The 57,671-nt window shown below is 61.8% G+C and carries 44 protein-coding genes and 7 pseudogenes (1 of these 51 only partly in view); 25 read left to right on the top strand and 26 right to left on the bottom strand.

Features of this window, described 5'->3' with window-relative positions:
- A protein-coding gene (groL, locus tag NCR38_RS10610) for a chaperonin GroEL (protein ID WP_061119344.1) crosses the window boundary here: on the top strand, positions 1–874 show its 3' portion. The gene continues 767 nt to the left of window position 1, outside the view; only the last 874 of its 1,641 coding nucleotides appear in the window; its start codon lies off the left edge, out of view; the stop codon is at positions 872–874.
- Between the two features lie 103 nt (positions 875–977).
- Here the strand turns inward: groL and NCR38_RS10605 are convergent, their stop codons facing one another.
- From NCR38_RS10605 to NCR38_RS10595, 3 genes are all read right to left on the bottom strand, one after another.
- Positions 978–1,364 carry a hypothetical protein gene (locus NCR38_RS10605; protein WP_086961263.1) on the bottom strand — a complete coding sequence of 129 codons (387 nt, stop codon included), beginning with the start codon at positions 1,362–1,364 and terminating at the stop codon, positions 978–980.
- Between the two features lie 73 nt (positions 1,365–1,437).
- Positions 1,438–2,217, bottom strand: a complete 780-nt coding sequence (locus NCR38_RS10600) for a DUF72 domain-containing protein (protein WP_061119342.1) — start codon at positions 2,215–2,217, stop codon at positions 1,438–1,440.
- A 31-nt stretch (positions 2,218–2,248) separates the two neighbouring features.
- Entirely contained in the window at positions 2,249–3,124 is an 876-nt protein-coding gene (locus NCR38_RS10595) for a hydroxymethylpyrimidine/phosphomethylpyrimidine kinase (protein WP_061119341.1), read from the bottom strand.
- A 312-nt stretch (positions 3,125–3,436) separates the two neighbouring features.
- On the opposite strand from NCR38_RS10595, the gene NCR38_RS10590 reads away from it, so the two are divergent.
- Together NCR38_RS10590 and NCR38_RS10585 are read left to right on the top strand one after the other, a co-directional pair.
- Complete coding sequence (locus NCR38_RS10590; protein WP_025527884.1) at positions 3,437–3,607, top strand: rubredoxin; 171 nt, start codon at positions 3,437–3,439, stop codon at positions 3,605–3,607.
- 364 nt (positions 3,608–3,971) lie between these two features.
- Positions 3,972–5,366 (top strand): hypothetical protein, encoded by a 1,395-nt coding sequence (locus NCR38_RS10585; RefSeq protein WP_250477014.1) that lies wholly within the window; start codon positions 3,972–3,974, stop codon positions 5,364–5,366.
- On the opposite strand, the gene NCR38_RS10580 is transcribed toward NCR38_RS10585, so the two are convergent.
- Positions 5,363–6,853, bottom strand: a complete 1,491-nt coding sequence (locus NCR38_RS10580; RefSeq protein WP_250477013.1) for a deoxyribodipyrimidine photo-lyase — start codon at positions 6,851–6,853, stop codon at positions 5,363–5,365. The genes NCR38_RS10585 and NCR38_RS10580 overlap by 4 nt on opposite strands.
- 30 nt (positions 6,854–6,883) lie before the next feature.
- Here NCR38_RS10580 and NCR38_RS10575 point away from each other — a divergent pair, with 30 nt between their 5' ends.
- From NCR38_RS10575 to NCR38_RS10550, 6 genes are all read left to right on the top strand, one after another.
- On the top strand, positions 6,884–7,462 hold the full coding sequence (locus tag NCR38_RS10575) for a YqgE/AlgH family protein (RefSeq protein ID WP_061119338.1): 579 nt from the start codon (positions 6,884–6,886) through the stop codon (positions 7,460–7,462).
- Positions 7,459–7,905 carry a Holliday junction resolvase RuvX gene (gene ruvX / locus NCR38_RS10570; RefSeq protein ID WP_250477012.1) on the top strand — a complete coding sequence of 149 codons (447 nt, stop codon included), beginning with the start codon at positions 7,459–7,461 and terminating at the stop codon, positions 7,903–7,905. The genes NCR38_RS10575 and ruvX overlap by 4 nt, the downstream gene beginning before the upstream one ends.
- Positions 7,892–8,407, top strand: coding sequence for a bifunctional pyr operon transcriptional regulator/uracil phosphoribosyltransferase PyrR (gene pyrR, locus NCR38_RS10565; protein ID WP_061119336.1), 516 nt, complete (start codon positions 7,892–7,894; stop codon positions 8,405–8,407). Before ruvX ends, pyrR begins: the two co-directional genes overlap by 14 nt.
- Before the next feature lie 62 nt (positions 8,408–8,469).
- Positions 8,470–9,495, top strand: a complete 1,026-nt coding sequence (locus tag NCR38_RS10560; RefSeq protein WP_250477011.1) for an aspartate carbamoyltransferase catalytic subunit — start codon at positions 8,470–8,472, stop codon at positions 9,493–9,495.
- Between the two features lie 10 nt (positions 9,496–9,505).
- Positions 9,506–10,783 (top strand): dihydroorotase, encoded by a 1,278-nt coding sequence (locus NCR38_RS10555; protein WP_250477010.1) that lies wholly within the window; start codon positions 9,506–9,508, stop codon positions 10,781–10,783.
- Between the two features lie 2 nt (positions 10,784–10,785).
- Positions 10,786–11,616, top strand: coding sequence for a 1-acyl-sn-glycerol-3-phosphate acyltransferase (locus NCR38_RS10550; protein ID WP_250477018.1), 831 nt, complete (start codon positions 10,786–10,788; stop codon positions 11,614–11,616).
- Here the strand turns inward: NCR38_RS10550 and iscB are convergent.
- Both iscB and NCR38_RS10540 read right to left on the bottom strand, forming a co-directional pair.
- Positions 11,604–12,976: pseudogene (iscB, locus tag NCR38_RS10545) on the bottom strand (RNA-guided endonuclease IscB). The gene NCR38_RS10550 and the pseudogene iscB overlap by 13 nt on opposite strands.
- Positions 12,977–13,231: 255 nt before the next feature.
- Positions 13,232–14,113 (bottom strand): symmetrical bis(5'-nucleosyl)-tetraphosphatase, encoded by an 882-nt coding sequence (locus NCR38_RS10540; protein ID WP_250477009.1) that lies wholly within the window; start codon positions 14,111–14,113, stop codon positions 13,232–13,234.
- 338 nt (positions 14,114–14,451) lie between these two features.
- Here NCR38_RS10540 and rfbB point away from each other — a divergent pair, with 338 nt between their 5' ends.
- From rfbB to NCR38_RS10515, 5 genes are read left to right on the top strand one after another with little or no spacing between them, the layout of a single operon-like run.
- Entirely contained in the window at positions 14,452–15,513 is a 1,062-nt protein-coding gene (rfbB, locus tag NCR38_RS10535; RefSeq protein WP_250477008.1) for a dTDP-glucose 4,6-dehydratase, read from the top strand.
- Between the two features lie 10 nt (positions 15,514–15,523).
- On the top strand, positions 15,524–16,417 hold the full coding sequence (gene rfbA, locus NCR38_RS10530; protein WP_250477007.1) for a glucose-1-phosphate thymidylyltransferase RfbA: 894 nt from the start codon (positions 15,524–15,526) through the stop codon (positions 16,415–16,417).
- On the top strand, positions 16,402–16,953 hold the full coding sequence (rfbC, locus tag NCR38_RS10525; protein WP_250477006.1) for a dTDP-4-dehydrorhamnose 3,5-epimerase: 552 nt from the start codon (positions 16,402–16,404) through the stop codon (positions 16,951–16,953). The genes rfbA and rfbC overlap by 16 nt, the downstream gene beginning before the upstream one ends.
- Before the next feature lie 14 nt (positions 16,954–16,967).
- Positions 16,968–17,867 (top strand): dTDP-4-dehydrorhamnose reductase, encoded by a 900-nt coding sequence (rfbD, locus tag NCR38_RS10520; RefSeq protein WP_250477017.1) that lies wholly within the window; start codon positions 16,968–16,970, stop codon positions 17,865–17,867.
- Positions 17,868–17,869: 2 nt separating this feature from the next.
- The gene (locus NCR38_RS10515; protein ID WP_250477005.1) at positions 17,870–18,784 is read left to right on the top strand and encodes a glycosyltransferase family 2 protein; all 915 of its coding nucleotides are present in this window, start codon (positions 17,870–17,872) and stop codon (positions 18,782–18,784) included.
- A gap of 16 nt (positions 18,785–18,800) precedes the next feature.
- Here the strand turns inward: NCR38_RS10515 and NCR38_RS10510 are convergent, their stop codons facing one another.
- Positions 18,801–20,648 (bottom strand): glycosyltransferase, encoded by a 1,848-nt coding sequence (locus NCR38_RS10510; RefSeq protein ID WP_250477016.1) that lies wholly within the window; start codon positions 20,646–20,648, stop codon positions 18,801–18,803.
- A 736-nt stretch (positions 20,649–21,384) separates the two neighbouring features.
- Between NCR38_RS10510 and NCR38_RS10505 the strand changes: the two genes are divergently transcribed.
- The 5 genes from NCR38_RS10505 to NCR38_RS10485 all read left to right on the top strand — a co-directional run bounded on the left by NCR38_RS10505 (position 21,385) and on the right by NCR38_RS10485 (position 29,489).
- Positions 21,385–22,203 (top strand): ABC transporter permease, encoded by an 819-nt coding sequence (locus tag NCR38_RS10505; protein WP_162066855.1) that lies wholly within the window; start codon positions 21,385–21,387, stop codon positions 22,201–22,203.
- Between the two features lie 3 nt (positions 22,204–22,206).
- Positions 22,207–22,920: an ABC transporter ATP-binding protein gene (locus NCR38_RS10500; RefSeq protein WP_250477004.1), complete on the top strand. Its 714-nt coding sequence runs from the start codon at positions 22,207–22,209 to the stop codon at positions 22,918–22,920.
- 46 nt (positions 22,921–22,966) lie between these two features.
- Positions 22,967–25,150, top strand: a complete 2,184-nt coding sequence (locus tag NCR38_RS10495; protein WP_250477003.1) for a glycosyltransferase — start codon at positions 22,967–22,969, stop codon at positions 25,148–25,150.
- A gap of 89 nt (positions 25,151–25,239) precedes the next feature.
- Positions 25,240–27,294 (top strand): methyltransferase domain-containing protein, encoded by a 2,055-nt coding sequence (locus NCR38_RS10490; protein WP_250477002.1) that lies wholly within the window; start codon positions 25,240–25,242, stop codon positions 27,292–27,294.
- A gap of 11 nt (positions 27,295–27,305) precedes the next feature.
- Entirely contained in the window at positions 27,306–29,489 is a 2,184-nt protein-coding gene (locus NCR38_RS10485) for a glycosyltransferase (RefSeq protein WP_250477001.1), read from the top strand.
- 55 nt (positions 29,490–29,544) lie between these two features.
- On the opposite strand, the gene NCR38_RS10480 is transcribed toward NCR38_RS10485, so the two are convergent.
- The 16 genes and pseudogenes from NCR38_RS10480 to NCR38_RS10405 form a co-directional block, all read right to left on the bottom strand.
- Positions 29,545–31,545, bottom strand: a complete 2,001-nt coding sequence (locus tag NCR38_RS10480; RefSeq protein ID WP_250477000.1) for a glycosyltransferase — start codon at positions 31,543–31,545, stop codon at positions 29,545–29,547.
- A gap of 4 nt (positions 31,546–31,549) precedes the next feature.
- A complete protein-coding gene (locus NCR38_RS10475; protein ID WP_250476999.1) occupies positions 31,550–32,710 on the bottom strand; it encodes a methyltransferase domain-containing protein in 1,161 nt (386 codons plus the stop codon).
- Positions 32,711–33,062: 352 nt separating this feature from the next.
- Entirely contained in the window at positions 33,063–33,437 is a 375-nt protein-coding gene (locus NCR38_RS10470) for a GtrA family protein (RefSeq protein WP_250476998.1), read from the bottom strand.
- 1 nt (position 33,438) lies between these two features.
- On the bottom strand, positions 33,439–36,372 hold the full coding sequence (locus NCR38_RS10465; RefSeq protein ID WP_250476997.1) for a hypothetical protein: 2,934 nt from the start codon (positions 36,370–36,372) through the stop codon (positions 33,439–33,441).
- A gap of 42 nt (positions 36,373–36,414) precedes the next feature.
- On the bottom strand, positions 36,415–37,152 hold the full coding sequence (locus tag NCR38_RS10460) for a glycosyltransferase family 2 protein (protein ID WP_250476996.1): 738 nt from the start codon (positions 37,150–37,152) through the stop codon (positions 36,415–36,417).
- Positions 37,153–37,154: 2 nt separating this feature from the next.
- The gene (locus tag NCR38_RS10455) at positions 37,155–37,553 is read right to left on the bottom strand and encodes a capsular biosynthesis protein (protein WP_250476995.1); all 399 of its coding nucleotides are present in this window, start codon (positions 37,551–37,553) and stop codon (positions 37,155–37,157) included.
- Positions 37,554–37,563: 10 nt separating this feature from the next.
- A complete protein-coding gene (locus tag NCR38_RS10450; RefSeq protein WP_250476994.1) occupies positions 37,564–39,039 on the bottom strand; it encodes an aminoglycoside phosphotransferase family protein in 1,476 nt (491 codons plus the stop codon).
- Positions 39,036–39,950 carry a lysylphosphatidylglycerol synthase domain-containing protein gene (locus NCR38_RS10445; RefSeq protein WP_250476993.1) on the bottom strand — a complete coding sequence of 305 codons (915 nt, stop codon included), beginning with the start codon at positions 39,948–39,950 and terminating at the stop codon, positions 39,036–39,038. The genes NCR38_RS10450 and NCR38_RS10445 overlap by 4 nt, the downstream gene beginning before the upstream one ends.
- A complete protein-coding gene (locus NCR38_RS10440) occupies positions 39,937–40,779 on the bottom strand; it encodes a glycosyltransferase family 2 protein (protein WP_250476992.1) in 843 nt (280 codons plus the stop codon). Before NCR38_RS10440 ends, NCR38_RS10445 begins: the two co-directional genes overlap by 14 nt.
- A gap of 200 nt (positions 40,780–40,979) precedes the next feature.
- A pseudogene (locus NCR38_RS10435) lies at positions 40,980–41,418 on the bottom strand (glycosyltransferase family 2 protein); the annotation flags it as partial.
- A gap of 66 nt (positions 41,419–41,484) precedes the next feature.
- Positions 41,485–41,739: a YfhO family protein gene (locus NCR38_RS10430; protein WP_250476991.1), complete on the bottom strand. Its 255-nt coding sequence runs from the start codon at positions 41,737–41,739 to the stop codon at positions 41,485–41,487.
- Entirely contained in the window at positions 41,736–42,341 is a 606-nt protein-coding gene (locus NCR38_RS10425) for a hypothetical protein (protein ID WP_250476990.1), read from the bottom strand. The genes NCR38_RS10430 and NCR38_RS10425 overlap by 4 nt, the downstream gene beginning before the upstream one ends.
- Positions 42,316–43,704 (bottom strand): hypothetical protein, encoded by a 1,389-nt coding sequence (locus tag NCR38_RS10420; RefSeq protein ID WP_250476989.1) that lies wholly within the window; start codon positions 43,702–43,704, stop codon positions 42,316–42,318. Before NCR38_RS10420 ends, NCR38_RS10425 begins: the two co-directional genes overlap by 26 nt.
- Before the next feature lie 479 nt (positions 43,705–44,183).
- A complete protein-coding gene (locus NCR38_RS10415; RefSeq protein WP_250476988.1) occupies positions 44,184–44,822 on the bottom strand; it encodes an acyltransferase family protein in 639 nt (212 codons plus the stop codon).
- Positions 44,823–44,999: 177 nt separating this feature from the next.
- Positions 45,000–46,046, bottom strand: a complete 1,047-nt coding sequence (locus NCR38_RS10410; protein WP_250476987.1) for a hypothetical protein — start codon at positions 46,044–46,046, stop codon at positions 45,000–45,002.
- Between the two features lie 386 nt (positions 46,047–46,432).
- Complete coding sequence (locus tag NCR38_RS10405) at positions 46,433–46,573, bottom strand: hypothetical protein (RefSeq protein WP_250476986.1); 141 nt, start codon at positions 46,571–46,573, stop codon at positions 46,433–46,435.
- Positions 46,574–46,744: 171 nt separating this feature from the next.
- Here NCR38_RS10405 and NCR38_RS10400 point away from each other — a divergent pair, with 171 nt between their 5' ends.
- From NCR38_RS10400 to NCR38_RS10390, 3 genes and pseudogenes are all read left to right on the top strand, one after another.
- Positions 46,745–47,008: a hypothetical protein gene (locus NCR38_RS10400; protein WP_250476985.1), complete on the top strand. Its 264-nt coding sequence runs from the start codon at positions 46,745–46,747 to the stop codon at positions 47,006–47,008.
- A gap of 221 nt (positions 47,009–47,229) precedes the next feature.
- Positions 47,230–47,529: pseudogene (locus NCR38_RS34135) on the top strand (tail fiber assembly protein); the annotation flags it as partial.
- Positions 47,456–48,562 carry a bifunctional 2-polyprenyl-6-hydroxyphenol methylase/3-demethylubiquinol 3-O-methyltransferase UbiG gene (locus NCR38_RS10390; protein ID WP_250476984.1) on the top strand — a complete coding sequence of 369 codons (1,107 nt, stop codon included), beginning with the start codon at positions 47,456–47,458 and terminating at the stop codon, positions 48,560–48,562. The pseudogene NCR38_RS34135 and the gene NCR38_RS10390, both read left to right, overlap by 74 nt.
- Before the next feature lie 355 nt (positions 48,563–48,917).
- Here the strand turns inward: NCR38_RS10390 and NCR38_RS10385 are convergent.
- From NCR38_RS10385 to NCR38_RS10375, 3 pseudogenes are all read right to left on the bottom strand, one after another.
- Positions 48,918–49,654: pseudogene (locus NCR38_RS10385) on the bottom strand (SDR family oxidoreductase).
- Positions 49,655–49,719: 65 nt separating this feature from the next.
- Positions 49,720–50,961, bottom strand: a pseudogene (locus tag NCR38_RS10380) (FAD-dependent oxidoreductase); the annotation flags it as partial.
- 25 nt (positions 50,962–50,986) lie between these two features.
- A pseudogene (locus tag NCR38_RS10375) lies at positions 50,987–51,514 on the bottom strand (hypothetical protein); the annotation flags it as partial.
- A 157-nt stretch (positions 51,515–51,671) separates the two neighbouring features.
- Between NCR38_RS10375 and NCR38_RS10370 the strand changes: the two are divergent.
- From NCR38_RS10370 to NCR38_RS10360, 3 genes and pseudogenes are all read left to right on the top strand, one after another.
- A pseudogene (locus NCR38_RS10370) lies at positions 51,672–52,913 on the top strand (polysaccharide biosynthesis protein); the annotation flags it as partial.
- Positions 52,914–53,672: 759 nt separating this feature from the next.
- Complete coding sequence (locus NCR38_RS10365) at positions 53,673–54,965, top strand: integrase domain-containing protein (protein ID WP_250476983.1); 1,293 nt, start codon at positions 53,673–53,675, stop codon at positions 54,963–54,965.
- Positions 54,966–56,430: 1,465 nt separating this feature from the next.
- The gene (locus NCR38_RS10360; RefSeq protein WP_250476982.1) at positions 56,431–57,111 is read left to right on the top strand and encodes a hypothetical protein; all 681 of its coding nucleotides are present in this window, start codon (positions 56,431–56,433) and stop codon (positions 57,109–57,111) included.
- Positions 57,112–57,671 lie beyond the last annotated feature (560 nt).

Below are 57,671 nucleotides of genomic sequence, written 5' to 3'. Positions count from 1 at the left end.
CGAAGCGCTCGCAACGCTGGTCGTCAACAACATCCGCGGCATCCTGAAGACCGTCGCCGTCAAGGCTCCGGGCTTCGGCGACCGTCGCAAGGCCATGCTGGAAGACATCGCGATCCTGACCGGCGGTCAAGTGATTGCGGAAGAAACCGGCCTGACGCTCGAAAAGGCGACGCTGGCTGAACTGGGCCAGGCGAAGCGCATCGAAGTGGCCAAGGAAAACACGACGATCATCGACGGCGCTGGCGAAGCCACGAACATCGAAGCGCGCGTGAAGCAAGTGCGCAAGCAGATCGAAGAAGCAACGTCGGACTACGACCGTGAAAAGCTGCAAGAACGCGTGGCCAAACTGGCCGGCGGTGTTGCCGTGATCAAGGTCGGCGCTGCGACCGAAGTCGAAATGAAGGAAAAGAAGGCACGTGTCGAAGACGCACTGCACGCAACGCGCGCGGCTGTGGAAGAAGGCATCGTGGCTGGCGGCGGCGTCGCGCTGATCCGCGCTCGTCGTGCGATCGACGGCCTGAAGGGCGCCAACGCCGATCAGGACGCAGGTATCAAGATCGTTCTGCGTGCAATGGAAGAGCCGCTGCGCCAGATCGTCACGAACGGCGGCGAAGAAGCTTCCGTCGTGGTGGCGGCCGTTGCTCAAGGTTCGGGCAACTACGGCTACAACGCGGCGACCGGCGAGTACGGTGACCTGGTGGAAGCCGGCGTCGTCGACCCGACGAAAGTTACGCGCACCGCGCTGCAAAACGCGGCATCGGTGGCAGGCTTGCTGCTGACGACCGACGCAGCCGTTGCCGAACTGCCGAAGGAAGACGCTCCGATGCCTGGCGGCATGCCCGGCGGCATGGGCGGCATGGGCATGGACATGTAATCTGTGGCTTTGGCCGATTGCATCGGCGCGGGCTTCGGAAGAGGTTTCGCGCCGTGCCAAAGGAAAACCCGCAGCGATGCGGGTTTTTTTGTCCATACAAACGTTATTTGTTCATCTCGTCGCGAAGTTTCTGCGCGGCCGCCTTGTAGTCGTAGGTCGGGTAAAACTCCGTGCGATAGCCGCCCCACGCGGTGCTCTCGATCGCGCGGTTCACTTCGCGCAGCCGCTCGGCGGGTACACGCAGCGTCACCACCTGTCCGATGCCCATCATCACGTACCACGACACCACTTCGACGCCCGGAGGCGGGAACTGCTTGAAGTAGCCTTGTTCTTTCAGTTGCTGGTTTATCTGCGGCAGCGTCTTCGATTCGTCATGCTTGAGGAAGATCGTCAGTAAAAACGTGCCGTCGCCCGCGGGCGTCGCCCCCGGCGGCGGCGCGGCATTCTGAGCGTGAGCGGGCGGAGCAAGGCTGAACAGCGAGGCGAGCATCGTGGCTCCAAGCAAACGGGCAATTCGTCCTGCCGGCTTATGCATCGGGGAATCTCCGTGGCGTCGAATGTGGTCAGACCTTGTGATGAATCCGCAACCGCTCCATCAGATGCAGTGCGTTGGGCTGCGCATGGCTCTCGGTGGTGTTGTCGAAGATGCACCAGACTTCAGCCGTCTTTTTCGCGCGGTTATGCAGTGTGCGCGCGAGCTCGTCGAGATAGGTGTAGTCGTAGGAAGACCTGTAGAGCTCGGGCGAGCCGTGCAGTCGCACATAGACGAGCGACGCGTCCGCGCGATGCTTGATCTCGCATTCATCGGGGATCGGATCGGCGTCCACGTATGCGATGTGATGCGCCTTCAGAAGCGCCGCTGCGTGCGTCGTGAACCAAGTGTGCTCTCGCGCCTCGAACGCCACCGGCAACTTCGTGCGTTCGCGCAACGCCGCGAAAAATGACTCGGCGACGTCGTGATCGAACGGCAGGCTCGGCGGCAGTTGCACGAGCCAGCAGCCGAGTTTGTCGCCGAGTTGTCCGGCCGCCTGGAGGAATTCGTCGAGCAGGGATTCGGTATCGACGAGGCGCGCGTCGTGCGTGATCGCCTTCGGTACCTTGACCGAGAAGCGGAACGACTCGGGCACGCTCTCCGCCCAATGTGCGTAAGTCTGCTCGCGATGCGGCTTGTAGAAACTGGAGTTGATCTCGACGCACGTCAGCACGTGCGAATAGCGTTCGAGATGCGTGCCTTCATGCGGAAAGCTCGCGGAGACGGCGCTCGACAGGCCCCAGCCCGCGCAGCCGATGCGGATCGCGCCTTGCGGGCCGGGCTTGTGCAGATGGGGCAGTCGATATGGCATGCGCTCGCGTCGCTCCCTTATTGTTCGGGTGTCAGTGTCGGGCTTCTCCGGGCAGTCCCGTTGGATCATCAGGAAGCGAGGACGTGTCGCCGTCTTCGTCGGCGTCGTTCGAGCGCGCCCAGAAGAAGCGGTCCGGCAAATACGCGCCCATGCCGGGGCGAAACGCGGCGCGCGCGGCCTGGAACACGTACTCCTGCGCCTCGCGGGCGGCCTCGGCGGGCTCCTGGCCATTCGCGAGCAGGGCGGCGACGGCGGATCCGAGCGTATCGGTCAGGCCCATGATGCGCTGCACGCCGCGCTCCCACGTGTCCTGTCGCACTTGTCCCTCTTCGCTGTACAGCGTGTTCACGTGCCGATGCGTGCCCGTTTCCATGGCGAGCACGTACTCGCAGCCTTGCGCCAGGATGTGGGAAATCGCGGAATCGAGCGTCGGCGATTCGGCGTCGCTGTCCGGCTGGGCGAGTTGCAGCAGCGTGGCATGGTCGGCAATCAGCATGGTGGTCTGCGGCACGAGCAGATCGGCAAGCGATTCGCGGAGCTCGTCGGCGGACAGCACGTGTTCGTCGTCGAGCGTGAAATCGGGCGCGAGGATCAGCGGCACATCGTCGTAGTCGGAGACGACCTCGGCGATGGCGGACACGAGCTCCGCGCGGGTCGCCGCGCCGATCTTGAACGCGGCGATCGGCATGTCCTCCAGCAACATGCGCGCCTGAGTTGCTACGGTGTCTGGATCGAGCCCGGTCACTTCATCGCAGGTCGCGGAGTCGCGCACCGCGTAGCCGGTGAGCACGGTCGCGCCGTGGCAGCCCATGCTCGCGAGCGTCAGCAGGTCGGCTTGCAGGCCCGAGCCGCCCGTGGGATCGGAAAGGCCGAAAGTGAGAACGATCGGGGGGGAGTCGCCGGTCATGGCAAAAGCGGACATTATGGTATTGGATTGCTTGAATGGACGATCGGCTTTAAGCGAACTCGTCCGCGCTTCGGGCGCGTGAGCGAATGCCCGCTCGGTCATGTCTGATTATGCGGCCTAATGCCGCCCGGCTGTTCTCTTTGCGCACTTTTTTCCGGCGCGCGGGGCTCGGGGTGGCGCAAGCCTGCGCGGCGCCCGTTTCGACCGATGTCACGATGCGCGCATAGCGGGCGGGCCGCTTGCTAGGCATCGACACGGCAACACGGTACCATCATGTCCTAATTTCAACCGACCAATCGACGCGGCATAAGTATGGAATACAGAAGCTGGATGTGCCTGATCTGCGGCTGGATCTACGACGAGGAGGCGGGATTGCCCGAAGAGGGCATCGCGCCGGGCACGCGCTGGGAGGACGTTCCGATCAACTGGACCTGTCCCGAATGCGGAGCCCGCAAGGAAGATTTCGAGATGGTTCAGATCTGATCTTGTCGTTCTGCCGCGCCGCATGACGCGAGTCATGCGGCGCGCGTTTTTTAGCGGACCGCGTTCGACGATGACGACGCGTGCCGCGCGCGGGCTGCCGCCGTGCGGTTTGCCTGATTTTTTTCGGATTTCGAGGCGTAGGGCGATTTCGTTGCGGCGATTCCGGCATCGCGCGAGTTTGGCGAACGAAGTGAAAGGTGCGACAAATCTCGTCGGACACATTCGATCCCCGCACCCGCTCGTCAAGGCATACGCTTGAAGCAGGCGTGGCGATACCGTGCGCGCCTACCGATGACGCATTTCAACCGCGTGCGACGGCGGCGTTCGATCACCGCGCCCGCGAACCGGCTTGTGAGCGCTTGTTATGACATCTCGTCCCGATCTGCCCGTTCCTTTCGAAGCCCTGCCCAATCCGCGCGGCGGATCGGTGCGCCTCGCCGAAATGGCGCTGACCGACGCGCTGCACGCGTTTCAGCGTCAGGGCGAAACCGGGGCCGCGTTGAAGCGCGCCATTGCCGCGCTGCATTCGGCGGGCTGGCTGCCCGGGCAGCGATTCGCCGAGGCGCTCGCGCTCGTCGCGCCGCTTGGCGACGACTCGGAGGGAAGCCACGCGCGCATTGCCGACGCGATCGGCGTGTTTCGCGGCGCGGTCGAGCGCCATAATCTGCGCGAGCTTTCGTGCTCGACCGTGCTTTTCGATCACTATCGCGGCCTGCACGCGCTGCTGGCCGCGCACACGCGCGTCGCGCCGGTTTCCTACGACGACCTCGCGCTCGCGGGCCGCGCGATCGCGCCGGCGACGCTGCGCGGCATTGCACCCGAGCGCCTCGCGCGGGTGCGGGCGCACTACGAGGAGACGCTGCTCAAGCTCCTGCGCGCACCGGCTGAAGAATCCGCCGATGCCTTCGCGCGCCTCGATGCCTGTCTCGACGAATTGCGCGGTTCCGATCCCTACGATTTCTGGCGGCTCGCGTCCTCGACGGTCCGTGCGTTGCGCGAGCGCGCCGAACGCACGGGCGGCGAGCTCGACCATATCGCCGACGCGAAGCGTCTCTACGCGCGCTTCAACCTCGTGCTGGCGGACCAGGCGCATGCGCTGTCGTACGCGCCCCGTTCGCTGGTGCGAGCGACGCTCGCGCTTCTGTGGCGCGATTTCGCGCTGTACGGCGCGGCGCCCGAGGACGCCGGGCACGTCGACGTGCTGCGCGACTACGGCCTGACCGTGGCGTGGCACGTCGCGGCGACGCCGGCATCGGAGGCGGCGTGGGAAGCGAGCGCCGCGCAGGCGAGCGAGGAAGCCACGCGGGACGCCGCAACCCGCGATCTCGGCGTGCTGCGCGTCAACGCGGCCGCCTACGAAGACTTCCTGCAGAGTGCGGAGACATCGATCGATGCGCTCGTCGAGCGCGGCGCGCAGGCGAGCGAGACCGGCACCGTGGACGAAGCCGCGGCGCTCTCCGCGGCTGATGCGTCGCATCGGCTGGGTGCGGCGGCCTGTGCGCTCGGCCTCGGTCATGTCGCGCTGCTGGCGGACACACTCGGTCTGGCGTGGCGGCGCGTCGCACATCATGGAGAAACCCACGCCGATGGCGCCGAGGGCGCGACGCGCGGCATCGATGCGACCGTGCCCGAGCGCGCCGCGCAAATGCTGCGCTCGATGCTGCATCAGGCGGCCGCCGGCATTGCACCCTCCGAAGGCCGCGGCTCGATCGTCGCGCTCACCGCGATGATCGAGAAGCCGGCGCTGATCGCGCGTTAATCGTCCTCGGGCGGCGCGTCGCGCTTTGCGCCCGGTCCGCGCACGACGTCGTAGCGCGCGAGCGTGCGTTTTCGCGCGGCATCGTGATCGACGATCGGCTGCGGATAATCCGCCCCGAGCGAGAGTTTCGCAGCCTTCAGCGCGTCCGGTTTCGCAAGCCACGGCGCGTGAATATCGCGATCCGGCAGGCCCGCGAGTTCCGGCACGTAATGCCGGATGAACTTGCCCGTCGAGTCGAATTTCCGCGATTGCGTGACCGGATTGAAGATCCGGAAGTACGGCTGCGCGTCGCATCCACTGGATGCGGCCCATTGCCAGCCACCGTTATTGTTCGAGAGCTCGAAGTCGTTCAGGTGCGCTTCGAAATACGCCTCGCCGCGCCGCCAGTCGATGCCGAGATCCTTCGTCAGAAAACTCGCGACCACCATGCGCAGCCGGTTGTGCATGTAGCCGGACGTGTTGATCTGCCGCATCGCCGCATCCACGAGCGGATAGCCGGTCTCACCCGCGCACCATGCGGCGAAACTGGCGTCGGCGGCATCGCCGGTTTCCCAGACTATGCGGTCGTATTCCGGCTTGAACGCGCGATGATCGCCCGGCACACCGACGTGCGGAAAATGGTGCAGCACGGAGAAATAGAACTCCCGCCAGATCAGCTCGCCGAGCCAGGTTTCCGCGCCCTTGTCGCCGTGGCGCTGCGCGTCGTGCGCGCTGCGGGCGAGCGCGCGGATCGACACGGTGCCGTGCCGCAGATGCACGCCGAGATAGCTCGGGCCCTTCAGCGCGGGGAAATCACGCGTGCGGCCGTAGTCGGTCATGCGGTCGCGGAAATCGTCGAAAAGTTCGTAAGCGCCGCTCGTGCCCGCGGGAAACGCGGGGCCGTGCGCATCCGGAAAGCCGAGCGGGGCGAGCGATGGAACCGCGCATGTCACGCCAGCCGGCGGTTGCACGAGTGCGCTCAGATGATCCTCCGACGCATACGGCTTCAGCGCGTCCGGCGTGAGCGTGGCGAGCCATTTGCGCTTATACGGCGTAAAGACGGTGTAGGGCTTGCCCGCGCCTGTCATCACGTCGTCGTGATCGAAGACGGCCTGATCCCTGAACGTGAAAAAAGCGATGTCCTGACTTGCGAGTTTCTGCGCGACCGCCTCGTCGCGCGCCTTCGCGGACGGCTCGTAGTCTCGGTTGGCGAAGACCGCATCGACGCCGCATTCGCGCGCGAGCGCCGGAATATCGTTAACCGGATGACCGTGCCGCACGATCAACGCGCCACCGGCCTCGCGCAGCGTGCGATCCAGCTCGACGACGCTTGCATGGATGAACGGTACGCGCCGGTCATTTCTATCGAGCGGCGAGAGAATATCGCGATCGAAAATGAAGGCGCACAGCACGCGGCGGCACCTTGTAAGCGCATGATAGAGTGCAGCATTGTCTGCCGCGCGAAGGTCCCGCCGAAACCAGACCAGACCCACATCAAAGCCGGCCATCTCGCAGCGCCTTTGTTAAAATTCTGAATTATGTCCAAGACTTCCGATCGCATCAATTTGACGAATCAGTTCCTGATCGCCATGCCGAACATGGCGGATCCGACATTCTCAGGAACGGTGGTCTACCTTTGCGATCACACGGAGAAGGGCGCGCTCGGCCTCGTCATCAATCGGCCGACCGATATCGATCTCCAGTCGCTCTTCAATCGCATCGATCTGAAGCTCGAGATCGAGCCGCTCGTCCATTTGCCCGTGTATTTCGGCGGTCCCGTGCAGACCGAGCGCGGCTTCGTGCTGCACGAAGCGGGCGAGGGCGAGCCGTACAGTTCGTCGATGAGCGTGCCCGGCGGCCTCTCCATGACCACGTCGAAAGACGTGCTCGAAGCAGTCGCGAGCGGCAAAGGTCCCGAGCGCTTCCTGCTCACCCTCGGTCACGCCGGCTGGGGCGCGGGGCAGCTCGAAGAGGAAATCTCGAAGAACGGCTGGCTCACGGTGGAAGCCGATCCGCGCATCATCTTCGACGTGCCCGCCGAAGATCGCCTCGAAGCAGCGCTCTCGCTGCTCGGCGTGTCGCGCTCGATGTTGTCCGGCGAAGCAGGGCACGCATGAGCCGCGAAGCCACGCTGCTGGCATTCGATTACGGCGAGAAGCGTATCGGTGTGGCCGTCGGCAACACGCTCACGAAAAGCGCGCGTGCGCTCCTTACGCTGGAAAATCGCGATCGCGAATATCGCTTCGTCGAAGTGGGCAAACTGCTCGACGAGTGGAAGCCCGACGCTGTCGTGGTCGGCATGCCGATGCATCCCGACGGCACGCCTCATGCAATGAGCGCGCTCGCAAAGCGCTTCGGCAATCAGGTGAACGGCCGTTTCAACGTGCCCGTGCAATGGGTGGACGAGCGCTACTCGTCCGTCGACGCCAAAGCCGATCTGCGCGAACGCGGCGTGCGGACCAACACACGCGGCCGCTTCGACGAGATCGACGCCGAAGCCGCCCGCGTCATCCTTCAACAATACCTCGACGGACTTGCCGACGATCATGAGTTCCATTGACGCCGAGACGCTCTACCGTGCGCTCGTCGACCAGATTCGCGCCGCGTTCGGACAATCGCTTGCCGCACCCGATGGCCCCGTGCTCGCCGGCATCTACAGCGGCGGCGTGTGGCTCGCCGAGCGGCTCGCGAAGGACCTGGACGCGCCGCACTTCGGCGTGGTGAATGTCGCGCTGCATCGCGACGACTACGCGAAAAAGGGCCTGCACAGCCAGGCGCGTCCGACCGAGCTGCCTTTCGACGTGAACGGCCGTCGCATCATCCTGATCGACGATGTGCTGTCGACCGGCCGCACCGTGCGCGCCGCGATCAACGAGCTGTACGACTACGGCCGCCCGGCGTCGATCGACCTTGCGGTGCTCGCCGACCGCGGCGGGCGCGAAATGCCGATCGCGGCGCGCTTTACCGGCGGCACGGTCGAAGTGTCCGCGAACGAGGATCTCGTGCTCGCGCGCCGTGACGACAACACACTTGCGTTCACGACCGAACCGCGCGCGCACTGACGCGCACATGGCGGCTGCTTTACGTCTTTACGCTTCTTTCCAAAGAAACATCCGGGAATATCATGAACACCGCCAATCAGGGCGCTGCCGTTCCGGGCGCGCCCGCATCGGATAAATTCCGGTACGGCTTTCTCAAAGGCAACCCGCAGCTCACGAAGAACGGCGAGCTGAAGCACTTGCTGACCATCGAAGGGCTGCCGCGCTCGATCGTCACGCACATTCTCGACACCGCCGAGCAGTTCGTGAGCGTGACCGACCGCGAGGTGAAGAAGGTGCCGCTTTTGCGCGGCAAGTCGGTGTTCAATCTCTTCTTCGAGAACTCGACGCGCACGCGCACCACGTTCGAAATCGCGGCCAAGCGCTTGTCGGCGGATGTGCTGAATCTGAACATCAACGCGTCGTCGACGAGCAAGGGCGAATCGCTGCTCGACACGATCAACAATCTCTCCGCGATGCACGCGGACATGTTCGTCGTGCGTCATGCGTCGAGCGGCGCGCCGTATCTGATCGCCGAGCATTGCGCGCCGCATGTGCACGTGATCAATGCAGGCGATGGCCGCCACGCGCATCCGACGCAAGGCCTGCTCGACATGTACACGATCCGCCATTACAAGCGCGATTTCACGAAGCTGCGCGTGGCGATCGTCGGCGACATTCTGCATTCGCGCGTCGCGCGCTCGGACATTCACGCGCTGACCACGCTCGGCGTGCCGGAAGTGCGCGCAATCGGACCGCGCACGCTCTTGCCGAGCAACCTCGACCAGATGGGCGTGCACGTCTATCACAATCTCGACGAAGGTCTGAAGGGCGTCGACGTGATCATCATGCTGCGCTTGCAGAACGAGCGCATGAGCGGCGCGCTCCTGCCTTCCGCACAGGAGTATTTCAAGAGTTGGGGACTCACGCCCGAGCGTCTCGCGCTCGCCGCGCCCGATGCGATCGTCATGCATCCGGGCCCGATGAACCGCGGCGTGGAAATCGACTCGCAGGTGGCCGACGGCCCGCAGTCGGTGATCCTGAATCAGGTGACCTTCGGCATCGCCGTGCGCATGGCGGTGATGGGCATCGTGGCCGGCAACAGCGACTGAAGAAGACGACATGAAGATCCAGATTCAAAACGGCACGATCATCGACCCGGCTGCGGGCACGGAAGCGCGCAAGGACGTATTCATCGCGGCGGGGCGGATCGTCGGCATCGGCCAAGCGCCCGCCGATTTCAACGCGGCGAAGGTGATCGACGCGTCGGGGCTTTACATCGCGCCGGGTTTCGTCGACTTGTCCGCGCGTTTGCGCGAGCCGGGCTTCGAGCACAAGGCGACGCTCGAATCCGAAATGGCCGCCGCGATGGCAGGTGGCGTGACGAGCCTCGTGTGCCCGCCCGACACCGATCCGACGCTCGACGAGCCGGGCCTCGTCGAGATGCTCAAGTTCCGCGCGCAGAAGCTGCACCTCGCGCATGTGTATCCGCTCGGCGCGCTGACCGTCGGGTTGAAGGGCGAAACCATCACCGAAATGGTCGAGCTGACCGAAGCGGGCTGCATCGGTTTCTCGCAGGCCGATAACCCGATCGCGGATACGCGCACTTTGCAGCGCGCGCTGCAGTACGCGACCACTTACGGCTACACCGTGTGGCTGCGTCCGCAGGACGCGTACATGTCGAAGGGCGGGGTGGCTGCGAGCGGCGCGGTCGCATCGCGGCTCGGCTTGTCGGGCGTGCCGGTGGCGGCGGAAACCATCGCGCTGCATACCATCTTCGAATTGATGCGCGTGACGGGCGCGCGCGTGCATCTGTCGCATCTGTCGTCGGCGGCGGGCGTCGAGCTCGTGCGCGCGGCGAAGGCCGAAGGGCTCGCGGTGACCTGCGACGTGACGATCAATCATGTCCATCTGACCGATATCGACATCGGCTACTTCGATGCGCAGTTCCGTCTCGATCCGCCGCTGCGCTCGCAGCGCGACCGCGATGCGATCCGCGCCGGTCTCGCCGATGGCACCATCGACGCGATCTGCTCCGATCACACGCCGCTCGACGACGATGAAAAGCTCTTGCCCTTCGCCGAAGCGACGCCCGGCGCGACTGGTCTCGAACTGCTGCTGTCGCTGACGGTGAAGTGGGCGCGCGAAGCCAACGTGCCGCTCGCGAAGGCGCTCGCGCCCATTTCGTCCGCGCCCGCCGACGTGCTCAAGCTGCCCGCGGGCCGCATCACGACCGGCGCGCTCGCCGATCTCTGCGTGTTCGACGCGGCGGGCGAATGGCGCGTCGATCCGAAGAAACTGAAGAGCCAGGGCCGCAACACGCCGTTCCTCGGCTACGAACTGCCGGCGCGCGTGCGTGCGACGATCGTCGGCGGTCACGTCGCGTACGAGTGCCGCTGATCATGCGCTGCGCGTTGCGCAAGCTGCGGCTCGCCGTCCACTTGCTGTACGGCATGTGGATCGTCGCGAGGCGCTTTCCGCGCGCGTCCGCGAGCGAGCGCGCCGAGATGAATCGCGTGTGGTCGCTGGAAATGTTGCGTCTTTCCGGGATGAAGCTCGTCGTGCATAACGACGAGGCGCGGCTCGATGCGGGCGTGCTCGTCGTCGGCAATCACGTTTCGTGGATCGACATCTATGTGATCAACGCGTGGCGTCCGACGCCGTTCGTCTCGAAGGCGGAGATCCGCAAGTGGCCGGTGGTCGGCTGGCTCGCGCATCAACTGGGCACGGTGTTCGTGCAGCGCGAGAAGCGCAGTGACGCGAAGCGCATCATGCACGAGCTCGCCAACCGGCTGCTCGCGGGCGAAATGATGTGCGTGTTCCCGGAAGGCACGACGACCGATGGCCAGTCGCTGCTGCCGTTTCACGCGAACATGTTTCAGGCGGCGGTGTCGGCATCGTGTCCGGTTCAGCCGATCTGCCTGATGTACGAGGACGCGCGAGGACGGCAATCGACTGCGCCCGCGTATATCGGCGATATGTCGCTCAACGATTCGCTGAACGCGCTATTGCGCGCGGGGGCGATCACCGCGCATCTGTACGTATGCGATCCGCTCGCACCGGGCGCGGACCGGCGGCTGCTGGCGAGCGAGGCGCAGGCGGCGGTGCAGGCTGCGCTGGATCGCATGTGTGGCGCGTCGGCTATTGTGACCGATGTCGCCCTTAGTGATCGCGCCGCTGAGCTTCGAACCACTTGCGCCGGAGACCAAGAGCTTCACGTTCACAAGGGATAGGGCGACGGGCCATCACCGCGTCTGCGGGCGCCTGCCTGGGCCGGGCTTATCTGGGAGTATGCGTAGCCGTGGCCACGTTGAACCAACCGGCAATGCGATGCGCGACGCCCTGTACAACTTTCCCAGCTCTTTGAATGTTGAAGTAACCGGTAGCACGCATCGCCACTCTGCCGACGTATGTGCCAGCCTTCTTTCCAAAGGGTACATCGGCGCGCACGAGGTCGCCGGTCTGGAATCCGTGCACACGCTTTGCCCTTGTCAGATATCCGCGCGGGAAGCCACAGCGGTCGAGCCTCGTCCTCTGGTAACTGCCGCGACCGGTGCAGCTGATAGACAGGATCGGTCTAATCCAGTTTGTTACGACAGATACTGCCCCGACACAAGCGGCGTCGAGCGCATGTGTTTTCGGTACACCGAACGCCAACCGATTGAATTTGGTACGTCCGCCTGAGGCAAGTTCCAAGAGTAGGCCGATCGTGTCCAGTGCGTTGGTCAGCGCCCAGCGCGTGGCGTTCATTGCTGCAGCATCTTTTAGCGGTCGCTTCGCTTGAGCTAAGATTTTCGCCAACCGCGTTGGCCGCCTCGATAGGAACACTTCAACAGCCAGCGCCCCCTTTGCTCGGTTGCAAGGTTCGCAGGCCAGCGTCAGGTTCGACACTCGATTAGTGCCACCGCGGGCCCGAGCCACGATGTGATCTACTTGCAGCGGCGTGTCGCTTGCGTCGCAGTACGAGCAACGTCGGCCCCATTTCTCCAAAAGGTATTCGCGTATTTCGTAGCCGGCAAGCGTGCCCTGTTGATAGCCGGCACCAGTGACTTCAGGATTTCCGATCAAGTGCGTGTCGAAGCGCACGAGCTCGCTGGAGAATGCGCTGATCGGTGCCCAACGCATGACACGTTCAACCCAGGCCTTTGTAGTATCAACCCTGTGCTGCAGAGGGGGGGCAAGCCAACCCGTGGACCGGGTGCGGTTCGAGAAACGTGGCGCACGGTAGCGAAGCTTACTGCGTCGCCGGCAACGCATGGCACGACGCGCCGTAAGCGCCTCACTTATTTGCCGGCCGCGGTGGACCAGTTCGAATAGGTTAACCACGGCTGCGCCGCGGATGAGTTCGCCGGACTCCTTGCTCGGCGTTACGATGTCGCGCACGAGCGCGAGACCGGTGGTCTTGCTACCGGGGTCGAGCTTGAGGCGCAACGGTTGGAATTCGCTGCAATTGGCGTTGCGGTCCCTGAGCCGAATGACGAACGGCACAACTCGATGCACGCGCGCGCCGTCCCGCGCGAGCAGCAATCTCGCGCGCTTTTCACTGCACGGCATCAATGCTCTGCCATTCCGATCGAGTACAAAAACAGCCAAGGCAGCACCTATTCGATCACCGCCGAAGTCCGTTCGGCGCGGTTGCCCTTACGGGCCTGGTGACGCATACCTTCGGGTATGGCTCCCCTCGACCATGTTGTGCAGCAGGTGAAGCCTTCGCTTCCGTCGCAGCCCGTTTCGTACCTACCCGGGGCTTGTCTGCTGCTGCGACTTCCAGAGCGTCAAACTGAGAAAGCATTCGACGGTGGGTTTGCTGTCTCTGCACAACGTAGCTCTTTACAGTGCTAGGTCTGGTCAATCTCGAGCTTTCGAGTGCTTCAAAAAGCTCCGGGCTTTGCCGGGGTGATTGACCGAGCAGCTCACCTGCGTGATTACGCGTTGGGCCGGATCAGCGGTCAGCAATATCGCCGATAGCTTGTTGCCCCACACGCAGCCCGAGTCAAGACACAGCACGTTTTCGCGGACCATCAGGCCGAGCGCGGCCCAATGGCCGAACACAATTGTTACGTCCTGTGTGCGTCGGTTCTGTACGTCAAACCACGGCACATAGCTGGGCGGCGCGGCGTCGGGGCCGCCGTTGTTCGCGAACTCCATCGCGCCTTCGGGCGTGCAGAAGCGGATGCGCGACAGCGCGTTATAGATCACGCGCAAGCGGTCGGCGCCCTTCAGTGAATCGTCCCAGCGATGCGGCTCGTTGCCGTAGAGCGCCGCGAGCGTCTCCTTCCAATTCGGGGCGCGCAACGCTTGTTCAAGCTCGTGCGCGAGCTCCATCGTCATCGTCGCGTCCCATTGCGGCAACACGCCCGCGTGGACCATCAGCACATTGTTTTCGAAGTGCGCGACCGGCTTGTGACGCACCCACTCGATGAGATCGGCGGCGTCGGGCGCTTCGAGGATTTCATCGAGCGTGTCGCCTTTTTTCGGCTTGCGCAGACCGGCGGCGACGGAGAGCAGATTCAGATCGTGATTGCCAAGCACGACAGTTGCGCGCGAGCCGAGGGCGATGATCTCGCGCAATGTCTGCAACGACTTCGGACCACGGTTGATGAGATCGCCCGCGAACCAGAGCGGTGTGTCGGGTGATGGCGCGGCTTTTTTGAGGAGGCGCTGGAAGGGATCGCAGCAGCCTTGGAGATCGCCGAAGATGAGGGGGGCGGGGGAAGTGGCGATGGTCATTGGGGAGACTTGTTCTCAGGCTTCTAAGATATCCGGGTGAGCGAAGATTATGAAACAGCGGGCAAACACTGTCTCTTCATCCGACGAATGCACAGGCGCGGCATGACCCACTGCCACCTGTGCAACGATAAATCGCGAGCTGTATCCAGCTTTTATCCGTCCATTTTTCGAATGGCGAAGCCTTATAATTCGGGGTTGACCAACTGGGGCGGAAATGCACGAAAATCGGTCATAAATTCCGATTCGGCTTTCATCGGCCGCAACTGTCGCAAGTTTTTCGATATTTGAGCTTTCGCGTTACCTAAAAAGCTGACGTAAAGCTATAAAGAGGGCCACGTATGATTCTCGTGACGGGCGGCGCCGGTTTCATCGGCGCCAATTTTGTGCTGGATTGGCTCAACGGTTCGGACGAACCCGCGCTCAACGTCGACAAGCTGACGTATGCGGGCAATCTTGGAACGCTCAAGTCCCTGAAGGACGACCCCCGCCACATCTTCGAGCGCGCCGATATCTGCAACCGCGCCGCTATCGATGCGCTGCTGGCCAAGCACAAGCCGCGCGCCATTCTGCACTTCGCCGCCGAGAGCCACGTCGATCGCTCGATCCACGGCCCGGCCGAGTTCGTGCAGACGAACGTCGTTGGCACCTTCACCCTGCTCGAAGCCGCGCGGATGTACTGGAGCAAGCTGCCCGAAGACGAGAAGCAGGCGTTCCGCTTCCTACACGTATCGACCGACGAAGTGTACGGCTCGCTTTCGGCCACCGATCCGCAGTTCTCGGAAACCACGCCCTACGCGCCGAACAGCCCGTATTCCGCGACCAAGGCCGGCTCCGACCATCTCGTGCGCGCTTATCACCACACGTACGGACTGCCGGTTCTGACCACGAATTGCTCGAACAACTACGGCCCGTACCAATTCCCTGAAAAGCTGATTCCGCTGATGATCGCCAACGCGCTCGGCGGCAAGCCGCTGCCGGTTTACGGCGATGGCCAGAACGTGCGCGACTGGCTGTACGTGGGCGATCACTGCTCCGCGATCCGTGAGGTGCTTGCACGCGGCGTGCCCGGCGAGACGTATAACGTCGGCGGCTGGAACGAGAAAAAGAATCTCGAAGTCGTGCACACGCTGTGTGACCTGCTCGACAAGCAAAAGCCGAAATCGAGCGGTTCTTATCGCGATCAGATCACCTATGTGAAGGATCGCCCGGGCCACGACCGCCGCTATGCGATCGACGCGCGCAAGCTCCAGCGCGAACTCGGCTGGAAGCCCGCAGAAACCTTCGAAACCGGTCTTGCGAAGACGGTTCAGTGGTATCTGGACAATCAGGCGTGGGCCGACGAAGTAGCTTCCGGCGACTACCGGAAATGGGTCGAGACGAACTACGCGCAGCGCGCGTGAGGGGTTGAACATGACGCGCAAAGGCATCATTTTGGCCGGCGGTTCCGGCACGCGGCTTTACCCGATCACGCATGCGGTGTCGAAGCAGCTGCTGCCGGTCTACGACAAGCCGATGATCTACTATCCACTGTCGACGCTAATGATCGCCGGCATTCGCGACGTGCTCGTCATCTCGACGCCGCAAGACACGCCGCGCTTCGAGTCGATGCTCAGCGACGGCAGCCAGTGGGGCATGAACATTCAGTATGCGGTGCAGCCGTCGCCCGACGGGCTTGCGCAGGCGTTCATCATCGGGCGGGAGTTCGTCGGCAATGATCCGTCGGCGTTGATTCTCGGCGACAACATCTTCTACGGACACGATCTCGCCAAGCAGCTGGACGCCGCCAATTCCCGCACCGACGGCGCAACGGTGTTCGCCTATCATGTGCAGGATCCCGAGCGTTATGGCGTGGTCGAGTTCGATCAGCAATTCAGAGCGCTGTCGATCGAAGAAAAGCCCGCGAAGCCTCGCTCGAACTACGCGGTGACGGGTCTCTATTTCTACGACAACACGGTTTGCGACATCGCGGCGGACATCGAGCCGTCGGCGCGCGGGGAGCTCGAAATTACCGACGTCAACTCGCGGTATCTCGCGGGCGGCAAGCTCAATGTCGAGATCATGGGACGTGGCTACGCGTGGCTCGACACCGGTACGCACGATTCGCTGATCGAAGCGGCCACCTTCATCGCGACGCTGCAGAAGCGTCAGGGACTCGTGGTCGCGTGTCCGGAGGAAATCGCGTTTCGCAAAAAGTGGATCGGCGAAGAGCAGCTGCTCGAACTCGCTAAGCCGCTCTCGAAGAACGCCTACGGTCAATATCTGCTCAATCTTCCGATGGACCAAGTCGCATGGCTATCCAAGTAACGGCTACCGCGCTGCCCGAAGTCAAGATCATCGAACCCAGGGTGTTCGGTGATGCACGCGGCTTCTTCTACGAAAGCTTCAACGCACGCGAATTCGCGGAGCACGTCCAAGGCGGCGTCGAGTTCGTGCAGGACAATCATTCTCGCTCGGCCAAGGGCGTGTTGCGGGGGCTGCACTATCAGATCCAGCATGCGCAGGGCAAGCTCGTGCGCGTGGTGGAAGGCGAAGTGTTCGATGTCGCCGTCGACATCCGCAAGAGCTCCCCGAAGTTCGGCGAATGGGTCGGGGTAAATCTTTCGGCGGAGAATCATCGGCAATTGTGGGTGCCGCCGGGTTTCGCGCATGGTTTCGTCGTGTTGTCGGAGTCCGCGCAGTTTCTCTACAAGACCACCGATTACTGGTACCAGGAACACGAGCGCAGCATCGTGTGGAACGATCCGGAAATCGGCATCGAATGGCCGATCGATTTCGAGCCGATGCTCGCGGCAAAGGATGCGGCGGGCAAGCGCTTGTCGGAAGCCGAGGTGTTCGCTTGAATGCAGAGAAAGTCATGACCGAGCGCGCGCAACGCACGATTCTCGTCACGGGTGTGAATGGGCAGGTGGGCTTCGAATTGCGGCGTTCGCTGCAAGGACTCGGCCGCATCGTCGCGCTGGATCGTGCCGCGCTCGATCTCGCCGATCCGGCCAGTATCCGCGCGTGCCTTCAGTCGCTCAAGCCGGACGTGATCGTGAATCCCGCTGCGTACACGGCGGTCGATCAGGCCGAAAGCGATGGCGCTGCCGCGCGCGCGATCAACGTGCATGCGCCCGCGGTCCTCGCCGAAGAAGCGAAGCGCCTCGATGCCTTGCTCGTGCATTATTCAACCGATTACGTGTTCGACGGCGCGGGAACGCATGCCTTTCGCGAAGACGACGCGACCGACCCGCAAAACGCCTACGGGGCGACCAAGCTCGAGGGCGAGCAGGCGATCGCCGCTTCGGGCGCATCGCATCTGGTGTTCCGGACGAGCTGGGTCTATGGTCTGCGCGGCCGCAACTTTCTTCTGACGATGCTCAAGCTCGCGCGCGAGCGCGACGAACTGAGCGTCGTCGCCGATCAAATCGGCGCACCGACCTGGTCGGCCACGATCGCCATGCTGACCGCATCGGTCATCGCGCAGGGTGTCGCGAACGAAGCGGGTCTGGCCGATTGGGCACGCGAAAAGAGCGGCATCTACCATCTCACGGCGGGCGGCTCGACATCGTGGGCCGGTTTCGCGGAGGCGATCTTTGCCGATGCGCAGCTCGAGCGTGCGCCGCGTGTGATTCCGATTCCGTCGTCGGAGTATCCGACGCCCGCACGCCGCCCGTTGAACTCGCGGCTTGACGGCGCGAAGCTGGCCCGCGTGTTCGGCCTGGTCGCGCCGGACTGGCGCGAAGCGCTCGCGCTGTGCCTGGCGTCGCGCTGAACGTGCCGCATCGGGCAGACGAAGCGAGCCTCGATCGGCTCGGCGCCGTCGTCGTTTTCTACAACCCCGATTCGAGTTGCATCGACAGGGCGAACCGGCTTGCGCGCTGGTGCCGATGCGTCGTCGTCGACAACACGCCCGCGCGTGAGGAAAGCGAACGCATCAGGGCGTCGCTCGACCCTTCCATAGTGTATCTGCCGAACTACGCGAATGTCGGCATCGCCACGGCGCTCAATCAGGGCATCGAGCGACTGATCGCGGACGGCTTCGAATTCGCCATGCTGTTCGACCAGGACAGCAAATCGACGCTCGATCTCATCGGCGGGCTGGCGAACGTGATGCGCGCGTGCATTGCGCGTCGCGAGCGGGTGGCGCTCGTCGGACCGGCGTATGAAGATGCGCGTCTGCGCGGGCTTGCGCCGTTCGTGCGTTTCGGATACTTCAAGCTCCAGCGCGTGATGCCGGCGGGCGACGTGCCGCTCGATGTGGACTTTCTGATCAGTTCCGGTTCATGCGTGAATCTCGCGTGCTGGCGCGAGATCGGCCCGATGGACGATGCGCTTTTCATCGATTTCGTCGATACCGAGTGGTGCATTCGCGCGAAATCGCGAGGTTTTCGCGTGCTGGGCGTGCCCTGGATCAGCATGACGCACGAACTCGGCGAAGAGCCCGTCCGCGCATTCGGGCGAAATTATCCGATGCACAGTCCCGTGCGGCACTACTACCTGTTCCGGAATGCCGTCACGTTGCTCAAGCGCGGCTACGTGCCATGCACGTGGAAATCCACGGAGCTGATCAAGCTGCCTGTGCGCCTCGTGATCTACGCGTGCTTCGTCCCCGATGGCCGCACGCACGTGAAGATGTCGCTACGCGGCTTGTGGCATGGGCTGATCGGGCGCCTCGGCCCGCTGGCCTGAACGCGCCCGGGCTCGCTCAGTCGAATTGTCCGATGCGCGGCGCGTCGGCGAGCGCAAACGGGTGCTTCGAGGTGTCGAGCGACAGATTCGGGTTGTAGGCGGGATCGCGCATCAGGGCGTCGCCCCAACGGCTTTCCATCTGACGCACTTCGCGCTGGAAGCGCTGGAATTTTTCCGGCGCCATGTCCGAGCCACGCGTCGCCGATTCGTGATGATAGAGTTCCGCGTGCGGCGTCCACACGTTGCGATAACCCGCTTCGCGCACGCGCATGCAGAAATCGACATCGTTGAAGGCGACGGCGAATTGCTCGTCGAGGCCGCCGACTTCCTCGTAAATCGACTTGCGGATCACGAGGCAGGCTGCCGTTACGACGGAGAGATTCTGCATGGCGACCGCGCGCCCGAAATACCCGAAGGTGCCGCGCCGCATCTTGTAGTGCATATGCCCCGCGATGCCGCCCAGGCCCAGCACGACGCCGCCGTGCTGCAAGGTATCGTTGGGATACCAGAGACACGCGCCGACCGCGCCGTTGCCCGGCTGCGCGGCAATCGACACGAGTTCTTCGAGCCAGTCGGGCGTGATCACTTCGATGTCGTTGTTCAGCAGGCAGACGAATTCGCCCTGGGCGAGCGCGACGGCCGCGTTGTTGAGCGCTGAAAAGTTGAACGGGCGGTCGTCGCGAACCACGCGCACGTTCGGCCGCGCGCGCAGCGTATCGAAATAGGCGAGCGTCTCGGGCTTCACGCTGCCGTTGTCGACCACGATGATCTCGAAGTTCGGATACGTGCTCTTGGCGAAAACGCTCTCGATGCACTGGCGCAGCAAGTCGACGCCGTCGCGCGTCGGAATGACGATGGAAACGAGCGCCGCGGGCGAAGGCGGCGCATAGCGCACGCGCAGAATGCCGATATCGCTCGCGAGCTGGCCGACCGTCGCGCGCACGCCGGCGCGTGCCAGATGCTCCTCGACCGCACGGATGCCGGCCGTGAGCGCATAGGGCTTTTCCGTGCCGGCGCCTGCCGTGCTGCCCGGAACGATGCGCCAGTGATAGAGCACGTGCGGAATGTGATGGACGGCATCGTGCCCGGCGATCTCGATGCAGCGCAGCGCCAGATCGTGATCCTGACTGCCTTCGAAGCCCTTGCGAAAGCCGCCGGCCTGCCGCACGAGCGCGGTTTCGTAGACGCCGAGATGAGAGAACAGATTCTGTACGAGGAACAGTTCCGGGTTCCAGTCGCTCTTGAAGTACGGAGCGCTGCGCTGGCCATCGGGCGTGAGTTTGTCCTCGTCGCTATAAAAGAGGCGTGCGTGGGGATTCGCGTTGATGGCCACGGCGATCTGATGGAGCGCGTGTTCGGGCAGGATGTCGTCGTGATCGAGCAGGGCGACGAACTCGCCCGTCGCGAGCGCGAGCGCGCTGTTGCTCGCCTCCGAAATGTGGCCGTTCTGCTCGCGCAACGCGATCTTGATGCGCGCATCGCCCGCGGCGCATTCCCGCAGCGTCGCGATGACCTCGGGATGCGGCGATGCGTCGTCGGCGATGCACAGCTCCCAGTGCGGATACACCTGCGCCTGCACCGATTCGATCATCGCGCGCAGAAGCGCAATGTCGCTGTTGTAGGTCGGAACGAGGACGGAAATCAGCGGCTGCCTTGGCAGAGCGCGCGCCTGTGCGCGGAGGATTTCGCGTTTCGCGTCGTCGATCGTGTCGTGCTGCGCGATCCAGCGCGCGTAGGCTTCGGGGCTGTCCTCGAACTGCTCGCTCGCCAGGATGCGGCGTCCGCGCCGCACGATGCCGTCGATGCCTTCCTTGCGCCAGATCGCGTAGTAATGCGCGAGCGCCGAGCGCAGACCGCCACGCATCCGGATGGCGCGCGCAGCCGATTCGAACGACCTGTTCGCCTGTTGCGCCCGCACCGACGCGGCGCGCAGCGGCGCTGTGACGCGCCAGGACATCGAGGTGCGCAGCGCGGTCAGTTCGGCTTCGAGCAACGCGATGGTTTGCTGCTGATTATCGCTGGCCCAATCTGCGCGCCCAGACGAGGCCAGCTGGCGCTGGAGGTCGGCGACCGTCGCTTCGAGCGCCGCGATGCGCCCGGCATCCGAGGCGAAGCGGGAATCACGCTCCTGCGCGGTTTCGTCGGTATTTTGCGGGGACGGCGGTACGTCGCGCGGGGTCTCTAGAGTCATTCAGGATGCCGGAGGCCGTGGTTGAGAGGCCGGTGCGGTGGAAAGCCGGTTCCGGATTATATCGGACGGGCGCGCCCGGTCCGCAGGGGGCGGTGCCTGCAACAGATGCACCCAAAAGTAACGGGATGAACCTGCCGATGGACGGGCGGTCTGATTGTTCCGTCAGCGCGAGCGGCCTTTCGGGCGGCTTGCGTCTCCGGGCGCACGTTGGAACTTCGGGGCGCGACCATTACAATACTGCCTCGATATTCGGAATAGCCCCGCCCTGGCGCGGCCCGGTCAAGCGGCGCAGGCCGCGTTCCAAACGGTTCGGTACGGTTCCGCTCGCGGGCAGAACCGCCGCCCGGCGCAGCGGCCGCCTAGGCCCACCGCTGATCACTACCTGGAATCAAAAGGTTCAAATTACACGATGCAACCAAGAATTTCGGTACGAGGCGGCGAGACGAGAGCTGTCCTCGCTGCCCGCGATGTGCTCGATGGCATTCGCTCTTATCCGGTCTGGTCGACGCTAGCCTGGCAGGATATCCGCCAGCGCTACCGGCGCTCCGTGCTCGGTCCGTTCTGGATCACGCTGACGATGATCGTGACGATCGCCGGTATGGGTCCGCTCTACGGCGCGCTCCTCAATATCAGCACGGAAGAATTCGTCCCTTACCTCGCGCTCGGCATCATCACCTGGGGCCTCATTTCGACGCTCATTCTCGACGGCTGTATCGTCTTCATCGGTTCGGACAGCATCGTGAGATCGGTGCGCCTGCCGATGACCTTGCACGTTTTCCGCACGGTGTACCGGAACATACTGTTTTTCGGCCACAACATTCTGGCGTACTTGCCGGTGATGCTTTTCCTCAAGCTCGCTCCACGCGTCGAATGGCTGATGGCGATTCCCGGCTTGCTCATCATCGTGATCGCCGCCGTGCCGCTCAACATCATTTTTGGCATCTTCTGCGCGCGTTTTCGCGATATGCAGCCGATCATCGGCAGCGTCGTGCAGCTGACCTTCTTCCTGACGCCGATCTTCTGGAAGCCGAGCGCGCTCGGTCACCGGGCTTATGTGGCCGACTGGAACCCGCTCTACATGTTCGTCCAGCTCGTGCGCGCGCCACTGTACGGCGAGGGGCTCAATCCGCACGTTTATATCGGCGCCGGCGTCACGACGCTGATTCTTTATGTGATCGCGATTCCGCTGTTCATCCGCTTCCGTTCTCGCATCGCGTTCTGGATCTAGCTCATGGCGTTTCTCAAACTCGAAAACTGCAGTCTGAACTTGCCAGTCTACGGCGCGAGCAATCGGTCGCTCAAACAGATGATGCTCTCGAAGGCCACCGGTGGCCGCATCGCGGCCGATAGCCGAAAGCTAACGGTCGTCGAGGCATTGCGCGACGTGAGCCTGGACGTCAGGGCAGGGGATCGCTTGGGTCTCGTCGGTCATAACGGCGCGGGCAAGACGACGCTTCTGCGCCTGCTCGCAGGCATCTATGAACCAAGTGCCGGCTCGTTTTTCTGCGAAGGACGCGTGACGAGCCTGCTCGACCTGACGCTCGGCCTCGACTACGAAGCAACCGGATACGAGAACATCGTCCTGCGCGGGCTCATTCTCGGCGCGTCGAAGGCGGAGATGACGCGGCTCACGCCTGCCATCGCCGACTTTTCCGAGCTCGGCGACTATCTGAACATGCCGGTTCGCACCTATTCGAGCGGCATGGTGCTGCGGCTCGCGTTTGCGATCGTCACGAGCGTGCATGCCGATATCCTGCTCATGGACGAGTGGCTGAGCGTGGGCGATGCCTCGTTCATTCAGAAGGCCGAAAAGCATATGCAGGAGTTCGTCGGGAAGGCCGACATCCTCGTGCTGGCGTCTCACAATGCGCAGATCATCCAGGATCTGTGCAACGTGATCGTCGAGCTGGAGCATGGCACGGTGAAGGATGTGCGGCGGGTCTGAGCGGCTGACCGGCCCTCAATCACGACAGAAATAGATCGGAGCGCGCATGGCCGGCCTGAAGGTGTTCGTCACCCGCGAGCTTTATCCGTTTACCGCTGGCGGGATCGGCCGCGCCATCGCGAATCTGCTCGACACGCATGCCGGCGTGCGGGGCGGTCACGAATTCGCGGTCGTCTACCTTGCGCAGCCGCTCGACGAGACCGGTTTTCGCGAGCGGTATCCGGGGACCGTGCTGATCGATGCGTCGCCGTCGTCATATGTCGAGTCGGATACAGACGGTTTCCACTATCCGCCCGCGGATCAGTTTTCCACGCATCCGCTGCATGCCGAATCGGTTCGCGCGATGCAGGCGCTCAAGCGGCTGGCGAACGAGCACGGCCCGCTGGACTATGTCGAGTTTTCCGACTGGGGCGCCGTGGCGTTCGCATCGTTGCAGGAGAAGCGGCTCGGCCTCGCGTTCCAGGATACGACCCTGGCTGTCAGGCTGCATACCTCCGACAGCGTACTGAGCGCGACGGAGTCCAAGCCTGTCGATCAGGCCTCGCTGATCCTCTATGACCTCGAACGCAAGGCGCTTGCGGACTGCGATTTGCTGATCGGCCAAGTCCCCGCCACCGCGCGCTGGATGCAGCGCTTCTTCGATTTCCCCGATTCCGAGTGGCTGCCGCGCCTGCGCATCGATCCGCCGCCGGTGAGGCTCGAGCACGGTGCGCCGGCCCTGGCGTCGGTCGTTGCGCAGTCGGCGACCCCGATCGTTTTCTCGTCGAAGATTCAGCGCATCAAGCGCCCCGACGTTTTCGTTCGCGGATGCTGCGAGTTTCTGAAGGCCAACCCCGCCTATGCGGGGAGGATCGTGCTGGCCGCGATCGCTCAGGACGTCGACTATCTCGACGTGGTCAAGCGCCTCGTGCCGCCCGATCTCGCCGATCGGTTCAGTTTTATCCAGGATGCAACGCCCGAGCAGCGCGCGAGGCTCATCGCCGGTTCGGTGTGCGTATTTCCAGGCTCGTTCGAATCGTTTTGCCTCGCTGCGTTCGAAGCCTCCATGTCGGGTGCGCTCTGCATCGTAAATGAATCCAATCCGGCGTTTTCGCGGGAGTCCGCATGGATCGATGCGGTGAATTGTGTGAAGTTCGATGGCGGCGCGAGCGGGTTGAGCCGCGCGTTGACACGCGCTTTCTCGATGGAGCAGGCCCTTCAGCCCGTTTCTTCCGGCCCGTCCTCGCCGCCCTCCTGGGAGTCGACGTGTACGGCCGCTCGCGCGAACACGCAGCGCGGCCCGGTCGCCGCGCCTTTGGTCAGCGTGCTCATCCCGCATTACAACCTCGGCGCGTATCTGAATGACACCGTCAGGAGTGCGTTGGACTCGGACCATGATCGGCTGGAAGTCGTGATTGTGGACGATGCTTCGACCGACCCGATGAGCATCGACGTCATTGCGCGATGGCAGACGAGCGGTGATTCTCGCGTACGCGTCGTGAAACTCCAGCACAACGTCGGACTGGCGGGTGCGCGCAACGTCGCGGTGTCGCATGCGCGAGGAGAATACGCTTTGACGCTGGATGCGGACGATCTCATCGAGCGTCGTTTCATAGGCATCGCGGCGAGGGCGTTGCAGCGTAATCCGGACTTCTCCTTCGTGGTGCCCCAGACGGCCTATTTCGACGATCGCCCGGGAAGCGACGCGCAGCCGCGCTATATGACCTTCGTCGGCGAAGCGCGCGCGTCGGGACTTTTCATCAACCGTTTTTCGACCGCGACGCTGATGGCGCGCACGGCGCTTCTGCGCTCGCTGCAATACAACGAGTCATTGCACGCGTACGAGGATTGGGAACTGTACGTGCGCGCCGTGATGGCGCGCCATCGGTTCATCGTGACCAACGCTGTGCATTTTCACTATCGCCGGCGACAAGACTCCATGATCCACAGCGAGTCGGCATTGCAGCGCATGCGTTTGTTTTATCACGATGTTTTACACGGGAAGGAACTGAAGATCGGCGACAATCGACTCCCGTTGTTCGTGCTGGAAGGCGCCGTGAGCGGCATCGGACATGGCGAGTCCGTCGATCATTTGCGGGCACGGCTCGCGAGGTATGACAACAGTGCGTTCGTGCAGGCAGCGCTTGCGGCGCGCGCGCAACTGGATCGCCTTCCGGACTGGCTTTACGCGCCTTTGAAACGGCTGGTCAATGCCGCTCGCACGATGCGGGCGACGCGCCGAGGAGCGTAACGCAGGTAACTCAAGGGCCGCTTTGCCCGGGAACACAGGGAGCGCGCAACCTTCGGCAAGCAGGTGCGCTCCGCATCAGGATTATCGGTATGTCACGCAAGAACGAGGACTACTGGCGGAGCCAGGACGGTGAAGCCTATCGGCGTCAGCAAGAGTGGCGTAGCGAACAAGGCAACACGAACTATCGCGCGCAGGAAGCCTGGCTCGTTGCGCATCTGAAGCAATGCAGCGAGCGTCTCGGCAGGCCGGTCGAAGTGCTGGACGTCGGCTGCGGATTCGGACGCATGGCGCGCGTGCTCGCCGACTGCCCGTTCGTCGTCTACTACGGCTACGATTTCTCCGCCACGATGGCGAAGGAACTGCTCGATGCTCCGCCCGCGAGTCTCGAGCCGGTCGCCGGCCGTGTGCGCGTGGCGCCGAATCCGCGAGAGGCGTTTGCGGACCGGCGCTTCGATATCGTGTTCACGGTGTCCGTGCTGATCCACAATGCGCGCGAAGCGGCCGCGCGGGTCTTGTCCGAGATGGCTTCGCTGCTTCGCCCGGACGGATACCTTCTGCTGATCGAGAACCAGCTCGTGCCGTTCGAACTCAAGGAGAACAACTGGCACGGCGGATGTTGGCTGCACGATTACGCCGGCGATCTCGCGAGGGAGTACGACGTCGAGGTCATCCGCGAACGCATTCCGGATCATGACATCTATCTCGTGCGGACCGTGCGCGGCGCGCAGCGCGCGGTGACGCTCATCGAAGGCGACGGCGCGGCGCGTCTGCTCGGCGACGAAGAGCGCCTGCTTGCAAGCATTCCGCGCTTGCATGTGGCGTTGAAGGGACTCCAGAGCGAACTGGAACATCGCGATGCCGCCGAAGCCGAGGCACGTCTGCACGATGTCGCGGAAGCGCATGTTATGCAGGCGCGCCTCATCGAGCAGCAGGGGCGCGCGCTCGATGAGCGGCAACGCGTCATCGATGAGATAAGCGCCGAGCGCGATACGCTCAGGAGCGTTCAGCAATTGCGCGCGCACATCCAGCAGACGCTCGCGCAGGTGCATGCCCAGTCGCAGGCCATTCACGTGGTCCCGCAAGCGGGCGATGATCTCGCTCAGAAGAGCTTCACGCGCGCGTTTCCTCTCGAGCAGTCCTTCGAGTGGCAAGCCGCGCGCGACACAATCTATGCCAATCCGGATTCGCGCTTCGCTCAGGTCTGCCACGTGTTCCATCAGGATTGGGTGGGCATGCGCTCGGCCGTCGGCGCTTTGCCCGGCTGGAAGCTCTCGATTCCGTCGGCTCAAGGCATTCCGGTTGCCGATATCGAACGCATCGTGGCGCTGCTTCGGCAGCATGACATTCGCAAGCTCGTGCTGCACGGCATCTCGGACCCGATGTACGCGCTGACGCTCGCGCTTGCGCGAGTCGGCTTCGATGCGCAGTACCTCGTGTGGCACGGCACGACGACCCAATGGGTCTGGGAGGACGAGCGCCGCTTCGCGCACCGCGCCATCCAGATGGCGCGGGAAGGCAAGGTCCGGCGTTTCAGCGCGATACGGCGGGGTCTCGGGCCCATCGTCGGAGAGCGAAACTTCGCGCCGCAACTCGTCAACATGCCGCCGCTGTTCTCGAACCGCACGGTTGCGCGCCGCTCGCCGCGACGCGAGGATTGTCACGCGCTCGCGCCTTCGTGGAACGACTTGCGCAAGAACCTCGCGACCAATGTGCTGGCGGCGCAGTGCGTCGACCGAATCGGCAGGATCCATGTCGTGGCGAAGGACTTCGACTTGCCGAAATGGCTGGCGCCGAAGCTGACTAAGGTGGCTTACCGCGATCACACCGGCATGCTCGAGATGATGGCGTCGATGGACCTCGTGCTGAACGTCACGACGATCGACTGCCATCCGATGGTCGATCTCGAAGCCATGTCGGTCGGCACGCCGTGTGTGCGCGGACCGCTGTTTCTCGACGGGCTCGAGGATCACGAATACGTACGTCTGACTTCGGTCGACAATCCGATGAGTGTCGAAGACATCAGCCGGTGCATCGAAAGACTGCTGAGCGTCGAGACGCACACGCTCGACGGGATGATGTCCGATTACAAAAACGCCTTACTCGAGTTGTCGCGTCAGCGATATCTGGAATTTCTCGAAATCTGAAGCCGATGCCCATGAGAGTATTCGTTACCAAGGAACTGTATCCCTTCACGCATGGCGGCATCGGGCGTTCCATCGCAAACATGCTGTCGGTGTCGACCGAAGAAGAACTGGCTGGCACGGCCGTCGTCTGGGTCGGCAATGATATCGACACAAGCTCGTTCGCGATGCTCTATCCGAAGGTACGGCTGGTCGTCGCATCGCGGCAGAACTACAGCTTGTCCGATCGTGACGGAACGAGCTATCCACCCGAGTGGGCATTCACCGATTCCGAATGGCACTGGCTTTCCGTGAGGGCGATGCAGGGCCTGCGCCGGCTCGCCGATGAAGTCGGGCATCTCGATTACGTCGAGTTTCACGACTGGGGCGGTCTCGGCTTCGCGAGCATTCAGGAGAAGCTGCTCGGATCGGCGTTTCAGGACACGGTGCTGGCGGTTCGCTTGCATACGGCGGATAGTCTTCTGGCGGACGTCGACAACCGGCCGGCCGACAAGCAAGCCCTGGTGGTGTTCGATCTCGAACGCAAGGCGCTGGCCGATTGCGATCTGATCGTGGCGCAACTGCCGGAAGTCGCCAAGGCAATTCAGACCTTCTTCGCGTTCTCCGACGAACAATGGTCACCGCGCCTGTGTTTCCATGCATCGCCCGTGTTGCTCGATACGGGCACGGTCGCCACGCGATCCATCGAACCTTCGCTCGATGTGAACATTGTTTTTTCGTCGAAGATCCAGCATCTCAAACGGCCGGAACTCTTCGTGCGCGGATGTTGCGGCTTTCTCGGCGCGACGCCGGACTACCGAGGCTCGATCGTTCTTGCCGCGCACGCGACAGACCCGCAATTCCTCGCGCGCATCAAGCGCATGATTCCGGACGACCTGAAGAATCGCTTCAGTTTTCTGAACGATCTCAGCGCGACCGAGCGGCACGCGATCGTTTCGCGCTCCGTCTGCGTCACGGCGTCGTCGTTCGAATCGTTCTGCCTGTCGGCTTACGAGGCTTCGCTCTCTGGCGCGGTGTGTGTCCTCAATGGATCGAATCCCGCGTTCGGCGAGAACTCGCCGTGGATCGACAACGTCAATTGCCTCAAGTTCGACGGCAGCGCAGCAAGCCTTGCCGCGGCACTCGCGCGCGCGGTGAAGGGCGGCGCGCGGGCTGTTGTGCAGATTCCTTCGACGCCGGCGCCGTGGACCTTTGGCGACAGGAGCGACCCGGGCTCGCAAGCGGATAAAGCGACGCAGCCACTTGTTTCCGTGCTCGTCCCTCATTTCAACCTGGGCGACTATCTGCTCCGGACGGTCGACTCGGTCCTCGCGTCGACGTATTCGAATGTCGAGATCATCGTCGTCGACGACTGTTCGACGGATAGCTTCAGCCAGCTCACGATCGAGCGTCTCGAGGGCGTGCATGAACGCCTGCGCATCGTGCGCAATCCCATGAACCTCGGTCTTGCGGCGACGCGAAACGCAGCGCTGGCGCATGTCCGCGGCGAATACGTGCTGACGCTCGATGCGGACGATCTGATCGGCCCTGGCTTCATCGAGCTGGCGGTGCGGGCGCTGGAGAATCAGCCTGAGTACGATTTCGTCGTGCCGCAGACCGGTTTCTTTCACGATGCAGAGGAAGGGCAGATTGGTCAGCAAGTCGCCTTCGCGGACTACGCAGTCTTCTACGGCGAGGCTCGCGCCGCCGGCACGATCGAGAATCGCTTCTCGACCGCGACGTGCATCAGCCGGACGCGGGTGCTGCGTGAATTGAGATACCGCGACGAGCTCGAGGCGTACGAAGACTGGGACTTCTATATGCGCGCCGTGATGGCGGGCAAGCGCTTCATCGTAACGAATGGCATCCACTTCTTTTATCGCCGGCGCAGCGAATCGATGTTCCATTCGCCAGAGCGGCTGGCGCGGCATCGCACGCTGTATCACGATCTTTTGCGCAACAAGTCGCTTACGCTGGGACATTCACGTCTGCCACTCTATGTGATCGAGGGCGGCTTAGCGGCCGGCGCGGATGCGGCGGCGTTGCGAGAGGAGCTCGATGCGGCGCGCGCGCGACTCGACTACTTCGAACGAAGCCGTGCGGTGTTCGTCGCGGTGCGGTTCCACGAGAAGTTGAAGCGCGTCGCGCCGTGGGCGTTGTCCGCATTGTCGGCGGGCGCGAGAGTAGCGCGCGCAGTGAAGCGACGCCTGCGGGGGTAGCAGCGTTCGAAGGCGATAGCCGGACAGCGCATATCGCGCCGGTCCGGCAGACGCCTCAACGATGCGCTTTGGCGCGTTGAAGGGTTTCGCGGAAAAACTTGCGATAAGCCTGCGTTCGAACGCTCCAGTCCCAGCTTTTGATGCTCTCCAGATTCTCGGCGGACAATTCCTGCAAGCGATGCCGGTCGACGATGAGCTTCTCGATCGCTTCGGCGAGGCATTCGGACGACCGCTCTTTCAGGATGAACTCCCGCTGACGAGGTCCGAGCGCCTCCGACACGATTCCTACGTTCGTCGATATGACCGGAACGCCGCAGGCCATCGCTTCGAGAACCGGATTCGGCGTGCCCTCGGCTTCTGAACAGCAGATCAGAACGTCCAGCGAATTGTAGTAGGCCGGCATCTGACTGTGCGGAATGTGCCGCACCTGGCGGTCGGCGAAATTCTCGCTGACCCGAAGGCCCTTCGCGCGCAGCATCTCCAGCGCGGGCTTGAGAATGGTATGAAATCCTTTCGGATCCAGCCGCTCGCCACCCGTCCCGGCGGCTCCCCAGGCACTGTTGCCGGACCAGCCGATCCGCAGTTCCCGCGTGTTGCCGCTTGCAAAGCGTCCGAGATTCGACGGGCTGAAGCGCGTCAGATCGACGCCGTCCGGCGTTTCGCCTTGCGGCTTCGGGTAGTGAGGAATGTTCTCGTAGATGCGCTTGAGGATATCCGAGCTGACCGTGTATCCGTTTGCCAGGTGGTACATGGGCCCACGCGCAAGCGTCTCCTCCTGAGTGAGGAACAGGTGATCGAACACCGTGAACGTGACCGGGCGTGGAGCGATGAGCCGCTCGACAAAGGGCTTCCAGCCTCCACACAAACGTTCGACGTACGGACGTCCCCAGTCCTTGTCGAGATGATGCAGCGGCTCGCGCCAGAACATGTGCACCAGATCGTGCCCTCGTGTCATCTCGAGCACCAGCACGGGATTGCCGATGTCCTTGAGCGTGATCATGTCGAACTCGAACTCATCCGAGGTGTATCGCATGATCTGACGCGCGATGTTCGCGAGCGCCCAGGTTCCCGTGTCGACCATGAGCGCGATGCGTGGACGCGTCTTTGCGATCGTTCCCGCCATGGGCGGCGCGACAGCGACGGCGGCGGTTTGCGGCGCCGGCGGAGCCGGCTCGACCCAGGGTGCGCGGAGATGGTGCTTGCGATTGAATTGATCCGTCGAAGCTCGTAGAACGTCGGCATCGGGTACGGCAGGGCGCGGTTGCGCGGGAGCGAGCGTCAGTCCCGGCGCATCGCTCATGCCGATTTTCCGGCCGTCCTCGAAGATTCGCAGGGAAAAGTCGGTTTCGTCCAGCCCTTCCGCGAGCGCTTCGTCGTATCCGCCCAGCGCCTGCAGGGACGCAACCTTCAGGAATACCGCCGGACCCGCAAGCAAGGTGATGAGGTACCCGCCGCCATGTGTGTGCGGTCTCGTCGAAAGCAGCATCTCACGCGAGATTTCGAGCCGTCCGGGCGCGATCCGGGGCACCAGATAGCCGATGCCGGTGGTTCCATTAACGGCGCTCTGGCTGGCGGCCGACATCGCGAGAAAGTGACATCCGAGACTCGCGATGTCGCGCTGCGCATCTCTCAGCATGTCGCGCGTGAACGTCAGGCCGGTCTCGGCGAACATGATCCAGCTCGTTTCCGCGAAGCTCGCCATCCGGTTCCGGCATGCAGACGCGTTCGCTTTCGCACCCGTGAACTCCAGTCGCAACTTGAGGCCGGACTCGTTCCGAAACTGCTTCAGGGAATCGAACCTCGCTGCGTCTGCGCCGTTGACCATGATCAGCACCTTGCCCGCGAAGTGGGGCAGATGCTGTGCGATCGATTGACAGAGCGCAAGCGCCGGCGCGCTGTCTCCGTCGATGCACATGGCGATGGTGAGATGCAGCCCGTTATCGCCGATATTGGCGCCGTCGGGCTTTCCAGAATCGGCCGCCAGAAACTCATGCAGACGATGGCCGAGATACGCGCGCGTTTCGAGTTCCAGTTCCAGCGCTGAAGTGGTGTTCATCGTATCAACGCCTCCTCGCAAGCAACGCGCCGATGAAACGAAGGATGGGCTTCGGCACGCGTCGGCGAATCGCGAACCAGATCCGGACGATGCGCCAGGGGACCGCGGCCAGTCGCTGATTGGCTTCGTTCAGCGCATCCTGCAGGATGCGGTTCTGGTCTTCGTGGCGTGCGATCGCCTCCCAGACGAGCTGGTTCTCGGCCTTCGCCGCACGCACCCCGACCAGTAGCGCTTCGTTCTCGTGTTCGCAGAAGTGCAGTTGCGCCTCGATCGCGCTTCTCGACTGCTCGGCGGTTTCAAGCAGCGTCTGAAGTTGCGCACGATTGTTCTCGGCTACTTCCAGGCTTTTCTGGACTTCTTCCAGGCTCTTCTGAAAGTTGGCGGCGACGGCCGCGCGCGTGCGCTCCGCGCTGATCCGCGTGCCCCACAATGCGTCGCCTGGAAAGAGCTCCTGCCTGCCGATATCCATCGATACCGGATAGCCCGCGAACAGCGCGGGTCCAATCTTCGCCGGCCCCCACACGCCGACGTAGTAGGACGTCTCTTCTGGCACGGGAGCGACATCGTCCTGCATCGGTACGAAAATGCCGGGCGCGAGATCGACGTACTCGAGCATGCGATCCTGGGTGTCGTTGCTGCGTGCGCGCTTCGCTTCGCCGGCTTCATCGAACATGCCGAAACCGACGGCAAGCGTCCCCAAATGCCACGAAGTGGCCGGTCCGAGCACGTCTTCGGTGAGTTGCTGGAATTCCGCGCGCGTGAACCGGTGCAGGTGATACGGATTCGTGCCGCCGTCCTTGAAGTACCAGTGATCGTTGGGCGCCGAGACGATGATCGTCGCGCCGGGCGCCGCAACCGCCTTGAGATTTTGCAGGAACGCCCTCGGATCGTTCAGATGCTCGATGGTTTCCAGTGAGACGATCAATCCGAACCGCTTGTCGCCCACGATTTCCTGAAGGTTTTCCGCGGGCGCCGCGCGATAAGTGACTGCGGGATCCTTGAAACGCACCTGCGCACGCCGCACCGCATCTTCGGAAACATCGATACCCAGCACGGAGGTAGCGCCCCACTGGCGCATGAGCCACGAGCCGTACCCTTCCCCGCAAGCGATGTCGAGCACATCCTGACCCTTGCACGCATCTCTGGCCGAGAGATAGCGCGCCATGTGAATGGATGCTTCGATTGCGCTATAAGGAGCGCTTTCCTCAAACAATGCGAGTCGTTCCATCGGGTGTCTCAGTTATCTCAAAATATAAGGAGCACTTTCCTCAAACAATGCGAATCGTTCCATCAGGCGCCTCGGCCAAATATAGAGGCGCGTTTGCTCAAACATTGCGAGTCGTTTCATTGGGCGCCCCGGCTATCTCAAAATATAGGGGCGCTTTGCTCAAGCAACGGGGGTCGTTCGATCGGGCGCGTCGATTATCTCAAAATATAGAGGGCGCTTTGCTCAAACAACGCGAGTCGTTCGATCGGGGCCGGTCTATCTCTAAAGGTGCGGGTTCAGTCGTGCGTGTCTAGCGCAGCCTCAGCCGGCCAGTCGTAATGAACGACATGAATTGAAAGTTGCAGTAGAAGGTCAGGGGCGTGACGATGATCTTGGAGACGATCGGTGCCAGGCCCAGATGATGAGTCAGCAAGTCGATGATGACGGAAGCAGTCAGAATCGCGATCGCCTGATACACGATGTAGCGCACCAGTTTCCCGAGCAGATAGTGACCCTGGTATTCGAAGATCCGCCGCACCGACACAAAAAATACGAACAGAACCGCGGCGGTCGCGCTCGCCGTATTGGCGAGCCAGACCGGCGACTTGAAAGCGGTCAGCGTGACGAACAGGCAGAAGTCGATGAGCCATCCGAGACCGGATACGACTCCGAAACGCATGAGCATGCTAGGCGTCTCCACAATGGCGGGTAGCAGGAGATTCCGGCTGAGGTGTCCAGCCCGCCATCAGAAATGGCAGGCAGAAACCAATCAGTTGCAGATCGTAGAGGTAAAGGAACACGGAAGCGGGCGCGAACAGGAAGAACACGCACACGCGCGCGACAGTTCCCGCCGCGAGCAGCGCGCAGGGCGGATAGCGCCGGAACCATGCGAGCGCGACGAGACAGACGATCAATTGCGGAATGTGAGTCGCGACCATCGCCGTCCAGTGACGCAGGGACCGGAGACTGTCGATCCAGTGATGGCCTTCGGGAGCGAAGCTGTAAAGCCACTGGAATTTCTCCATCGAGCCGCCCGGATCGGCCAGCTGATCATAGAAAGACTGAAATTCGAACGAGTTGGACGGCATCCGCAGACCGTCAACCGACCCGCTGAAGCCGAGATTGGAGGCGAACGTCGCCAGCCGGATCTTGATGAACAGGACGGGACTCTCCAGCGCCAGCCGCACGTACGTCTTCTGCAGATCCCGTACGTCCGCGTCTGTCGGTGGCGCTCGTTCCGTATGGGTTTGATGCCAGTAGACGATTTCGTAGGGCGACCAGTGCGCCAGAGAAAAATCCACGTCGATCAGCCGATCCAGTACCTCGCGCGTTTGCGCTGAAGTGCTTGCCGACAACTGGTTCTGCCCAATCTTCAGCATGCCGGTCACCGGATTCACGAGCGCCGTGATGCCGTACATGCGCTTTGCCTCGCTCAGTGCCGTCCGATCAGGAAACAGCGCGCGTTCGGCCAATGGGGTGATCGACAGCCACGCCACTGCGGCGATCGCGACCATGGCGAGGCGACGCGCACGGCTGCCGCTCAGAAGCAGGCATGCACCGGCGAACCAGATGCCGAGCGTAGGAATATTGTCGACCCGAAGCAGTGCTGCAACCAGGCCATTGCAAACGAGCGCCGTAACGATGACGCAACGCTGGCTCGCGGACCAGCCGCTCCACTTCATCAGCATCACGAACACGCACACGGCGAAGCTCGCCATGACCAGACCGTTCATCGCGTCACGCAAATGCACGGCGCTGGCAAACGGGATGATCGTCAGCGGCAGCCACGCGACGCAAAGCGTGACGATCAGCGCGCGAATTCCCCGGCGCGTGGCGCCGAGCCCGATCGTGAGAGTGACCAGCAGCAGAAGCATCGTTCCTGCGACACCCGTTGCCGTGACGAGCCTCGGCCCTTCCAGCAACAGAAGTCCGCCGACCAGCAGCGGATACCCGATGCCATACCATGTGTCGTAGGCTCCCGCGTCGAAGACGACGTAGGGCATCGTGCCGTCCCATCCGACTACGCCTGGCCAGGTGATGAGCGCCGCAACCCCCATCCAGCCGACGATGCCAACGGTTCCGATGATGACGCTGACCGGTCTTCCGCTTTTCGCCAGTTGCGCCAGCGACCTGCAGGTCCAGGCCGCAACCGGAATCAGCATGACGAGGAGGAAGGTCTCCGCGGCGGCCAGCAGTTTGATCGCCACGAACATGCGGCTATCGGGACGACGGATGGACGTGATCGCATAGGCATCGTTGCCGGCGGGCTGAAGCTCGAACGCCTGAAATGGCGCGTCGAAGGAAATGCGGAAGAGCTTGCTGGCGGCGCGGCCGTTGTCGGCCAGAATACGTGCTTTCGTCACATCGCCGGAGAAGTCCGAGCCGATGGCCAGCGAACCGAACGAACGACTCACGGCGACACGCAAGCTCGTTGCATCGCGCTCGACGAGCACGAAAATCTTGTCCGATCCCGACTGCGGTATTGCGATGGCATGCTTCTGCGAGTCCGGTCCGACTACCGCGAGAGTCGGATTTTTGCTGCCGTCGAGCGTGTAGATCGACGTGCGGTCGACCGAAACGGGCTGCACACGGTCGTTGCCGATCTCTGGCCCGTTCGGCTGGCTCGAGGCCAACGGAATGCCGATCAGCGCGCTGTCCGTCGCCTCGATCCGCCACGCGGCATCAGGCGACGCTGCGGTCTCGAAGCGGCTCGGCGTGCTGGGTTTCAACGGGTAATTCAACTCGGGAGCGAAACCTTGCCCCGCGTCCAGTTCTACTGTCGTCACCGGTGCGTTCGAATCGAATGCCACGACGTCGAAATCGCCCGCGTAGGACCGCTCGTGCACCGCAAAGAGCGTGATGCAGGACATCAGAAATGCGATGGCGAGACTACCCGACCAAACGACCGGCAACGCCCTGAGGAAGTGGCCGAACACCGAGACAGCCAACATGACGGCCGCCGCGAACCCGACCCACAGGGCCTTGTCCTTCCACGAGAGCGAAGGTCTGGGCAGCGGGATGGTCAATGTGCTCGCGACTGGCGCATAGAGATCGAGCGTCTGCTCTTTCCCGCCGATGTCCACCCGCGCGATGCCGGACCACGAGTGACGTCCCAGCTCGAGTCTTGCACCTTCGCCCCAGGCGCCATCCCACGTGAGTGTCGCCGGCTGGTTGCGATAGGAAACATAGCGCTGACCGCGCGGCTCCCAGGCATCGCCCGCGCCCGACCAGTGACCGTCGAACGACTGCGCACCGGACTCGAGTCCGACCCAGACTTCCGACGAAGCCGATGCCGGATTCTTCTGTCCCGCCGCCGTGACACTGACTTTCGGATAGTGCTGCGCGACCGGCGGAACGAGCGCCGCGACGCATGCGGCACCGACGACGAGTGGCGCCAGATCCACTATGCGTACCGATCGCCACCCACGGCGCACGAACAGCGCCACCGACGCGCCCGCCGCGAGCGCGACCGGCGTCGTGAGCCAGGCCACACGAGGCAGGGCATGCGCGCGCAGAAACAACGCGACGACGAGAGCCGTCAGAAGCGCGGCGCACAAGCCTGCAAGCACGGAAGCCAGAATCGGGCGGGCAGCGCGCAGAGGGACGGAGTCAGATGTCACGTAACGAACTCGAGCGAGAAGGCTTGAGGCGGATACGACGCATCAGAGCGAGGGCGGCGCGTTTTGCAGGAATCGTTCGACTTCCGCAGGCGTGCCCAGCGGATAGACGGCGCCTTCCGGCACTTCATGCAGATAGACGGGGCGGCCGGAGGAGATGAGCTCCTTATAGAGCGGGGCGATGTATTTCTCGCCCTTTTCCATGCGACTGCTGTCACGGTAGTAGCGCTCGTACGCATCGTTATAAAGCGAAAACGACGAGAACCAGTACAGGCCGATCGTTGCATGAGGCGAGATGCGTACTTTCTCTCGCAGTTCCGTGATGCGCCCGTCTGGCTCCGCCGCGGCGAAACTCCAGCCGTCACCTTTGCCGGGGAAGCACGGCACCCAACCGTCGCCGCGCGTGGCATCTGCCGGCAGCGCCGACGGATGCACGAACGTGTCGATGTTGTACACGAGCATCGGTTGCGACGGATCGGCGATTAGATCGCGAGCGAGCGTCGCGGTCGTTGCCTGTCCGTCGGTGAGATAGCCGATCTCGAGCACCTGACGGTCGGCAATGCCGAGCCGTGCCGCTTCGCTTTCGATGAACGCTCGCGCGCCGTCTTCCTCACGAACGATGAAAATGAACCGCCCCCTTTGCTCGATGAAACTCGAGAGACTCAGCATCGACCATGTGAAGAGCGTCTTGCCATGCGCCTCGATCTGATACTTCGGCACGGTGTAGCCGGCATCCCGAAAACGCTTGCCGAGGCCACCCATCGTGATGATCACGTTCACCATCGTCATTCTCCGCCCGGCTCTTCGCCGACAAGTTTGAGAATCTCGTTGTAGGAGAGCTTGAGGAATTCGTCGGGACGAATGGCCTTGTCGTCGACATAGAAACCGCCGCGTCCTGGCCAGGGCTTGCCGAGATGCAGTTCGTCATAGGGGACCTGATGCCTGTCGAGCCATTCCATCAACAGCTTGCCCGTGTTCGCGACGATGCGGCCGATGTTGCCGTCGTAGGTATTCATGTTGCGCGCCGTGAACAGGATCACGTAGAAGCCCTGTTCGCGATAGCGTGCGAGCTGCTCCATCATTTCCGGTATCGGCAGCAGATCGGCATACGATTCGTCCGGAAGTTTCTTGGGACACAACGTGCCGTCGATGTCCATCACAATGCATTTTTGCTTGACCAGCACCTGAGCCTCCTCAGAAATTGCGTTCGAGTTCGTCGAGTATGTCTGCCGCGTTCACGAGAAAAGCGATCACCTTCTTCGGAACGTCGATGTGCAGCGGAGCCATGCTGATGAACAACGACGCCTCGTAGAGTCGCGTCAGCTCCGGATCGAAGCCGCTCTCGGTGAGCTTCTGCCGGAACATCCCGGTGGCCCACGGCTGAGGCTTCGCATCGATGTGCAGGCGCACCTTCAGATCGCTGTCGATGTCCAGGCGGAAGAGCCCATAGTTGATGAAGTCGTAGTTGCCGACCACCGAATGCGACAGCTTGGCGATGTCATAGTAAGGATTGACATACAGCTCATCTTCGGTTTCCGCGCCTCGCGCGTCGATGAAACGCATGAGGCCGGTCGTCTTGCTGTACAGAATGTTCGAGAAGCACAGATCGCCGTGCCCGATGCACAGGCTTTTCTCGATTTCCGCAGGTTGCGACTTGTCGAGCAACTTCAGATACCGGTCCAGCAGGGAGCGAACCCCGCCGAACGTCGCACGTGCATAAGGCTCGATCGATGCATAGGCAGGCAGCGCTTCGAGTTGCTCCAGACGCGCTAGCAGCTTCGACCGGTACGCTTCGTCGCGCGTACGTTCGGCGATGTCGCGCGGCACCGGCCTGGCCGGTCGCGATCGCACGAAGAAGAGCACTTTATCGAGGAAGCGTTCGAGATGGATCCTGTTGAGCGAGCCGTGGATCCATTGCAGCGCCATGTCAGGAACGAACAGGCGCTCCATCTTGTAGCTCGCGCCTTGCGCTTCCCGCGTGAAATCGTAGGGCTGCACGAAGAACATCTGCATCGACGCGGGCAGAAGATGATAGAAGTCGTGTTCGCGCTTCAACTTGGCGGCGTCGGTCGACCGCTTCAGCAGGACGAATTCGTTGACTGTCTGAACGGAATTGAAAAAGCGCGCGTCGAAATTGCTGGTCAGGTAATCCGTGAAGCGAAGCGGGTCGCGCAAGTCGATCATGTTGGCGTGATCGGGCACGGGCTGCAACTGCTCGCCAGCTTCCCGGAAGAACGACTCGGCCGACTCCCCCGATGCGACGGCCCGCAGGAACGACTGAGCCAGGTCGTCCACGAGCACCATCATATGGGGTGCATAAGGATCGAACTGGTTGGTGTCATTCGCCACCCGCAGGTTATTGCGCGTCAGGCTGAGTTTCTGGAGAAAGAGCGCCGCCTCCTTTTCCGCGCAGCCGAATGCGATCCAGGCGGGAATATAGATGATCGTCTGTCTGCCGGGGCCGGAAAGCGGCGGTTTCGCCAGTGAGTCGGCATGCATCAGCGATTCCAGATCGACGAACGTCAGACCCGCCTGCCCGGCGAGGTCGGAGATCCAGCGGTCCAGTGAGCGCTTGCGGTAGTACACATCCGAGAATCGTTCGATACCCAGCAGGTTGCAGACGTCACTCGGCGGCGGCTGAGTGTTGTCGTAGATCAGTATCTTCTTCACCTCGTCAATCCTTCAGGCTGAGATGGGGCGCGTCGCCATTTGCGAAACAGGATCAATGCGATGATTCCGGGAACACACAGAATCTGAATCTTCCACTGATCGAAAACAGAGACCAGCGCGTCGTTCGACGCCGCGTGCGCCGGCCGATGGATGATGATGTCGGCGAACTGGCTGACGAGCCTGACGAGCGGACTCCAGCTATTCAGATCCTGCGTGAGCAGCCCCAGGGCGAGAAGTTCGAAACACCAGATGAACAGCGTGACGAAGGCGAGCGTCAACATGCGGCCGCTAAGGAGAGGCCTTGCCAGTTGGGACAGATCGTTGATCGTCTCGAGAACCCTGAGAATGCGAACGGCCTTTTCGTCGCGATAGGTTCGGATCACGTGCAGATTCAACGTGGCCAGTTGTTCCGGCAACACGAAGAAGAAGCACAGCGTGGCCAGCACGAATGCCGTGCTCAGCCAGAGAACGGGGGCGATCGGTGCCACTTCCACGTCGGTGCGTGTCAGGATGACGAGGATCATGGCGCCGAGCGCGACCATGTCGAATACGCGCTCGACCCAGACGATCACGACACCGCGCGCGATGCTTCCCGACTGCTGCCAGGCAAACTCATTGACGCGCACCAGTTCGCCGAGCTTGAACGGAATCACTGCCGAGCAGGCGGCCGTATAGAGGTAGAGCCCCAGCAGCTTGCGCAGCCGAATGCTGCCAAGAAGCAGGCCGAGTCGCAGCATGCGGGCGCCGTGCGCCACCGCATACAGGACGATCGGCCAGATCAGGGCGCTGGCTGGAGGGAAGCCCGTGCGGGACCAGCCGAGCGGGAGCCAGAGCGCGAGCGAGCCGACGAACAGGACCGCTGATACACCGAAGCCCCAAGACAACAGGCGCTTTCGATTAACGAGGGACATCAGGCTGCCCCGATGGCTGAGTCGAGAGCGTGCTGTCGTACACGGTATCGAACCGGTAGTCGTCGGGAGAGCGGATGGTGTGCTGCCCGTCGAGGAAATCACGACGCCGGAACACGAACGTCGTCAGCAGTTTCAGAACCTGGAGCGACTGGCGTGTCAGTTTGACATTGGACACCTGATCGTCCTCGCGCCAGCTGATTGGAAAGAAGCGGATCTTCCAGCGGCGCCAGACGGTCGCCAGGATCATGAAGTAGTTGAACGTAAGGTTGTCCGCGAAACCCTGATAACGCAGATTCCTGACGGCATCGACGCGATACATGTTGAGACCCGAGCCCAGGTCATAGAGGCGCTTGCCGCTGGCCGCCGAAAACAGCAGATTGAATACCTCGTTGCCGAACGTACGGAACGCGGAATAGCCTTCGAGCCGCGAGCCGGGCATGAAGCGGGCGCCGAGGAGGCAGTCGACCGTGCGATGTTCGCCTCGCTCGATATGAGGCAGCAAATCGCGTATGCTCCCCTGATCGTCACCGTGAAGGACCACTAGATAATCGAATCCCTCACGCGCGGCATAGGCGAACGCGCTCTTGTGCGAGCCGCCCAGACCGAGGTTATCCCAGTTCTGCATGACGCGAACCGGCAAGTCCAGTTGCGCCGCGGCAGAAATCGCGGATTTGACCGTGTCGTCGGTGCTTCGATTATCGACAACGATCACTTCACGGAAAAGCGCCTCGCATCCCTTGAGTTGCAGGAGCGTGCGGCCAATCTGAGGCGCGCAGTTATATGCGGGAATGAAGACGAGAATGCCTTCACGGTTCGGTGTAGTGCCCATCTTGCTGGATTTCTCGGGAAAGGTGCTGAGCACCGCTGCAGGCCATGACGGACAAGCTCTGACGGGCGTCTAGCGGATTATGTGCCGCATTCTAACCCATCGGTCCGACCCGAACCTTCGGGAAACGGATTCAGACAGCGCCTGCGCAACGTGCTGTCACTGACGGGACTTCGACCGCGCGTGACGGAACACCCAGAGGTCCGGCCGAAAATCGTTGCGGCGCACCGTGTGAGCAAGATGTTGCCGAAGCGGTGTCCGAGCCGATATGCAGTTTCTTCGTCACTCAGACGCGAGCCCACGACCATGTCGAGGCGGTTTTCGACGAGCGCTCCGATCAGCTCCGGCGCGGCGGCGGCATCGTAGGTCGCGTCGCCCGTCGACCATCACGTAGACATCGGCTTCCACGTCGGCGAACATGCGTCGCACCACGTTGCCCTTGCCCTGCAAGGGCACGTCTATCACCTGAGCGCCGGCGGCGCGCGCGGCCGCGCCCGTGTCGTCGGTGGAATTATTGTTGAACGCGTAGATTTCGGCCGACGGCAGATGAAACCGGAAATCGCGGACGACGTGCGCGATCGTTGCTGCCTCGTTGTAGCACGGTACGACGACGGCAATGCGTAGCTGCGATATTTCGGCCATGAATGAAGTCACGCACTGAATCCGGGCACGCGCTGGCGTGCGAAGGAAAGTGAATGTTGCGTAATGTTAACGCATACCCCGCGTCGCGCCCTCGCCACTCGCGGCGCGGTTTCCAGAGGATCTCGAACGTCCACGCAGCAAATCACCCGCAAGCACCAGCAAACCGAGGGTGAACGCAAGCCACGCCCAGTTGATGAATGGCGGAGTGAACACGAAACGAACCGTCGATTCGCCCTGCGGCAGTGCGACGCTCTGGAAGATCTCTCCGGTCGACTCGATGCTTCGTGACTCGCCGTTCACGCGGGCGCTCCAGCCTTTCATCGCAAGCTCGAGACGGACGAGCGTCGAGGGCTTGTCGCAGCGTGCGTCGAGCGTGTCGCGATCCTTGATGACAAGGTACAGCCGGCGGCGGAGAAATACGGCGCGGGATCGGCAATCTCGAAGATTCGCATGCGGTCATCGGCAAAGACCTGCGCGAGTTTGGCATTGGGATCACGAGTATGTTGCATGAACCCGGCGGAGCCTGGCGTTCCCTCGAAATCCTTCGGCGCGAGCACATAGCGTGTGCCGATTCGACGGTAGGCTTCGAGGTTCGCTACTAGGCTGTCGGCTGCACTCGGACCGGCCGGATCGTTGCGCGAAACACCGGTAAAGAGAATGGGCGGGGCGTTGCCGTCCAGATGGGCCGCGACATGGTCGGTCCATGCCTTCGGAATCGGCAAATCATTATGGTTGACCGATGCGATGCCGAAGTACGACCCGTAGTTCGGTTGCACCGGCCCGAGCGTGGCGAACCGCTGAAAGCCGAGATTCTGTTGAAGGTAGCGGACGCCGCCGAGTTCGATCGTGCCGCGCGACGGATAACTCAGGACCGGTATCAGAAAGTACAACACGGCTTCAAACGCGAGCAGACCTGCTAGCACGCGTGTGCGCGAAGCCACCGGCCTCCATCGCCATGTGATTGCAAACAGCCGCCGCTGCAAACGCCGCGGTGACGATCCAGGCGATATGGGCGATGCGGCCGGTAGGCCGCAAGCCGGCTTGCGCCATGGTCCAGGCCGCGACGGCGCAGGCCAGCGCGACGAGCACGGTCATTGCTGTGAGCCAGCGCGCATGGGGCGCGGTGGCGAGATCGGTGAGTCCGAGCGCAGCCAGCACGCACAGACTGAATTCCCACGAGGGCGGGAGATATCGATAAAACGCCGCGAGCTTCAGGCCGGGAACGATATGCAGCAGGACACTCGTGCCCGGCATTCCGAAGGTCAGCGCCAAACAAACCGCTGTCCAAATCGCGAGCGCGAGGCGTAACCCGCGAAGCGTCGGTCCTCCTACGCCGAAGAGCGCGAGCGCCGTCAGCACATAGCCTGCATAGCCGCCGACGGAGCCCCAGAAGTCCGCGAACGGAGCATTCTGGAAGATGCTGCCGAACGCATAGGGCGAAAACAGCGCCAGCGCGTAACTAGGGCTGAGATGCGCCGCTGCAAATCCGTCGCCGTGACCGCCAGTGTTCGCGAGCGGAAGGAAGTCGAAGAACGGAATCAGCGTCGGCGCCGCCAGAACGAGCGCCGCGACGCCGCCGACGCAGATGCGCAGCCAGTAGGTGAGGCGCAATGAGCGCGGCAGCGAGGCGGTCCGAACCAGCGTCCAGACGAGGATAAGCAAGCCGCCGAGATATGCGACCTCCGGAATTCCCGCGTAAAGCGACGCCGCCAGCCCGACGATTAGCCATGTCATTCCGCCTTTGCGCCGAATGGCCACACGATCCCTCAGGATCTCGATGCCCAGCAGCGTGAGCGGCAGAAACGCGATCGGGTTGACGACCGCGTTCGCGAGCCAGGCGAACGTGCCGTTGAATTCGAATACGAGCGCGGCTGCCGTGGCGGAGAGCGGCGTGCATCCGATGCGACGTAGCAGCGCCCACGTCGACCAGCCTGCGATGACCTGCAGGGTGATATGCATATAGAGTTGCCCATCGTGAAGGATGAGGAGCCAGGTCAATGGAAACAGCGCGGCAGACTGCATCTCTCCGGCGAGCGGCGCGCCCACGCCTTCGAGATGATTCCACCACGGTGACCGTCCGCCAAAGAGGCTCAGCGCGGCCCGCCGTCCCAGCGCGTGACTGGTGAAGGCGATATTCGGATCGATGGTCGGATAAGGCGGATAGCCCGTCAACGGGCCTGCATGCAAGTGGCTGTGCAGGCCGGCATACAGCACTGCGGGATCGGCGATGAGCGCACCAATGAGCAGCGGCGCTTTGACGAGAATGGGCGCCAGTAGCACAAGCACGAGGCAAGGCCAGGCGCCCGGCGATCGGATTTTCGAAGTAGGATGGACGCGGGCCTCAGTGACGCGGTGCATAGTGGGGATAGCTGGCTCGAAAGAGTCGAGATCATACGGCAACCGGACGCACCGGCTACCCGCCGCTTTCACTGGACCTAAACGGGTGAGCGGCAGACCGGCTTCAGGAGAACTCGCGCGAGCCACTGACTGAATGTAATAGACGCTGTCTCGATGGGAGAGACAATGACGCCCACTGCCACAGCGACGGGGACGCAGATCGCCAGTTCGATTAGCGTAATCCAGTGAAACGAAAGCCCCTTGTCATGGAGCATTAGCGCTGTGCCCGCGCCGAGGGTGCAAATGACCGGAATATGCGTCAGATACAGCGGAAAGGAAATTCGCCCGAGAAAGCGGGATATCGGCAACTCCATCGCACGGGCCCATGCGCTATTGACGACCACCGCGATCACCAACGCTGTCCCGCATTAGGAGCGCACGGTTAGGCTGTCGTACGACTGCCGCTCGAAGCTGACCACACAGAAGACGATGAAAAGAAGTGTCGATGAGATCAGCCATGCGGTTGCTGGCTTACGAAGCACGCGAATCCCGGTTGAACCGTGGCATTCAGCCAGCACTGTCCCCGCAATGAACGAGGAAAGCGGACTATCGAAATGCGCTAGCGCCTTCCAGCCGAGCCCATATGCGGCCCAGCGGATGCGCGACGTGCCTATCACGATCACAAGCGCGAACACCATGACGCTTCCTATCAGTTCATAACTCATGGTCCATAGGACCGGGTTGTAACTGTGGTCCCAGCGGTAGTGGAAGAAGACGTCGAACAGACCGAACTTCAGCGCGTCTATGAAACCCGGCTCAAATCGAAAGGCACTGGCGGGCCAATTCGTTCGACCCAGAAGTGCCGCGGCATCGGGCGCTCGATTGGCGCCCGTGAGCAGCATGAAAAGTGTGATTAGAGTGGCCGCCAAAACCGGGATCGCAAGTCTCGGATAGCGTCGTATGGCGAGCGAAAACAGGCCGGATCGCTCGCGACATCGCACAAAACCTATCGAGAGCGAGAAGCCGGAAACGACAAAGAAAACGTACACCGCGAGAGCGCCGTCCATCGGCAATCAACCAGCCAATGGTTTTCAGATCGTGTGGCCGAATCAGGAAGGTCGGCGCCAGATGGTAGAGGACGACGGCGAGCGCCGCCCAGCCCCTCATGCCGTCCAGAAAATGAACGCGTTCAGGTATCGCTTCCATCGACGGGCTTGTTCGTGCGCCGCAGGCATGCACCTGCCTCATGCACCAAACCCGCCAACGAGGCGCCGAAACCACCCGTTGATCGTTTTTGCTGCGCCTTTTGCCTCCCGCTTCGGCGAAGCAAACAGCGTGCCCAGAGTCTCGTAGGCATCGTCGACACGTCGACCCGCTCGGCCCGCGTAGTTTTCCAAAATCTCGTCCATCCCCGGCCAGAAGGACGGTTCTCGAAATCGATCGAGGATTTGCAGTATCGGTTCAGCCTCCATGGCGTCGGCGACGATTCCAAACGGTTCATATTCCTCGCCGCCCAAATGACGCAATATCGCTGTCGGCCGCTTCATCGCGAGCGATGCGAGTGCAAGCGTGCTTCCGGACGTGATCACGGCAGAGGTACGCGCTAGCGCTCTCGAAAGCGGCTCGGCCGGATCGGAAAACTCGAAGGTCGCGCGAAGCACATCATAGTGCGAGACGTGTTCCGGATGAACGCGAAGCACCATCTTCCTGCCAGACGAAACTTCGATATCCTGAGCAAGTCGTTGGACTTCTCCGGGCGAGATATCCCTTTGCAGCGCAAACAGTATTTTGTCGCCCTCGGGCCGCGCGTTCGACGCGTAAGTGTCGAGGATGGGAAGGGACAGCGCCACCGTTCGGTTCCGAAACTCGGGAACGAGCCGATGCTTGAATGCCTGTCCAAAAACGCCGAGATAGTCGTACGAGCTGAATCGGGCTTCGAAATTCGGCCATAGTTGAACGAATCCATGCTGCAGTCCGACGAACTGCGTCGTTGGCGATACGGCCTGCACCCAATTGCGCAGTTTCAGTTCCGGCCCGAGATGGCAAGTCGTCATCAGCACTCCGTCGTAGCGCTTCCGTTTGACGATGCGCTGGATGGCGGCTTTGCATTCGGCTTCCGTCGTCTCGCAGAGTTCGAATGATGCGTCGATCGGTGCGGTGAGGACGGCATGCGACTGGATCTCGTGGCTGTAAAGGCCTTTATGGTCCGGATCAGGAAGTCGGGGAAACAGAAGGAAATTGCACGTGCCGCCTTCAGCTCGGATCTTCATTGCGATCGGGATCCAGTTCATCAAGCAGCGGTTCGTGAACGCCGACATCAAGATGTTCACAGTAATATTTACCCGTTATTGCCGCGGCATTAGAATGTGGCCACGCAGCGGTCGTGATGCATCTCTCGGATCACGGCAGATCGGGATCGCAATGAGTACACGTGACCGCGAACAGTTACCACGTTGCGCCAGCAGGTGTGAATTTTCATCAGTTAATATTATTATACTTTTAATAGGGCGAATCGTGAGATTGACTACACTCACGGTTGAGCGTCATCGGCCGCCGCGCCAATCCGGCCTGTCTGGTTGTCAGTAACCGCCACTCTGGGACGCGCGTCTGGCGGTCGACCCGTCGCGCAGTTTGTTCTGTGAGAAGTCGAGCGCGGGCCACGTGCTTTTGTCCCATGCTACATGCGCGTCGAGTGATGAAACTCGTGCGAATCGGCATCGACGAAACTCGGATCGTAGAGCTCGAAGAGTTTGAGTCCGCCGATCATCTCATTGCATTCCAACGAGCGCTTGCGCGGCCGATGCATCGTGGCTGGCATGCACCCGTCACCAGCCGTCGAGAGAGCGAGGCGTAAGTGGCTCCCCGTGACCCCCCGTTGTCCGCTCGTTCGAAACGTTTTACACTTAAGATTCAATTCTCGACAGAAATCGCGTGATCGATCGCATCGGCATCGAGCGCGCGTCAACGGCTTACGCGACCAAGCTTTCAGATGAAGACCTCCGAGGCGCTTTTATTGCTAGACTCATTGCGAACGGGCTATCGCGACGTTTCAGCGGCAATGGAGACGGATTTTTCTTCCAGGAAAGTGATGATGTTGGCCCATGTATTGGAACGCAATTTCGACGCCAGTCCAGAGTTGAAGCATGGGCTGACATTTGGAAGGTTATTCGCCGCCGAACGTCGACCGGGCCTCGCACTATCGCGCCTTCATAGCACGCTATTGAGCATCGAAGGCCGCAAGCCGTCGGTGTAGGCCATCACTGCTTCCGAGTGCCGACGTTGCGCGCGAAAACGCTATACGCTCTCGTGCCCCTATCGGAGTTCGCAATGATCAGCCTAGTGAGTAGCAATTTGGCCGGACCGCAAGACCGCACAAGGCCTTAGCATTCAAAAGCTCGCTACGATAACTGCATCGGGGGCGAGACCAGGCACGCTATCTGTTGGACAATCAGGTGCTGATCGGCAACGACAGCTTCGACTCCTCTTCACGATGCTGTTGATGTCGACATTGTGACCGACAGGGAAACCGCTCGGCTAAAACAGTGGAAGCAATATCGTGTGGCCGTCAATCGCGTCGACCTAAGGCAAGAACGCGGCAAGCTGACCTGCAGCGCCGCTGGGTGCAAATTGACGCGGATTTTGTTCCGCCAACACGCGGCGCTGATATATTCGATCTTTCGAGATAACGAACGGGTGAAAGATGAAGATCTTTCAGGCGCTGCGCGGCAATCGTGTTTTAGTCGCCAAGCCGGTCGACAGTCCAAACACGGCTGACCTCGACGCGGCTCTGGCGCGCTGTCAGGCTCTCGAAGAGGAAAATACCAGGCTGATCTCCGAAGCGCAGCAATTCAGCGCTCTCAGAACTCCGATATCTCCTGCTCTATCTAATCTTCCCGCGTTCTCACCCTTGCCAATCCCGGACGACTTTAGGCCGTTCTTCAAGAACGTACTGCTTCGCACGTTCTATAGGGCTGATGTTACGCAAGATGAGTCCTTCGAACGAGATTTGGATGCCCATGTCGTTCATCGTTTCCGCGATTTCGAATACTGGATTTGCACATGGCTTGCACAGATCGTCCCAGACATGAGCAAGTTGAGGGCCATTGAAATCGGATCTGGGACTGGCAGTTCCACGCTCGCCGTCGCAAGTCGAGTCAAGAGCGTCGTCAGCTTCGAGATCGACCGGAAGGCGAGCGCCGCCGCAGCGGAGAGACTGCGTTTCTTCGGATACGACAACGTCCAGCTCGTCAACGAGAAACTGACGGAAGAGAAAGCCCAGGCGCTCGTCGGTCAAATCGATCTCGTTGTGCTGTGCGCTGTGCTCGAACATATGACGTACGTGGAACGCATCGAGGCTTTGCGCGCATCGTGGAAAGCGCTGGCACCCGGCGGCCTGCTCGCCGTGGCGGATACACCCAACAGATTCAATGTGCTCGAAGATCACACGAGCCTCATGCACTTCTATTCGGCGCTTCCATTAGAAATCCAGCGCGACTACGCGCAATTCTCGCCGCGTGCAGACTTCCGTAATTCGATCGGATCGACAGCCCCCGAGAAGATCGGCGAAACACTTGCGCGCTGGGGTTTTGGCATTTCTTATCACGATTTCGAGCTTGCGATAGGTCGGAATTGCCACGACTACATTGTGCTCGACGGGTATGAGGAGGCCATTCTCGCGCGTTTCTATGATCGAACGGACGATGCATTGCTTCGACTTGCTTTCGATCGCTACAACATACCGGCGCACCGCGCTTTCACGCGTCACAATCTTCATTTTGTCATGCGCAAACCTGCCCATTTCCAGTAACTCGGCTTCGCTTGATATCCGCTGAGCCGCTTCCGGCCGGCTTTTTTACGCCCGAATGACTTGCGAAATTGCGAGTAGAAACCAGATGCCGGAGTTCTGGAAATAGGGTGCTAGCCTCGTGAGCCGAGTGTTCGCTCGACCTTTGATATCGTCATCAGCCGACTCTTCGAATCTGGCCGCAGTATGCGGTCGTTCCGGACTGCGAACTTATTGGCCGTAAAGTTCGGCTTCAACTGTCTCTTTCCGGACGATGCGGACGCGCTACATCGGCGGATGCATCGGCCTTGCGATCGGCTACATCGTTAAGTATCGGCTCGACGAGCACTACGTGTTCCGTACGTCGCCGCGCGTCCGCCTAAAGCGTCACCCGCTTGAACACGACCCGCAGCACGCAGCGAATCACGAGCATGATGCCCCACCAGAACCGCGGCGTATAAAGCACGTCCCGCTTCCTTTCGACCGCGCGCACGATGTCCTTCGCGACCTGTTCGGGCGTCGCCACGAGCGGACCAGGAAGGGGCAGGCCCGCCGTCATCGGCGTATCGACGAAGCCTGGCCGCACATCCACGACATGCACGCCAGCCTTGAATAGCCGTGCGCGCATGCCTTCGAAACCCCTGCAGCGCCGCCTTCGCGCTGCCACAAAGATAATTCGATGGCCGTCCGCGATCGCCCGCCACTGACGAAATCAATGCGAGCGCACCGTGCCGCTGCGCTTCAAACCGATTGGCGATCGGCGTGAACAGCGCGATTAGCGCACGCGCGTTGATGTGAAACTCGCGCACCGCGACGGCTGCATCGTTCTGGCAGGCGGCCTGATTCGGCAGCGTGCCCGGCGCGACAAGCACGATATCGATCGAATTCATGTGCGCGGCGCAGTCGGCGAGCATCGCGGCGTGATCGTCGAGCTTGTCGATATCGAGCCGAGACCGTCGCCGACGCCGCGCCGCGCGCGCCCAGATTAGCTGCGACCTGTTCCACGCGTTCCTGATTGCGCGCGACCAGAAAGAACTGCGCGCCTTCTGCGGCCCATTCGCGCGCACAGGCGATGGCGATCGCTGACGTGGTGCCCACGATGACGATGTTTTTCATAGACCGGTCACTCGTTTCCAGAAATGCGACAGCATCGCCGGATCGCGAAGCGATTAGACCTGCTACCATCGCGGATAAGCCGCGCGAAAATCATTGGCGGACATTTGCGCGTCCTTCGCCGGATAGAGGCGTCCGCCGGCCTCGCGCACGATCGCGTCGAGAGCGCCGAAGAGTTGCGAATCCAGTCTCGGATGCTGCGCGAAGTCGAGCGCGAGCGACGTGCCTTCCATCGGAAACCACAGCAGCCCTGGCGATGGCACGTCGCAGCAGCGCTTGAGCACCGCGAGAAACGAACCCGTGCCGCTCAACGAAATGCGATCGAGCATCGCGCGCACGGCATCGCGCGCGTGCGCGGCCGGCGCGACGCATTGATACTGCTGAAACCCCGACGGCCCATAAATGCGGTTCCATTCGAGCAGGCTGTCGAGCGGATAAAAATAGCTGTCGTAGCCGACTCGCGACATCTCGACCGTTTTGCTCTGGCGACGGTAATACAGTTCGTTGAACGCGCGCAGCGTTAACCCATTCATGAGCGAAACGGGCGACGTGAAGGGCACGCGGCGCGTGCGCCGCTTGCCGATATCGAGCGCGCCGTGCGCCGCGTGATCGCCCGTCATGAAGATGCCGCGTCCGAGCGCGGCGCCACGGCTCGCGCAATCGACCCATGCGACGCTGTACTCGTGCCGCGAGTCGTGCTCCTTGGCGAGATCGAAGAACGCGTCGAGCGTGCCGAAGCGGATGCTCTTCATGTCGATCGCGCTCGTGCGCACCGGCGTCAGCGGAACTCCGCCCACAGGATGAGTCCCGTGAGTCCGAGCCCGCCGATCGTCGCGCTGAAGAGTTCGGTGTTCGACACGGGCGAGCATTCGGTGAGCCTGCCGTCGCTGCGCGCGAGGCCGAACGCCCGCACATGACGCCCGAACGTGCCGCGCACGTGATGATTCTTGCCGTGCACGTCGTTGGCGATGGCGCCGCCGAGCGTCACGTGCTTCGTGCCCGGCGTCACCGGCAGCATCCAGCCGCGCGACACGGCGAGGGCGAGAATCTGCTCGAAGGTGATGCCCGGTTCCGCGCGCACGATACCGTGCTCCCAGTCGGTCGCGATGATGCGATCGAGCGCGAGCCTGCGGACGACGTGATTCGAGCTCGCGAGACACACGTCGCCGTAGCTGCGCCCGTTGCCGAACGCGAGCGTCGTGCGCGGCCCGCACATCGCGCCAATGCGCCTGCGCTTCGTCGTGCCAGTGTGCCGTGTGCGCGGTTTGCGGCAGACGCGGATAATGGCCCCAGGAAAGCAGTTCGCGCATCGTTTGGTTAACGCTCGGTCATCGCTCAGATCGCGAACCAGAACGCGCAGGCGCACAGCGCGGCGACCAGCAGACTCGTGCAATCGCGCGCGGCGAACACGATCGGATCGTCGTGCATCATGACGCGATGCGCGATCATCCACGTCCAGCTGAACCAGTAAAGCATCAGCGGACACACGATCCGGATGTACTGCGGATGCCGGTACAGCACCATCGTATGCTCGTCCTGAATGTACAGCGCGAGCACGAGCACCGCGATATAGCCCGACGACGTGCCGAGCGACGACATCATCGGGAGATCGCTCGCCATATAGCCGCGCCCGCGCGTCTCTTCGCGCCCGGCCTTTTGCACGGCATGTAGTTCGGTATAGCGTTTGGCGAGCGCGAGGCTCACGAACGGGAACATCGAGAAGGCAGCAGCCAGAAGGTCAGCGGAACGTCGATCGCCGCCGCGCCCGCGATGATGCGCGCCATATAGAGCGCGGCGACCACGACGACATCGATCATCGCGTGGCGCTTGAGCGCGCGAGTAGGCGAGCGTCAGCACGTAATACGCGCTTGCCGTCGGGGTCATCGAGCATTTTGCCGATCGTCAAATAGAGCCGATACAACTCGGCGCTGGACACCAGCCGAAGGAGCAGGCGGAGCGATATCGTGCGGGGCAGTCGCGTTCCATCGGACAGGAAGGGCGTCCGTGCCACGAGATGGTGGGCGCGCTCGTCGTCATGGTGGGCGCGGTGATGTCGCAGCCCATTCCGATCATCCCGCGCTTGGTACTGATCGTCTCGCCGCTTCTGCTGTTCCTCGCCATGGGCGGCGCGCGCGCTGTAGCGGGGCGGGCAAGGAGTTTTATCTGTGCGGCGGTCTCGTCGGGCAGTGCAAGCCCGTGATCGTGCTCGGCGCGGGCACGGCGGGCGCGATGCTCGCCCGCGAGTTGTCGCGTTCCTCCGAGTGGCGTCTCGTCGGCCTGCTGGATGACGATCCCGCGAAGCAGGGCCGCGAAGTGCTCGGCCACAAGGTGGTCGGCTTGTTCGGCGATCTGCTGCGCTTCGCGGGGGAACTGAAGACGGACTACGTGATCATCGCGATTCCGTCGGCGTCGGTCGATGAACAGCGGCGCGTCGCCACGTTGTGCGTGGCCGGCGTCAAGGTGATGGTGCTGCCCGCGCTCACGCCGCTCACCGAAGGCACGAACTTCTGTCGCGCGTGCGCCAGATCGATCTCGAAGACCTGCTCAGCCGCGAGCCGGTGAAGATCGACATGCCGCACGTCGAGCAGCTGCTGCACGGCCGCGTGGTGATGGTGACAGGCGGCGTCGGCTCGATCGGCTCGGAACTCTGCCGCCAGATCCTGCGCTTCTCGCCGGCGCAACTGATCGCCTACGATCTCTCCGGATACGGGATTACCGGCTCATCGAGGAGCTGCACGAGAAGTTTCCCGAGTGCTCGGTGATTCCCGTCGTCGGCGACGCGAAGGATTCACTGTTGCTCGATCAGACGATGGCGCGCTTCACGCCGCACATCGTCTTCCATGCGGCTGCCTACAAGCACGTGCCGCTGATGGAAGAGCAGAACGCCTGGCAGGCGGTGCGCAATAACGTGCTCGGCACGATGCGCGTCGCGCTCGCGGCGATCCGCCATGACGTGCGCCACTTCGTGCTGATTTCCACCGACAAAGCCATCAACCCGACCAACGTGATCGGCGCGTCCAAGCGTCTTGCCGAGATGGCTTGTAAGGCGCTGCAGCAGTCCGCGCTGCGCACGCAGTTCGAGACCGTGCGCTTTGGCAACGTGCTGGGCAGCGCGGGCAGCGTGATTCCGAAGTTTCAACAGCAGATCGAGAAGGGCGGGCCGGTCACGGTCACGCATCCGGAAAGCACACGCTTCTTCATGACGATTCCCGAAGCCGCTCAACTCGTGCTGCAGGCGTCGAGCATGGGGCGCGGCGGCGAAAGCCGCCAATCGTTGCGATGGCGAGCAACGTTTCGACTCGTTGGCACCGCTGGGCTGGATTTTGCATGGACATTGAGAGCCCCGCGGCGAAAGCTGTATTGAAATCGATAGCTTTCCATCTATCTTTGCGCATCGCAGGACCTAGTATCGTACTTACCTATCCGCGTCATCGACGCATCGACCTGAGTGCATCGCACTCCATTTATATCAAGCCTCGCGCTCGATGGGCGCAATCTTACTGAACGGCAGCGACGCTGCCCGTTGAGCTGGCCGTGTCATGTCGGAAACTGAGTGCAACAAGAACCGCATGAACGCTAGCCTTTCCAGCAAAACGCAGAACCTCATCGACTGAGAACAATCTCGCGCGGACAGTGCGAAAGTCCACTTTCCTACGTCTCCGGCAATTGCGTCAAGCCTGACTCACGCGGTCCCAGATCGAGGCGATCGTGATGAGCAAGCTCTCGAGACGGGAAATCACTTGCACCCATGGGTGCGGATTTCTTCATTCCTTTCTGTCGGCCCGCGCAGCCGAAAACAAAATGCGCAACAAGAATTGCTTGGCTCGACAGGCTATGCCCGCGGTCAAGTAGCCGTGCTTCGGATTCGTCCGGAGTGAGGATCATCAGGTCGCAGTGCTTCCCTGCGCCGGGTGAATCGAAAATCTGATCTCTAAGATCCCGGAAAGCAAAGCGTGTAGTATTTCAACCACCCCGGGACGTTCTTTTGATAGGTGAGAACGTCGCCTTTCGGATCACAGCTGTGAAAATCCAACTCAACTTTTCGGCACTGTTGGACAACGCCGGGCTGCCACAGCGGCTCACGAAAGAACTCACCGAACTTTTTCAACACAACCTAACCAAAGCACACAGCAAGACCCGCGTGACCTCCAACGCGATTTCCATCAAGACCCAGACGTACCGCGTGCGACATCTCATCGCGGGTTTTCGCGAACTACGAAAGGGCGGATTTGCGCTTCAGTCGCCGTGGAACCTCTCTGAAAAACACATCGCCTATCTGGTCAAACTTTGGGTCACCGAGAAGGAACAAGCGCCGGGTACGGTCGAGAACAAGCTCACCTACTGGCGCACGCTTGCAGCGTGGATGAAAAAGCATCAACTCGTGGGGACCGTCGATGACTACATCAAGCGCCCCGACGGATATCGCCGTTACTATGTGGCGCAGGAAGATAAATCGTGGGAAGCGGCCAACGTCGACGTCAATGACGTCATCGCACGACTTTGCGAACGCGATCGCTGGGTCGCGATTCAAGTCGAGTTGCAGGCGACCTTTGGGCTGCGCGCGCAGGAAAGCATGCTCCTGCGTCCTCTGCAGTGTCTGCGCGTTTCAGGCCACCTCCATGTGATTGACGGCACCAAGGGCGGCAGGCCCCGACTTGTGCCCATCGATGCCGAATGGCAGTACGACGTCCTTATCCGTGCAGCCAGGCTCGCCAACCCACGCACCGGGTCGATGATCCCCGAGCCTTGGTCGCTCAAGAAATGGTATCGCCATTTCTATCATGTTTTGCAGAAGGAGGGCATCAGCCGCGCCGGATTAGGTGTCACCGTACATGGCCTGCGCCACGCGTACCTTCAGAGGATGTACGAGCAAATCACCGGCGTACCGGCGCCCATCAAGAAGGCTGACTACCGGCCCGACCCGGAACTTCATCAAAGGGCCATGCAACAGCTAGTCGAAGCCGCAGGACATAGTCTTGCTGGGAAGGCGACGGCGTATATCTCGACGTTTGCCACGGCCGAGCGCCTATCGCGACCCGCGATCACGCCCGAACAGGTGATCGCCGCCCTCACTGCTGCGAACGGCGTGAAATCTGAAGCCGCGAAAAACTTAAAGATATCGAGGCAAGCGCTTTACCGCATCCTTGCCAAGTGCGGACCGTCGCAAGATTCTTCATCTGGGGATTCCGCTGCCGCAAATCTGCGGCCAATCGGAGCGTTTCTTGACGACCGGTCTATGAACGAACCTGCTAACGCGTGCTGTGACAATCCGGTGCCTGGGCAGTTGTCGCTGCTTGACGATCGGTCGAGCTAACATGAATTTAGCGACAATGATCTCGGCCGCATGATTACTGAGAAGGGCGTCGACCGAGATTGATCGGCGCCCGGCCGTATGCACGGTCATCGTCTGTAGGCGATCCCTTCCTCATGCGAGCGCTCACGTGGGCGAGACGCTCATTCCGTCCGCAGAAGTCCAAGCGGTCACGATGGACTGCACCGCTTCCCAAAGCCCGCCAAGGCACACTTCTTTCTCTCGATCTGCTGTGCCCTGCGTGAGTCAGCGCGCAGAACGATCCCGTAACCGAATGACGGTGCCGTTTCCTTGTTGGTTTCGTTCCAGCCTGTCTGCAGTATTGTCGCGCTCGCTCTCACATGGGAGAACCGTCGCGCGGAGATCCCTTGTCGGGATCGGCTACACCGAACAACGAATGTTGCATGTGGCTGAACAGCAGCGACTCCATGCTGCGCCTCGCGCGTCGCCTTGACGTCTATCTACTGGATGGACACAACGGTTTTCGATGTTGAGCTTGCGAATCGTGGACACCCTCGGCCTGCTCATCTCGGCGACCAACGCTATCCGGATAGCGCTCATATCGCAGAATGACGGCGTTTTTCTGCCAGCTTTTCCTCATACGTCTTTCATAATCCTTTCGTCAAGGGGCGCTGCACGGCCTGGTTGCTATCGGGGCAACCTCCACCCCGTGCTGTAACTTGCTTCCTCGCCGAGCCGGTACCTCGTACTGAGCGTCAAACACATGGCCCTCGCGTCTAAGTTGAATCATCTCGCTAATCCCTCGGTTCCTGAGCCGAGGCGGCGGACAGCGGCTCGACCTTCGCTCTTGAAAGTGCGTTGTACGCTGTTTGCCGTAAAGGCAGCGTAGGCACTTTTCAGAGACATGATTGAGTGCGTCGGTTCACCGCCGCTCGCTAGGAAATATCATGATATTTGCGGATCGGCGAAAAGAGGTACGAAAACGCATCGCTTTTCAACATGTGGCTTCTTCTCTAGCGGTTAAAGCCATCCGACGGCAGCGCTTCAAATGGGCGATCTGCCGACATGGTTGTCCGTGCCGCTCTGCGCGCCGATATAGGCCGCGTTTGTCTTGCCTGGCAACGCAGTTATGAGCAGCCGCTCGCTGGAACCAGAGTCAGCATCACAATTCCACGCGGAAGTTCGATCGAAACTATCCTTGACACACGCGGGTGCTGCACGCAGACGCCGGTGGCGTTGGCGCATGGCTAGTGGAACTCGCTCGCAATATCGAAGCAGTCGCGCGAAACGACGCCGGCCGCATTAGCACATTAAAAAGTTTGGGGCAGCGGCTTGGGCTCATCGAGCGCCGCGCGCGGCACCGTTCGCTGTCTGCGACGAAAGAGCTATCGAATTCGGCGTCATTCCATGCTCTCAATGCTCGCAATCGACCCTACGATTGTTTTTGTGCACCTCAACGACCAAGAGCTGGCTGAACGATTCGCTAAATACAACGGAGCTTCAATCAATGGTAAATCAAACCCGCGCACGGGCTAAAGAGCAGATCACCCCGTTCTTCCCGACCCAGGCTTACCTCGGGTACCCCAAAGATTATGAGAAGGAGCCCGCGCTCAAGAAGCGCCGGCGTGATTACGCCGAGTTTTCGCGGAAGTTGCGAGCGATTCTCGCCCCGTTGCTGGTCAACCGTTACGCTTTGCATGAAGACATGCTCGTGCTCACGAGCAAAGGATTTTCGGGGCAGGGCGTCGACGTGGACTGTGTAGCCGTCACTCGCTTCGGTGTCTTTGTGATCACGCACATCCCGGTGGTTGGCATCATTTCCTCTTCGCAGAAGGCTAACGAAATGATCGTCCTGAGCGAGTCGGGCGCAGCACATACCTTTCCATGTCCTCTTTGGCGTGCGGCACCCGCCGTTCACTTTCTTTCCGCCCTACTGTCGGATTTGCAATGCCCAGTGCAGGCGATCGCCATCGCCACGCATGATGCTTGCGCGATCGAACTTGGGGTTCCCACCGCGATCTTCAAACTGCACGAACTGAGTCAGTTCTTGCGGCAAAGTTACGATCGCTACAGTGCCGTCAACTGGTCCTTCTTTGACGTCAACGAGATAAATGCACGTCTACGGAAAGGATGCGAAAGTTGGGATCACGCCGTCGAACAAGCCGAGCGTGACGCGCACCGGTCGTGATAAATAGGCGAGCGTCGCTCTCGCACTTCGGCACAGACGCGCATTTTTTCATCGCCTTCGTTCCGACGCTTGCGCCGACTACTCGGCGTAAGCGAAAAACGAGCTGTTGGCTGCACGAAGTCGATTTCGCAATATTTCGCAGTTTTCACATGTGAATCAATGTTTTAGCTCCGTGTCGCCAGAGAAAAAAGCAATGCTATCCGGACGAACTTCTGCCGGGCTGACTAACGGTGAAATCGAGAAGGGGGTTACAGCGAAGACAGCGGAGGGGTTTTGGCAGGGAAAGCAGCGAATGTTTTGGCAGGGAAAGCAGCGAATTGCTGACCTGCGTTTGAAAGTCCAGTCGTCGAAGTCGCAGTGCCTGGATGAATGTCGGATTCTACGGCAACTTTCATTGACGCACAAGCTGCTTCGAATTTCGCAGCGTCTGGTAGCGGACGCGGTATCCGTCGCCGCTTCCATCATCTTACTGCGATGCACTCGAGTCACTTGTTCGATGATCTCTGTAAATATTTTGAAAAGAGAAAAGTTAAAAGAGGGTGTTTTTTATACGGCTTTCG

Source organism: Caballeronia sp. INML1, from assembly GCF_023631085.1.
Classification (GTDB): domain Bacteria; phylum Pseudomonadota; class Gammaproteobacteria; order Burkholderiales; family Burkholderiaceae; genus Caballeronia; species Caballeronia turbans.
This window is presented reverse-complemented; position numbering and strand designations above follow the sequence as displayed.

Excerpts from the sequence above, each read along its gene's own strand:
- NCR38_RS10605 (WP_086961263.1), bottom strand. The coding sequence starts at position 1,364 with ATGCTCGCCTCGCTGTTCAGCCTTGCTCCGCCCGCTCACGCTCAGAAT.
- NCR38_RS10600 (WP_061119342.1), bottom strand. The coding sequence starts at position 2,217 with ATGCCATATCGACTGCCCCATCTGCACAAGCCCGGCCCGCAAGGCGCG.
- NCR38_RS10595 (WP_061119341.1), bottom strand. The coding sequence starts at position 3,124 with ATGACCGGCGACTCCCCCCCGATCGTTCTCACTTTCGGCCTTTCCGAT.
- NCR38_RS10590 (WP_025527884.1), top strand. The coding sequence starts at position 3,437 with ATGGAATACAGAAGCTGGATGTGCCTGATCTGCGGCTGGATCTACGAC.
- NCR38_RS10585 (WP_250477014.1), top strand. The coding sequence starts at position 3,972 with ATGACATCTCGTCCCGATCTGCCCGTTCCTTTCGAAGCCCTGCCCAAT.
- NCR38_RS10580 (WP_250477013.1), bottom strand. The coding sequence starts at position 6,853 with ATGGCCGGCTTTGATGTGGGTCTGGTCTGGTTTCGGCGGGACCTTCGC.
- NCR38_RS10575 (WP_061119338.1), top strand. The coding sequence starts at position 6,884 with ATGTCCAAGACTTCCGATCGCATCAATTTGACGAATCAGTTCCTGATC.
- ruvX (WP_250477012.1), top strand. The coding sequence starts at position 7,459 with ATGAGCCGCGAAGCCACGCTGCTGGCATTCGATTACGGCGAGAAGCGT.
- pyrR (WP_061119336.1), top strand. The coding sequence starts at position 7,892 with ATGAGTTCCATTGACGCCGAGACGCTCTACCGTGCGCTCGTCGACCAG.
- NCR38_RS10560 (WP_250477011.1), top strand. The coding sequence starts at position 8,470 with ATGAACACCGCCAATCAGGGCGCTGCCGTTCCGGGCGCGCCCGCATCG.
- NCR38_RS10555 (WP_250477010.1), top strand. The coding sequence starts at position 9,506 with ATGAAGATCCAGATTCAAAACGGCACGATCATCGACCCGGCTGCGGGC.
- NCR38_RS10550 (WP_250477018.1), top strand. The coding sequence starts at position 10,786 with ATGCGCTGCGCGTTGCGCAAGCTGCGGCTCGCCGTCCACTTGCTGTAC.
- NCR38_RS10540 (WP_250477009.1), bottom strand. The coding sequence starts at position 14,113 with ATGACCATCGCCACTTCCCCCGCCCCCCTCATCTTCGGCGATCTCCAA.
- rfbB (WP_250477008.1), top strand. The coding sequence starts at position 14,452 with ATGATTCTCGTGACGGGCGGCGCCGGTTTCATCGGCGCCAATTTTGTG.
- rfbA (WP_250477007.1), top strand. The coding sequence starts at position 15,524 with ATGACGCGCAAAGGCATCATTTTGGCCGGCGGTTCCGGCACGCGGCTT.
- rfbC (WP_250477006.1), top strand. The coding sequence starts at position 16,402 with ATGGCTATCCAAGTAACGGCTACCGCGCTGCCCGAAGTCAAGATCATC.
- rfbD (WP_250477017.1), top strand. The coding sequence starts at position 16,968 with ATGACCGAGCGCGCGCAACGCACGATTCTCGTCACGGGTGTGAATGGG.
- NCR38_RS10510 (WP_250477016.1), bottom strand. The coding sequence starts at position 20,648 with ATGCGTGGCGGTCTGCGCTCGGCGCTCGCGCATTACTACGCGATCTGG.
- NCR38_RS10505 (WP_162066855.1), top strand. The coding sequence starts at position 21,385 with ATGCAACCAAGAATTTCGGTACGAGGCGGCGAGACGAGAGCTGTCCTC.
- NCR38_RS10500 (WP_250477004.1), top strand. The coding sequence starts at position 22,207 with ATGGCGTTTCTCAAACTCGAAAACTGCAGTCTGAACTTGCCAGTCTAC.
- NCR38_RS10495 (WP_250477003.1), top strand. The coding sequence starts at position 22,967 with ATGGCCGGCCTGAAGGTGTTCGTCACCCGCGAGCTTTATCCGTTTACC.
- NCR38_RS10490 (WP_250477002.1), top strand. The coding sequence starts at position 25,240 with ATGTCACGCAAGAACGAGGACTACTGGCGGAGCCAGGACGGTGAAGCC.
- NCR38_RS10485 (WP_250477001.1), top strand. The coding sequence starts at position 27,306 with ATGAGAGTATTCGTTACCAAGGAACTGTATCCCTTCACGCATGGCGGC.
- NCR38_RS10480 (WP_250477000.1), bottom strand. The coding sequence starts at position 31,545 with ATGAACACCACTTCAGCGCTGGAACTGGAACTCGAAACGCGCGCGTAT.
- NCR38_RS10475 (WP_250476999.1), bottom strand. The coding sequence starts at position 32,710 with ATGGCGCGCTATCTCTCGGCCAGAGATGCGTGCAAGGGTCAGGATGTG.
- NCR38_RS10470 (WP_250476998.1), bottom strand. The coding sequence starts at position 33,437 with ATGCTCATGCGTTTCGGAGTCGTATCCGGTCTCGGATGGCTCATCGAC.
- NCR38_RS10460 (WP_250476996.1), bottom strand. The coding sequence starts at position 37,152 with ATGGTGAACGTGATCATCACGATGGGTGGCCTCGGCAAGCGTTTTCGG.
- NCR38_RS10445 (WP_250476993.1), bottom strand. The coding sequence starts at position 39,950 with ATGTCCCTCGTTAATCGAAAGCGCCTGTTGTCTTGGGGCTTCGGTGTA.
- NCR38_RS10440 (WP_250476992.1), bottom strand. The coding sequence starts at position 40,779 with ATGGGCACTACACCGAACCGTGAAGGCATTCTCGTCTTCATTCCCGCA.
- NCR38_RS10430 (WP_250476991.1), bottom strand. The coding sequence starts at position 41,739 with ATGAAAGGCTGGAGCGCCCGCGTGAACGGCGAGTCACGAAGCATCGAG.
- NCR38_RS10415 (WP_250476988.1), bottom strand. The coding sequence starts at position 44,822 with ATGGACGGCGCTCTCGCGGTGTACGTTTTCTTTGTCGTTTCCGGCTTC.
- NCR38_RS10410 (WP_250476987.1), bottom strand. The coding sequence starts at position 46,046 with ATGAACTGGATCCCGATCGCAATGAAGATCCGAGCTGAAGGCGGCACG.
- NCR38_RS10405 (WP_250476986.1), bottom strand. The coding sequence starts at position 46,573 with ATGCCAGCCACGATGCATCGGCCGCGCAAGCGCTCGTTGGAATGCAAT.
- NCR38_RS10400 (WP_250476985.1), top strand. The coding sequence starts at position 46,745 with ATGAAGACCTCCGAGGCGCTTTTATTGCTAGACTCATTGCGAACGGGC.
- NCR38_RS10390 (WP_250476984.1), top strand. The coding sequence starts at position 47,456 with ATGAAGATCTTTCAGGCGCTGCGCGGCAATCGTGTTTTAGTCGCCAAG.
- NCR38_RS10360 (WP_250476982.1), top strand. The coding sequence starts at position 56,431 with ATGGTAAATCAAACCCGCGCACGGGCTAAAGAGCAGATCACCCCGTTC.